The following is a 57515-nucleotide window of genomic DNA, read 5'->3' on the forward strand; positions in this document are numbered from 1 at the left end:
CATCCCGGCATCACGCTGTCGTGGATCGCGGGGTTGCGGACGAGGGCATCGAAACCCGCGGGCATCCCCGCGTCGGCGACGTTGCGCAGACCGGGCAGCCGCGACATCGCGAACGACGTGGCTCCCCACGGAACGCCGAACGGGTTGATGTGCGGGAAGGTCCTCGCGATCCGGGCACGCTCGGCCGGCGGCACCTCGTACCAGAACTCCTTCACCCCGAGCGGTTCGGCGACCTCGGTGCGCACCAGTTCGGTGAAGGGTTTCCCGGCCGCGCGGGACGTCAGTTCGGCGACGAGCGAACCGAACGTCACCGCGTGATATCCGGGGACCTTCAGCCGCCGCTGATCCGGGGTCGCCGCGGCCAGTGCGGCACTGACCAGCGAATGGTCCATCAGACTCAGCGGTCCGGGCACGAGCCCACGAACCCGGTGCAGTCCGGCGCGGTGCGACAGCAGTTCGCGCACCGTGATCTCGTCCTTGCCCTCGGCGGCGAACTCGGGCCAGTACTGCGCCACCGGCGTGTCGTAGTCGATGATCCCGCGTCCCGCGAGCCGGTGCAGCACCGTGGACGCGACGCCCTTGCCCGTGGAGAACGTGAGGGTGACGGTGTCGTCCTGCCAGAACGTATCGCGGCTGGCCCATCCCGCCCACACGTCGACGACCGGTTCACCGTGGAGATAGACGGCCAGCGCGCCGCCGCCCTGGCTGCTGTCGTGGAAGAGTCGGAAGAACTGGTCGACGAGCATCCCGAAGCGACGGTCCGCGAGCATTCCGGCGGGCGGCCGTGCCCTGTGGCCCGTCAACGGCCACGGCGTCGTGGTCGTCATAACGACTTCCCTCGATCGTCTTTCACGTCAGCGACATGTGTATTTAACTTACTCTTTACACACGGAAGAACACTATCGGCACCGCTTCAGGGCCTGCGTGATCGCTTCGTGGCCATACCGCAACGGGAAAGAGTGTCCGGGTGCCGGGTAGGTGACCCGGCGCTGATCATTTCGGCTCCAGCGAGTGGAAGTAATCCGACCTGACCTCGACGTCCTCGACGAGACGCGTGGTGGTCTGGACACCCAGTGAATGCTCCTTCAACAGGTCGCACAGCCGGTCGCCGTCGATCAGGTCGATCGGCGGCGCCCCGTCCCTCTTGGACTCCGTGCGGGCGTCACCGGTGAACGTTCCGGTGGTGATGAGCAGGCCCTTCTCGCCGCGGCCCGCCATCGCGCCGCGGAAATCGCGCACCGCGCCGGCCCCGACGCTGCCGCTGTAGCGCTTGCACTGGAAGAACACGGGGAAACTGAGCAACGACAACTGGTACACCCCGAGCCCCTCGATGTCCCCGTCACCGCCGCGACCGGTGACGGACGCGCTCGAGAATCCGGCCTCCCGCAGCAACCGCTGGGTCAGCCGCTCGAACGCGGGCGGCGACATCTTCAGGACCGTGTCGAGCAGGAGGTCCTTCCAGTCCGCGTCGTTCTCGGCCTCGGCGATGTTGGCATCCGGTTCGTCGTTGCGGCGGGACGCGGCCTTCGCCGATTTGCGGGCGGCATTCTTCTTGCGGTTCTCGGCGGAGAACTCGGCGTGCAGGGGGCGGATCTCACTCTCGGCGACCTCGCGGCCCTTCTCCGTCACACTCCACACCCCGCGCCGGCTGTTCGTGAGCAGACCCATCCCCTTGAGGTAGGTGCGGGCCCACGCCAACCGGTACTCGATCTCGGTGCTGGGACCGTCACCGTGCAGCACACCCTGCACGTCGGACGAAAGCCCTTCTCGCTCAACGACTGCACTGTCGAGCTCCTCGTTGGACGCCGACCCACCGAGAGCAATGGCAGCCTGAAGCGCTGGCCAGAGGAGGTCGACGTACTGAGGAACGTGAACAGTCATGGCCACAAGCATGCCGGAATCCACCCGGCACTCCGCACACGGACCCCGATCCGATCATCCCGGGGCGAGCCGAGCTTCCGCACGGTTCTCGAGCTGCGCCCGGTAGATCGTCTTCCCCGATCGGCGCACGATGAGATAGGCGAGCCCGACGGCGATCATTCCCGGCACCAGCACACCGACGCTGCCCGTCATCTCCGCGACCATCAGCATGACCGCGAGAGGAGCGCGGGCGATGCTCCCGAAGCAGGCCATCATGCCGACGATGACGAAGGGCGCCGGATTGTCGGGGACGCCCGGGGCAAACGGTTCCAGCAGTCGCCACACCGCTGCGCCGGTGAACGCCCCGATCACCATTCCCGGGCCGAAGATGCCGCCGGATCCCCCCGAGCCGATGGACAGCGACGTCGCGAGGATCTTCGCGAACGGCAACAGCAGCACCACCCACAGCGGGATCGCCGTGAGGTCGGCGCGGGCCATCGACTGCTGGATCCAGCCGTAACCGCTGCCCAGCACCTCCGGCAACACGAGCGCCATCAGTCCGACGAGCAGCCCGCCGACCGCCGGTTTGACGATCCGGCTGCCGGGCAGACGGTGGGTGAGATCGACGGCCGTGTAGAACGTCCCGCTGTACAGCAATCCGATCAGGCCGCCGAGCACACCGATGAGCGCGAACCACACCAGCTGGACCGGGGTGTCGAAGACGTAGTCCTGAGCGGCGTACCCGAACAGCGGCCCGAATCCGAGGAAGCTGCCGAACACCGTGTAGCTGACGATCGACGTGACCAGCGCCGGCACAAGCACCTCGAAATCGAAGTCTTCCTTGTAGGGAATCGTGCAGCACAACACCGCGCCGCCGAGCGGGGCGCCGAAGATCGCGCCGATACCGGAGCCGATCCCGATCGCCACGGCGATTCGGCCGTCCCGTGGGGACAGGTCCAGCCTGCGGGCGAGCAGCGATCCGAAACCCGCCGAGATCTGCGCGGTGGGTCCCTCGCGACCGCCGGATCCGCCGGACCCGATCGTGATGGCGGACGCGACCAGCTTCACGAGGACGACGCGGACGCGGATCATGCGGGGGTCCCGGTGAACGGCGTCGATCGCCGCGTCGGTGCCGTGCCCCTCGGCCTCCGGTGCCAGCGTGAACACGATGATGCCCGACACCAGACCACCCAGGCACACCACGAGCGGGATTGCCCACGGTCTCGTGAACTCCCGGCTGCCGACCGCCCCACCGTCACCCGCCGCGGTCGGCGGGTGGTAACCCCCGATGCCGACGATCAGCAGTTGCGTCGCCTCCGACAGCGCGACGTAGAACACGACCGCTCCGAGCCCGGCGACGATCCCGATCACGACGCCGAGAACCAGCCATTTGCGGGTGTAACCCGAAGTCCGGATCCAGTTTCCGGCTGACGTCCCGATCGACCGCAGAGCCCTCGACCCGGGCGCCACCCGGATCACTCCAGCTTTCCGAAGACCGTCCGACCCTCCAGGATCGTGGCGAGCACCTCGAGACCCGCGATGTCGTCGGGATCCACCAGAAGCGGGTTGGCCGACAACACGACGAGATCGGCGTGCATACCGGGGACGATCGCCCCGATGGCGTCCTCGCTCCGGAGGTGCCACGCCGAGTTGATCGTCTCCGCCCGCAGGGCATCCGGGACGGAGATCCGTTCCTCGGGAGCGAGCACACGTCCCGATCGGGTGCGGCGGGTGACGGCGTCGGCGATGTTGCGCAGCGGGTTGGTCGGGGTGACCGGGCCGTCGTTGTGGAACGAGATCCGCTGGCCCGCTTTGATCGCGGAACCGGCAGCCGCCCAGCGTGCTCCGCGCTCGGGACCGAACAGGTCGTCGACGAGCACGTCGCCCCAGTAGTAGAGGTGGTCGACGAAAAGGCTGCACGTGACGCCGAGTTCGGTCGCTCGGCGGAACTGGTCCGGGGTCATCGCCCCGACGTGCTCGAGCCGGAGTCGGTGGTCTTCGCGTGGCGAGTCGGCGAGCATCCGCTCCCACGCGTCGAGGACCAGGGTGACCGCGGCGTCACCGTTGGCATGGCAGGAGATCTGCCAGCCGTTCTCGAAATACGGCTTGCTGATCTCGAGAATCTCGTCCTCGGTGTAATTGGCCTCGCCACGCGTTCCGGCGAGGCCGAGCGATCGAGTGACGTCGGTGTCGAGGTACGGAAAGCTGGTGGCCGCATTGCCCACCCACGGCGACCCGTCCGACCAGATCTTGATGCCCACCTGGCGCAGCAGGTCGTTGCCGACTCCGGGTGAGACTTCGGAGGTGCGCTCCGGGTTGGACATCTCGTACAACCGCAGTCGGGTGGTGAGAGCGCCGGACCGGGCGAACGCCGTCAGGGCGCTCCGGAACCGTGGGTCGAATGCCATCTCACTGGCGGTGGTGATGCCCGCCGCGTTCATCCGCGCGCATTCCGCGGCGAGGAGCTCCGGGAGCCGGGTGGTCGCGCCCGCGAGGATCGAGGCTGCCACCGCCATCACCGCGGGCGCCTCGAACGCCGAACCGTCCAGTTCACCCGACTTGTCACGACCGAAACTGCCGCCCTCCGGGTCCGGCGTGTCCTTGGTCAATCCGGATTCCCGCGCGGCGACGTCGTTGAAGTAGGCCACGTGGCCGGTGTTGTGCAGGATCACCAGGGACGTATCGGGAGCGACGGAATTGAGCCAGTCACGGGTCGGCTCGGGCAGCCCTTTCTGCAGCAGTGGGTCCCAGCCGTTGAGCACGGCGCCGTCGGGGTGTTCGTCGACGGCGCGGCGGACGGCGTCGACCACCTCCCCCGCGTCGGCGATGGTCACCGGCCTGATGTCCACGACCGGTTCACCGAGCAACACCGCGGAGTTCAGCGGGTGGCCGTGCGCCTCGATGAATCCCGGGAGTATGCATGCGCGGTGCACGTCGACCGTGATCGTTGCCGGTCCGATCAGCGGAAACACCGCGGCGTCGCTGCCGACAGCGGCGATCCGCCCGTCGCGCACCGCGACCGCCCGAGCGCGTGGCGCGGCGTCGTTCATGGTGACCACGTCACCGAAAAGCACCAGATCGGCAGCTTGTGCGTCGTTCGTGCCCATCAGTGCACCCTCCCGTCAGACCGGGCACGGGCGAGGGCCCACGCGCCGGCAGCGAGTGTCGACTGTGACTTCAGATTACAACTACACAGCAGGCCATATGCAGGAATAGTGCGTAACCAAGATCAGTTGCAGACAGGCATGACCGAAACACCGCTGCCCGTCGACGGCCTCTTCGAGCCGTTCGCCGTCAAATCCCTCCAGCTGCGGAACCGCTTCGCAATGGCGCCCATGACCAGGGCTTTCTCCCCCGGCGGCATTCCCGGGGACGATGTCGCGGCCTACTACCGGCGGCGTGCGGCGGGCGGCGTCGGACTCGTCATCACCGAGGGGACGTACATCCCCGACCCGGCCGCCGGATCTCACACCCGGGTGCCGCGGCTCTACGGACCGGACAGCCTCGCCGGCTGGAAGTCGGTCGTGGACGCCGTCCACGACGAGGGCGGGCAGATCATCCCGCAGCTCTGGCACCTGGGCGTCGAACGCGGCCCGCAGCCCCGCCTGAATCCTGACGTGACCACCGCCAGCCCGTCCGGAATCGCTCTGGACGGGACCCGCCTGGGACGCGAATTCACCGAATCCGATCTCGACGCGCTGCGCGAGTCGTGGGTCGCGGCCGCCGTCAACGCACGCGACGTGGGCTTCGACGGCATCGAACTCCACGGGGCCCACGGCTACCTGCTCGACCAGTTCCTGTGGGACCGCACGAATGTCCGCACCGACGGCTACGGCGGATCCGCCCTGGCCCGCACCCGGTTCCCCGCCGAAGTGGTCGCAGCGATCCGCGAGGCCGTCGGCGAGGACTTCGCGATCGTCTACCGCTTCAGCCAGTGGAAGTCGAACCACTACGACTCCCGGATAGCACAATCCCCCGACGAACTCGCGGCCGTGCTCGCACCCCTCGTCGCCGCCGGTGTCGACGTGCTGCACCCCTCCACCCGCAGGCACTGGGAACCGGCGTTCGCCGAGCTGGCCGGTGAGGACGGGGAACTGGGCCTGGCCGGCTGGACCAAACGGCTGACCGGACTACCCACCATCACGGTCGGTTCGGTGGGCCTCGACGACGTGTTCACGACGGCCTTCACCTCGGACGGCGCGTCGAACACCGCCGGTATCGACCGCCTGCTCCGGCAGTACGAGAACGGCGAGTTCGACCTCGTGGCCGTCGGTCGCGCGCTGCTGTCCGATCCCGAGTGGGTGCTCAAACTCCGCGACGGCAGGACCGCCGAGCACATCCCGTACAGCAACGAGCACCGGACGGTCCTGCACTGACCGTGCCGGTCAGCTGTCCTCGACGGTGATCTCCACCTGATCGGCGTTCACGCCTTCGGGCGGGTTCGCCGTTCCTTCGACGGAGATACGGCTCTTGTCGACGCCCTTGGCCTCGAGTGCGTTTGCGACGGCCTGGGCGCGCTGATCGGCCAGCAGTTCGGCGGCGGACTCGTCCGAGTTGGTGGCGTACGCCTCGATCCGGATGTTGTTGTCGCTGGCGTTCAGCGCTGCGGCCACTGCGCTGACGGTGACGTCGGAGATCGCGTTGAGCTCGGCGGTTCCCGACTCGAATCCGATCGGGACCGCCGCGATGGCCGAGTTGATCGCGTTCTGCGTGGCCTCTCGCGCGGTGTTCACGGCGGACGACGCCGTGGCTTGGACACTGCTGATCGCGCCTTCCACCCGGTCGGACGCCGAGGAGGTCGTCGTGGTCGCGATCGGAGCCTCGTTCGAACTGTCGTCGGAACAGCCGGCCGCGCCGAGCAGAGCGATGGCCGCGACCGCGATACCGGTGACGATGGTCTTGCGCATGATGGATTCCCCTATACGTCGGTATGTCCGGAAGGCGCTACACGTCGTGGGACGAGGATAGCCCCGCCGGCGCCCGGCGACGGCGGTATTCAGGCAGCGCCGCGGCTCCCACATCGTGGGATCAGGCCCGACGGATGTGAATCCGGACACGGGCTTCTCACCTGGTCGGAACCCGGTAATTCGTCCCGCGTTTCATTTCGGTTAAACCTTCGGATTGCGATCTCATTTCAATAACGGTAGGAATGAATCCGGCGCCCGCTCAGCGCCGACATAAATGCCCACAACCGAGCAAGGAGTTAAAAGCATGGATCTCGCCTTCCTGTCCGAATTCTTCTCCGCCTTCTCCGACCTCGCCGGTGCCCTGGACTTCTTCTCGGGTTCCGCCGACGCATTGGGCGGTGGCGCAGACGCCGCAACCGCGGCCGCGGCCACGATTGGCTAGCATTTCCGCTGGCACAAGACTTGAACACCCGTGACGGGGTTCGCACGCTCAGGCGCGCGAGCCCCGTCACGGCGTTGTCGGCACACTTCGTTCGACTCAATCACGTACCTATCACGGCGATTAATGCGTGACGTGAACATGTTCATTATCCACGTCACCAGCGAGTTACCCGGAATTGGTCGGTCGACCAATTGGGTCGACCTTCCGAAGATCAACTTTTCCGCTTCACCGTTGATTTATTCTCGAAATAATCGACTACGGCGCATATGTTCGGTACTTCCGTAACACGCGCGCATCTCAGTGCACATGCGTACACTCAAATCTCGTGACCGACCCGCAGATCAGACGCCGCTCCGAGGTGCGGGCCCTCGCCCGGCTGGCCCTCGAGGAAATCGGGGCCGCCGCCACCGGCATCGGCAGCATCCACCGCGCCATCTCGGATCGTGTCTTCGCCGGCATCCGGCTCGGTGTCGGCTCCCACGCCGTCCCCGCCAAACTGCTCCACGACGAGATCTCGGGCGCCGCGTACACACTCGTCGCCGACACCGCACGTCTCGGTGGTTCCCTCGCAGGACGGTACCTCGATCTCCCGTCGTCGGAGAACGTCGCCCCGTCCCAGACACGCCGCGGAGCCCAGGCCATCGCCGCGATCCAGGGTCTGATCGGCGACGTACTGGAATCGGAGGGGTCGCCGCTCGCCGCACCCCTGTCGATACGGGTGAACGGTGTCGCGCTCGCACCGGACGCGGGCACGCTCGCCGACGCCTTCCCGCGCGCCGGTGGCCGCATCGTCGTCTTCCTGCACGGACTCGTCGAGACCGAGGACGCGTGGGCACTGGGTCGCCGTCCCACCTACGGTGAACGGCTCGGGACGGACCTGGGGTACACGGCGTTGCAGATCCGGTACAACTCCGGCAGGCACATCTCGGACAACGGCAGGAGCCTGTCCGAACTCCTGGACGCGGTCACCGAGCACTGGCCGGTCCAGGTCGAGTCGATCGCCCTCGTCGGGCATTCCATGGGTGGCCTCGTGGCCCGCAGCGCCTGCCGGATCGCCTTCCTCGACGACCGCCCGTGGGTGAGGCGGGTTCAACATGTCGTGAGTCTCGGCTCACCCCACCTCGGAGCCCCGTTGGAGCAGGCCGTCCACTACGCGAGCGCCGGCCTGGCCGCACTGCCCGAGACGCGGGCGATCTCCGGGCTCCTGCGCAGAAGGAGCGCCGGCATCCGCGATCTGAACCAGGGTTCGCTCGTCGACGAGGACTGGCGCGATCGCGATCCCGACGCGCTCCGCGCCGCGGCGTGCAGTGAGGTCCCGCTCCTCGACGGCGTGACGTACTGCTTCGTCTCCGCGACCATCACGCGCAGCCCGAGACACCCGCTGGGACGCCTGCTCGGCGACGGCATGGTGCTCGTGCCGAGTGCGTCCGGCCGTAACCGGACGCGGATGATCGGCTTCCGCGACGAGGACGGCATGCACCTCGCGCCCGCGAACCATTTCACGATGCTCAACCACGAGTCGGTGTACGAGAAGCTGCTCGAATGGCTCGGAACGCCGGAAGCCGGCTGACTTGCGGACTCAGGCCATGGTCGTGTGCCACACGATGGCGGCGGCGAGCGCACCCGCGCCGTTCAGCGACCAGTGCAGCGCGATGGGCGCGATCAGACTGCCGCTGCGGCGACGGAGCCACGTGAACACGACGCCCGCGGCCGCGGTCGCGACCACCGCCGCGAAGATGCCGAGCACCTGACCGAGGACGCCGCCACCGAGGAAGCTGGACAGTCCCTTGTTGCCCGACGTCAGTCCCAGCGAAGACGCGATGTGCCAGAGGCCGAACATCAGCGATCCCGCCGCGAAGACACCACGTGCGCCGTACACCCGGTCGAGGGTGCCGTGCAGCACGCCGCGGAACGCGAGCTCCTCGGGGATGACGGTCTGCAACGGGATGACGATCATCGACGCGATGAGCGCACCGGACAGGGTGGCGTACCGGTCGGCCATGAAGAAGGGGCGGGTGATCGGCAGGGCTGCGCCGATCGCCACGACGCCGATCACGAGTCCCATCGCCGCCAGCGCGTACAACGAACCTTTTCGCCAGTGCCGGGGCGAGAGACCCAGTTCTGCCCAGCCGAGCCCGCGGCGGCGGATGAGCACGAGCAGCACGACAGCGGCGATGGGAACGGTGGCGATGCTCGCCCACGCGGTGGTGAAGTGCGCGATCAGATTCGTGGCCGCGAGGACGACCACCACGATCGCGATGTCGAGGTAGGCGTGCAGCACGGGCCGCTCGGCGCGTGCACCGGACTTCTCGCCGTCGACAGCTCCGGCGCACTGGACTTCAAGGGTCATTCGGCCGGCCGATCTGCTCCGTGTACACGCATCAAGTCAAGTGTACGGATTCGTCTGTGAAACCTCTGTGAGCCACGCCACTGCGCAGGTCGAAGCATGCCCCCGCGTCACAGGGCTGCCGGAGCCCGCGTCTAGCCTGGATACGAACTTCACACAACCCGCTGTCCAGGAGATAGAATGGCCGACTTCCTCTACGAGGACTTGCTGCCGATCGGTGAGGACCCCACCGAGTATCGGCTGCTGACCACCGAGGGGGTGTCGACTGTCGAAGGACCCGACGGCCGCACCTTCCTGTCCGTCGAGCCCGAGGCGCTGCGCCTGCTCACCGAGACCGCGCTCCACGACATCTCGCATTACCTGCGCAGCGACCATCTGAAGCAGCTCGCGAGCATCCTCGACGATCCCGAGGCATCGGGCAACGACAAGTTCGTGGCACTCGATCTGCTCAAGAACGCCAACATCTCCGCCGCCGGCGTGCTGCCGATGTGTCAGGACACCGGCACCGCGATCGTCATGGGCAAGCGCGGCCAGCACGTCCTCACCCCCGGCGACGACGAGAAGGCCATCGCCCGGGGGGTCTACGACGCCTACACCCGGCTCAACCTGCGGTACTCGCAGAACGCGCCGATCACGATGTGGGACGAGAAGAACACCGGGAGCAACCTCCCCGCCCAGATCGAGCTCTACGCCGACACGGCGACCGGCCACGAGAACGCCTACAAGTTCCTGTACATGGCCAAGGGCGGCGGCAGCGCCAACAAGTCCTACCTGTTCCAGGAGACCAAGGCGATCCTGAACCCGGACGGCATGATGCGGTTCCTCGAGGAGAAGATCCGCGCCCTCGGCACTGCAGCCTGCCCGCCGTACCACCTCGCGATCGTCGTGGGCGGCACGTCCGCGGAGTTCGCGCTCAAGACGGCCAAGTACGCGTCGGCGCACTACCTGGACGAACTCCCCAACGAGGGTGCGATCACCGGCCGCGGATTCCGCGACCTGGAACTCGAGGAGAAGGTGCTCGAGCTGACGCGTCAGATCGGCATCGGCGCACAGTTCGGCGGCAAGTACTTCTGCCACGACGTCCGCGTCATCCGCCTCCCCCGTCACGGCGCGTCGCTGCCCGTCGCTCTCGCCGTGTCCTGCTCGGCGGACCGCCAGGCCAAGGCGAAGATCACCCCCGAGGGCGTCTTCCTCGAGCAGCTCGAATTCAACCCGGGGAAGTTCCTCCCCGAGGTCACCGACGCCCAGCTCGACGCCGAGACCGACGGCGTCTCCGGCACCGGCAAGGGCGCCGCCGTGAAGATCGACCTCACCAAGCCGATGCCCGAAATCCTCGCCGAGCTGTCCAAGCACCCGGTGAAGACGCGGCTGTCGCTCACCGGCCCGCTCGTCGTCGCGCGCGACATCGCCCACGCCAAGATCAAAGAACGGCTCGACGCCGGCGAGGACATGCCGCAGTACCTCAAGGACCACCCGGTGTACTACGCCGGCCCGGCCAAGACCCCCGACGGCATGGCGTCCGGTTCCTTCGGCCCCACCACCGCCGGTCGCATGGACTCCTACGTGGAGCAGTTCCAGGCCGCGGGCGGTTCGATGGTGATGCTCGCGAAGGGCAACCGCTCCAAGCAGGTCACCGACGCATGCAAGTCGTACGGCGGCTTCTACCTCGGGTCCATCGGCGGTCCCGCGGCGCGTCTCGCCCTCGACTGCATCAAGAAGGTCGAGATCGTCGAGTACGAAGAGCTCGGCATGGAAGCGGTCTGGAAGATCGAGGTCGAGGACTTCCCCGCGTTCATCGTGGTCGACGACAAGGGCGAGGACTTCTTCGCCGGTGTCTCCACCCCCACCCTCACCATCGGCAAGCGCCCCGGCCTGTAGGCGGCTCCGCCGCCCGTGCGCCTTTTTGGTAGCTGGAGCAACCAGAAAGGCGCACGGGCGCTACGCGCCTACGGCGATCTCGACGACGGGGTTCTTCGCCGGGTCGAGCCGGCCGAGGAGTGAGGTCAGCGTGTCGCGGTCGATGGCGACGCACCCTTCGGTGGTGGTGCCGTCCGTGACGTGCAGGAACATCGCCGAACCGAGGCCGGGAACGCGGGCGGCGTTGTAGCCGATCGCGGCCGCGTAGTCGTACAGCGGTCCGGCCGCGTAGAGGTTCTCGCTGTTACCACCGGGGCTCGCGTCCTGCCGGACGTGCGTGTTGTACGTGGGCGAGAGCGGATTCGAATCCCACCAGTCCCGCCGGTCCGACTGGAAATACGGCATCGCCGTCTCCGGTGCGGGCTGCCGGCCGAACGCCTGTGACAGCGGAAAGACCCCGGCCGGCGTGCGGGTGGAGAATTCGTTCGCCGCACCGATTCCTTCTGCGCCGACGTCGGCGGGGACGGGGCCCGCGAACACCTGCCACGTGCCGTCCGCAGTCCGTTCCCAGGCGGTCAGTTCGGCGACCACTGCCCCCACGGACGGCGCGTAGACCGTGATCACCTGGTCCGAGGCGCCGGAGAAGACTGCTCTGTCCGGGGCTGCGGAGGCGCCGGGTGCGAGCACCAGCCCGATCAGAGCCACCATCAGTCCCGCCAACCACAGTCGACCCACCCGTAACGTCGTCATGGGGCGAGTGTTCCATCCTCGGGCACTCGTTGCGAGATTTCCCTCCGCGCTGCTACACCCGGCAGAGGATCTCGCTGTGCAGCAGCGCGAACCAGCCGTCGTCCTCCCGCACCCACGAACGCCAGCCCGCCGCGATGCGTTCCAGGTCCGCCCCGGTGGCGAGCCCCAGTTCGAGCGCCCGGTCCGCGTAGTGCGACTGCAGCGAGCGATCGGCCCAGGACCCTCCCCACCACTCGCGATCCTCGTCGGAGGAGAAGCACCACGCGCTCGCGGTGTTCACGACGTCGGCGAGACCCGCCTCGTGCGCCCACGCCCGCAGGCGACGTCCGGTGTCCGGTTCACCACCGTTCGCCCGCGCGATGGAGTTGTACAGCGTCAGCCATTCGTCGAGTTCCGGTGTCGGCGGGAACCATGTGAAGGTGCCGTAGTCGGCGTCGCGGGCGGCGACGATTCCACCGGGCCTGCACACCCGCTTCATCTCGCGCAGCGCCTGCACCGGATCGCCGACGTGTTGCAGGACCTGATGCGCGTGCACGACGTCGAAGCTGTCGTCGGGAAAGTCGAGGGCGTGGACGTCCGACACCACGGTCAGGACGTTCGGGACTCCCCGCTTCGCGAACTCCTTCCTGGCGAGGGACAGCGCCTCGTCGTTCATCTCGACGGCGGTGACGACTCCGGGTGCGACGAGTCCCGCGAGGTCGGCGGTGATCGTGCCCGGCCCGCACCCGACGTCGAGCAACGCCATGCCTGCGCGCAGGTGCGGGAGCAGATAACCGGCGGAGTTCTCGGCGGTGCGCCATCGGTGGTTTCGCAGCACCGATTCGTCGTGACCGTGGGTGTAGACCGTCTCGTCGCCGTTCATGTCTCCGACGCTAGCAACTTCGACCAGATAATGGGATTCCCATCTCACCATATAGGATTACGCGAACCTCGCCCGCAACAGGCCGTGAGTGTTACGTTGTTGCACACCAACGCGGCAACCGAGGGACTGCCATGACTTTCAGCCTCGCTCTCACTCCGGCGCAGAAAGACCTCGTCGAGCGGACGCACGCCTTCGCGGAGAACGTGATCCGGCCGGTGGCGGCCGAGCACGACCGCGCGCAGGAGTTCCCCTGGGACGTTCTCGAGAAGGCCGCGCAGGAGGGCTTCTACAGTCCGCTGTTCTACCGCGACCTCATCGGCGACCCGACCGGCCTGTCCCTCCCCCTGTTCATGGAGGAGTTGTTCTGGGGTTGCGCCGGAATCGGGCTGGCCGTCGTGATGCCCGCGCTGGCGCTGTCGTCGATCGGGCAGGCCGCGACGCCGGAGCAGATGCTGCGCTGGGCGCCCGAGTGCTTCGGCGAGCCCGGCAACCTGAAACTCGCCGCACTGTGCATCTCCGAACCCGAGGGCGGCAGCGACGTCCGCAATCTGCGGACCACCGCGACGCGCGACGGCGACGAGTGGGTGATCGAGGGACACAAGATGTGGATCGGCAACGGGGGAATCGCCGACGTGCACGTCGTGAACGCGACCGTCGACCCGGACCTGGGCCATCGCGGTCAGGCGCTCTTCGTTGTGCCCGGCGGAAGTCCGGGTATCGAACTCGTCCGCAAGCTCGACAAGTTGGGCTGCCGCGCGTCGCACACGGCGGAGCTGAAGTTCCATCAGGTGCGGGTTCCCGCCGATCATCTGCTCGGCGGCGACGACAAGTTGCAGAACCGCATGCGGAAGGCCCGTGAGGTGCAGGAAGAGGTGGCCACCGGCGCGCCCCGGCGCAAATCGGCCACCCTCGGCACGTTCGAGCAGACACGCCCCATGGTCGCCGCTCAGGCGCTGGGCATCGCCCGCGCAGCGCTCGAATACGCCACCGAGTACGCGAACCGCCGCGAGGCGTTCGGCGGCCCGATCATCGACAACCAGGGCATCGCATTTCCGCTGGCCGACCTCGCGACCCAGATCGACGCCGCGCGGCTGCTCACCTGGCGGGCGTCGTGGATGGCGGCGGCGGGAGTGGAGTTCCGCCACGGCGAGGGCTCGATGGCGAAACTCGCGGCGTCGGAGGCCGCGGTGAAGACCACCGAACGCGCACTGCAGACGATGGGCGGGTGGGGGTACATCAGCGACCACCCCGTCGAGAAGTGGTACCGGGACGCCAAGCTGTACACCATCTTCGAGGGCACCAGTGAGATTCAGCGGATGGTGATCGGGCGCGCTCTCGGCGCCGCGGACGGCGCCCCGCCCCTCCACTTCGATCAGCCGACCGAGGGATCCGCCTTCAACCGGCGGTTCGGCAGGGGCACGTCCGTGCGCACGAAGGCAGGCGAGTTCGCGATGTCGATGAAGGACCGGATGCCCGAGTCCGCGCAGCGACTGGCGATGAAAATCCTTGCTCCACCGAAGAAGTGAAACCGGCGCGGGATCAGGTCCAGAGGGCGGCCACGAGCACGGTGACGATGCCGAGCCCACCGGTCACGTGGACCAGGTTCGGGTTATCGTGCCCCTTCTTCTGCTTGCCCCGGACGATCTCGGCGAGCGCGACCACCACCAGTGAGAGTAGAAGCTTCACGCCGATCTTGACGTGGTTGTAATCCTTGTCCAGTGCGGCCTCGCCGAGCCCGACCAGGATCAGTCCTGTCACGAACTGGAGCCGCGCACCCCACACCATGACCTCGGAGATCCGCGGCGCCCCGAGCACCGCGAAATAGCCGCCGACGAGGGCGGCCATGCCGAGCAGGTGGCAGACGAAGAAGAGGTTGTAGACGACGGTCATCTCCGCAGCCTAGCGACCTGCCCGGTCAGCCGGATACGATTCCCGCCTCGATCGCCGCCTCCCGGTACGACGCGGCCAGCGTGGCGACGGTTTCGTGGGCGTTGAGCCCGCTGGGGTTCGGGACCAGCCACAACTCCGCACCCTCGAGGTCGCGCGGCTGCTTGCCCTTCTTCGCGGCACGCTCCCCGAAAGCCGTGCGGTAGGCGGTGATTCCGGCGACGGCGACCACCCGGGGAGCGGTATCGCGGACGATGGTGCGCAAGCGCTCGGCGCCGACGGCCAGTTCCTCACCGGTCAACTCGTCCGCCTTCGCGGTGGCACGCGGGGCAAGGTTGGTGATGCCGACGCCCCGCTCGATCAGGTGATCGCGATCCGCGTCCGACATCCCTGCCGTCGGATCGATCGGACGCTCGATGATCCCCGCGGCCAGCAGGGCCGGATAGAATCGGTTGCCCGGGCGCGCGAAATGCGCCCCGGTCGCGGCCGTCCACAGTCCCGGGTTGATACCGACGAACAGCAGTCGGCAGCCCGGTCCGATGAGGTCCGCAACCTCGGCGTCCCGGAACGACTCCAACTCCGCACGAGTGAAGCTCACAGCCTGTCCGCCTGCGCACTCACAGTCGGCCCGCCTCCGTCAGCCCCGCAACGGTGTCGGCCAGGGTCTCCGCCGAATCCCGGTACTTCACACCCAGTTCGCTCTCGCTCGGGCGGTCGTCCGTGTCCGGCATCCGCGTGTAGTACTCCATCGCCGCCTCCGAAATCGGGGTGTCGATGGGGACGAACCGGTCGACGGCGTCGACCAGTCTGCCCACCAGGCGCAACGCGGCGTCCGGAACCGGGAACACCCCCATCCACTTGCCGGTGATCACGCCCAGCATCTCCGCGATCCCCGCGATCGAAATCCGGGGACCACCGAGCATGTACCGGCGGGCGCCGCGTCCCGACTCGAGGAGCGCGGCGTGCGCGCTCGCCACCTCCCGGACGTCGACCATCGTCCACGCCGCGCTCCGCCCGGGCAGACCCCGCAGGTGAACGGCGGCCTCGACTGCCTGAGCCGCCTCGCCGAACTGGTTCCCCGCGGGCGGGCCGATGATCATGCCCGGATAGGTGATCGCGATCGGTGCGCCGTCGGTCTGAAGGTCGCGAGCGTACTGCTCCACACGTGCCTTGCTCCGGCCGTAGGCGTCGGGAGGCCCGCACACCGGCAGTTCGGGAGTGAGCAGCCGGGCCCCCGGCTGGAACAGCGCGGCGATACTCGAGACGTAGACGATCGGGTCGAGGCCCAGCTCGACTGCGGTTCCCAGCACGTTCTGCGCGCCGGCCAGGTTGGTCTGCAACATCTCCTCCGCGCGCCGCGGGTCGACCGCGACCACGGCCGCGGCGTGGATGACGGCGTCGCAGCCGTCCAGAGCGCGGCGCACGGACTCGGCGTCCGTGATGTCACCGACCACGTAATCGGACGTGTCGAGTCCGAGTGCCGCGGCACTGGTCACGAGGCGAGCAGGATCTCGCACGAGGAAGCGCACCCGGTGACCGGCGTCCACCGCCGCCTTCGCACTCCACGCCCCGACGAAACCTGTTCCCCCCGTGACCAATACGAGCAAGGTGAACTACACCGTCCTGGCGAGACGGTTGGCGAGCATGGTGGTGAACCGGGCGGGATCCTCTAGCTCGCCGCCCTCGGCCAGCAACGCCATCCCGTAGAGCAGCTCCGCGGTCTCCCCCAGCGCCGGATCCTCGTTGCGTTCGCCGTGCGCCTCCCGCAGCCCGGTGACGAGCGGGTGGGTCGGGTTCAGCTCGAGGATGCGCTTCGTGGTGGGGACGGGCTGTCCGGACGCCCGGTACATCCGCTCGAGTGCCGGCGACATGCTGAACGCGTCGCCGACGATGCAGGCCGGCGACGTGGTCAGCCGCGTCGACAGCCGCACCTCCTTGACCTGCTCGCTCAGCGCGTCGGCCATCCAGGAGAGCAGGCCGGCGAAGTCCTTCTCCTGCTCCTCCCGCTCCGACTCGTGCGCCTTCTTGTCTTCCTCGGTGTCGAGATCGACCTCGCCCTTGGCGATCGACTGGAACGACTTGCCGTCGAATTCCGGCACGGCACCGACCCACATCTCGTCCACCGGATCGGTGAGCAGCAGCACCTCGAAGCCCTTCGCGCGGAAGGCCTCCATGTGCGGTGAGCTCTCGAGCAGCTGCCGGGATTCGCCGGTTGCGTAGAAGATCTGCTCCTGACCGTCCTTCATCCGCGCCACGTAGTCTTCGAGCGAGGTCAGCTCCTCCTCGCTGTGGGTGGACGCGAACGACGAGATACCCAGCAGCACATCCCGATTGTCGGTGTCCGACATCAGGCCTTCCTTGACCGCGCGGCCGAACTCCGCCCAGAACGTGCGGTAGTCGTCGGGCCGCTCGGCCTTCAGGTCCTTGATCGTGGTGAGGACCTTCTTGGTGAGCCTGCGCCGGATGGCACGAATCTGCCGGTCCTGCTGAAGGATCTCACGGGACACGTTGAGGGACAGGTCCTGAGCGTCGACCACACCCTTGACGAAGCGGAGGTACTCCGGCATCAGCTGGTCGCAGTCGTCCATGATGAAGACGCGCTTGACGTACAGCTGCACACCCGTCTTCCCGTCCCGCATGAACAGGTCGAACGGCGCGTGGGACGGGATGAACAGCAGCGCCTGGAACTCGAACGTGCCCTCCGCCTTCATCGGGATGACCTCGAGCGGATCGTCCCAGGCGTGGGCGATGTGCTTGTAGAACTCCTTGTACTCGTCCTCGGAGACGTCGTCCTTCGAGCGCGCCCACAGCGCCTTCATCGAGTTGATCGTCTCGGACGTCGTGGTGACCTCGTCCTCGCCGTCGCCCTCCGCGGGGACCGTGCGCTCCACGTTCATCCGGATCGGCCACGCGATGAAGTCGGAGTAGCGCTTGACGAGCTCCCTGATCTTCCGTTCCGACGTGTAGTCGTGCAGGTGATCCTCGGCGTCCTCGGGCTTGAGGTGCAGGGTGACGGAGCTGCCTTGCGGGGCGTCGTCGACCGCTTCGATCGTGTACGTGGCCTCGCCGCTCGACTCCCAGCGCGTGGCCTCGCTCTCGCCTGCCTTCCGCGTCAGGAGGGTGACCTTGTCGGCGACCATGAACGTCGAGTAGAAGCCGATGCCGAACTGCCCGATCAGTTCCTCGGAGGCGGCGGCGTCCTTCGCTTCCTTCAACTTGCGGCGTAGGTCTGCGGTGCCGGACTTGGCCAGCGTGCCGATGAGGTCGACGACCTCCTCGTGGGACATGCCGATGCCGTTGTCGCGGACGGTGAGCGTGCGCTGCTCCGCGTCCACCTCGATCTCGATGTGCAGATCCGACGTGTCGACGTGGAGCTCCTTGTTGCGGAAGGCTTCGAGCCGCAACTTGTCCAGCGCATCCGACGCGTTGGAGATGAGCTCCCGCAGGAACGAGTCCTTGTTGGAGTACACCGAGTGGATCATGAGGTCCAGGAGCTGGCGGGTCTCCGCCTGGAACTCCAGTTGTTCGATTTTCGTGCTCACTTCGATTCCCTTCGACAGCAGAACCCTCGACACCAGATTCGTCGTCGGAATGATATCCCGCGGCCGAATACCGGATTCATCGTGGCGAGAGGTCCGGATCCGGCCGCGCCGGGGAGGCGAGGACCTCCGGCGCCGATCTGCCCGGGACCCTCAGCCGGCGGCGTCCTCCTTCAGGGTGTACGCGACCAACGCATTGGCATGACCGTGACCGAGGCCGTGCTCGGACTTCAGCCAGCTCACCAACTCCATGTGCTTGGTCAGCTCGGACGACCGGATGAGCGTCTGCCATTCACTGATCGGCCGACCGTACTTCTCCTCGATCGACGGGAAATAGGACGCGGGCCCCTTCACTGGTTCAGCCATGCGCGACAGGCTACCGGCACCCGCCGACACATACTGTCCGACAGGCATCTTCGGATGTAGCGCCCTCGCCGACGCCGACGTCCGTAAGCTGACTGCATGGAACGAACATCGGCAAGGTGACGTCGTGGCGGAGCTGATTCTGGGACCACTGCTGAGACATGTCGGCACGTGCGATGCGACGGTGTGGGTCGAGACGTCGGAGGCGTGCACCGTCCGGGTCCTCGGCCACGAGGAACGCACGTGGAACGTGTCGGGTCACCACTATGCGCTCGTCGTCGTGGAGGGTCTGGAGCCCGGGTCGACCACCCCGTACGAGGTGGCCCTCGACGGCCGCCCGGTGTGGCCGTTGCCGAGTGCCGTCCCCTCGATGATCCGCACGCTCCGGGAGGACGACGACACGCTCGTCCTCACGTTCGGGTCGTGCCGGTTCGCCACGATGTCCACCACGGAGGACAACCGGCACCTCGGCGCCGACGCCCTGGACGCGTATGCGGTGCGGATGGCCGAACAGTCGCCGGACCAGTGGCCCGACGCCCTGCTGCTGCTCGGGGATCAGGTGTACGCCGACGAACTCTCCCCCGAGACCGAGGCCCGGGTCGCCGAGATCCACGACGTGAACGAGCCACCGGGGCCGCAGGTGCGCAATTTCGAGGAGTACACCTGGCTCTACGCCGAGTCGTGGTCGGACCCTCAGGTGCGCTGGCTGATGTCGACGGTGCCGACGTCGATGATCTTCGACGACCACGACGTCCGGGACGACTGGAACACCTCGGAGTCCTGGCGCGCCGAAATCGAGGCCACGTCGTGGTGGGAGGAGCGCATCGTCGGCGCGCTGTCCTCGTACTGGGTCTACCAGCACCTCGGGAACCTGGCGCCGAGTCACCTCGCCGAAAATGAACTGTACCAACGCGTTCGGAAGCACGGCGGCGACGTCGAGCCGATGCTCCGCGAATTCGCGTCTGCCGCCGACGAGGAAGCGGACGGGGCCAAAGGCATGCAATGGTCGTATCGCCGGGACCTCGGGGTTGCGAGGCTGCTCGTCATCGACTCAAGGTGCGGTCGCATCCTCTCCGGCGGTCGCCGCGAGATGGTGTCCGACCCGGAATTCTCCTGGATCGAACGTCAGACCGAGGGCACCTACGACCACCTGCTCGTCGGCACGTCGCTGCCGTGGTTGCTGCCCCGCGCCCTTCACGACCTCGAGTCCTGGGACGAACGCCTCGCCGCCGGGTCCCGTGGCCCACGGGTCGCGGCCTTGGCGGAGAAGATCCGGCGGGGAGCGGACCTGGAGCACTGGGCGGCGTTTCGCGACTCGTTCGACCGGCTCGCCCGCCTCTTCGCCGAGGTCGGCGCAGGCCGTCGGGCCGGGCCGGGGGGCCGGGCGCCGTCCACCATCTCGGTGCTGTCCGGGGACGTCCACCACGCCTACGTCGCGCAGGCGCACTACACCGAGCGGTTGCAGTCACTGGTGTATCAGCTGACGTGCTCGCCCCTGCACAACTACGTTCCGGCCGCCATGAAGGTGACGTTCCGGATCTCGTGGCGGCGCGCCACCGAGCGGACCGTGCGTTTCATCCTCGGCCGGGTGTCGCGGGTGCCACCCGTCCCCATCGACTGGTCGAAGGTCGCCGGACCGTTCTTCGGCGATCAGGTCGCGACTCTCCACCTGAACGGGCGGGCCGCCCGCCTCGTGATGGAACAGGCACGCAACGGCAGCGACGGCACGCCCCGATTCAGGACCATGACCGACCTCGAGTTGACGACGGGAACGGACGCCTAACGCTGCTCGGCCGCCGCCTTCAGCTGTGCGAGCCCCTTCTCGAAGTCCTTGCCCACCATCTTGTCCATCGGGAAGAGGACTCCCACGATCGTGAAGAAGCGGTTGGTCTTGCCGGTCATCTGCCAGCGGACGGTGGTCCCGGCGCTGTTCGGCTCGAGGAGGAACGTCGTGACGTTGTCGGCCTTGAACGGTTTGAGGAATTTCAGCTCGAGCACGACCTTCGAGCCGGGCACCGACTCGGTGATCACCATCGACCCCGCACCCGCCTTGCGATTGCCCTCCCAGGCGTAGGCGGCGCCGACGCCCGACTCCGGGCCGGAGTACGTGCGCTTCAGGTTGGGATCGACGTTCTCCCACGGCGACCACGACTGCCACAGCCGGAAGTTGTCGAGAAGCGGCTGAACGACGTCGGGGCTCGCATCGATGACGGTGGAACGTTCGACGAGGAACTCGTCCAAAGCCATGCCGGTCTCCATTCGGTGTCGGGTGTGGTGGACCGACGTCGCGCCCACCTGTCGAGGTGGAAGATAACGCCTCACCGGCGGTGGCGCGCGCGGTATCGTCGGGAGCGACCCAACGACAGTGCTGTGGTGGGGGTAGCAGTGACGACCGAGACGGATCTGATCCGCAATATCGCTCTGGTGGGACATCAGGGTAACGGGAAGACGACGCTCGCGGAGGCGATGCTCTTCCGCGCCGGTGTCGTCACCCGGCCCGGACGCGTCGAGAGCGGTAACACCGTGCTCGACACCCAGCCCGAGGAGCACGACCGCACGCAGTCGCTGACGCTCGGCCTGGCCTCCTTCTCGTGGGGCGACTACCGGATCAACCTCCTCGACCCGCCGGGCTACGCCGACTTCGTCGGCGACGCGACGACCGCGCTCCGGGTCGCGGACGTCGCCGTGTTCGTGATCGACGGAGTCAGCGGTCTGCAGGTGAACGACGAGTTGCTGTGGCAGGTGGCCGGCGAGCGATCCATCCCCCGCATCCTGTTCGTGAACAAGATGGACAAGGAGCGGGCGTCGTTCGATGTCGTCCTGGCCGGGATCCGCGACCATTTCGGGTCGGGAGTCGAACCGGTCGACCTGCCCGTCGGCGAAGCGTCGGCGTTCACCGGGGTCGCCGATCTCCTCACCGAGCACGTCATCCTCTACGACAGCGGGTCCGCGAACACGAGCGACGAACTGCCCGCCGACATCGCCGACCGCGAGCACGAACAGCACGAGCATCTCGTGGAGGACGTGGTCGAGATCGAGGACGACCTGCTGTCGAAGTACCTCGACGGGGAGGACATCTCCGTGGCCGAACTCGAGCACGCGCTCCGCGCGGGTTTCGCGGCGGGCTCGCTGTGGCCGGTGCTGTGCGGGTCGGCCGTCGATGCTATCGCCGTCGACCGGTTGCTCGACTTCGTGTGCCGGATCGCGCCCGCACCGTCGGAGGTCCCGGGCATCGAGGTGCACGGTGACGGGGTCGCCAAGGTGCACGGTGACGGGGTCGCCAAGGTGCACGGTGACGGGGTCGCCAAGGTGCACGGTGACGGGATCGCCAAAATGCGCGGTGACGGGGTCGCCGAGGTGCGGTGCGATCCGTCGGGGGACCCGCTCGCGTACGTCTTCAAGACGCAGACCGACGAATACGTCGGGCAGGTGGCGTTGGTGAAGATCCTGTCCGGCACCGTGCACGCCGATGACGTCCTCGTCAATCAGCGCACCGGCGCGAAGGAACGCCTGCACAACCTCCTTCGCGTCCTCGGCAGTAAACACACCGCGATCGACACCGCGGAGGCGGGCGACATCGTCGGCGCCATCAAGCTCACGGACGTGTCGACGGGCGACACCCTCGCACCGATCGGCTCCTCCCTCACCGTGCCTCCGATCGTGCACCGGCGTCCCGTGTACGGGATCGCCGTGGCTGCCGAGAGCGCGGGCGACGAGGACAAACTGGCGACCGCCCTGGCGGAGCTCGTCAGCGACGACCCGACGCTGGAGGTGACCCGCGACAGCGAAACCCACCAGACGGTGGTCCGGGGCGCGGGCGACGTGCACGTGCAGGTGGCGCTGACCCGGTTGAAGCGGCGGTACGGCATCACCCTCCAGACCGAACCGGTCAAGATCGCCTACCGCGAGACGCTGCTCGGCACCGTGGAGACGGAGGGCCGCCACAAGAAGCAGAGCGGCGGCCACGGCCAGTTCGGGGTGGCGACGGTCCGCTTCGAGCCGCTCCCCCGCGACGAGGGCTACGAGTTCGTCGACGAGACCCGCGGTGGAGTGATACCCAAGTCCCTCATTCCCGCGGTCGGCAAGGGGATCGCCGAATCGATGGGACGCGGAGGCCGGCACGGGTTTCCGCTCGTCGACCTGCGAGCCACCGTTCTCGACGGTAAGCATCACTCGGTCGACTCCGACGACTTCAGCTTCCGGATGGCGGGGGCACTCGCCCTTCGGGCGGCCATCGACAAGGTGGGCACCCTCGTCCTCGAACCCGTCGACCACGTCGAGGTCACGGTGCCGTCGGCGCTTCAGGGTGACGTGATGGCGGATCTCGGACGGCGTCGCGGCCAGATCGAGGGCACCGAACCGGCGGGGGACGGCGAGATCACCGTGATCGCGTCGGTGCCGACGAGCGAGGTCACCGATTATCCGGTCGCCCTGCGCTCGATGACACACGGACGTGGCCGTCTCGCACTGAGTTTCAAGTGCTACCAGGAGCGGCCCGAACCGCGCTGACAGTGCCCTTCCAGCGTGCACGCAGCGTTCTCCCAGCCTCCCGCGGTGTAGTGGTGTCTCACTCACACAGAAGGGAACGGCATCGATCATGCGTTCACAATTGGTTCGCGGCATCGGTGGAGCGGCGATGGCTGTCGGTCTCGCATGTTCCGTCGTCGCGTGTAGTTCGGGCGAGGCGTCGTCCGGCACTTCGTCGACCGGCACCAGCAGCGCCGCCGTGGAGGGCGGCGCCACGCCCGCGGCGATGAGCGACGAACTGCAGGCCTGCCTCGAGGAGAACGGCGTACCCGCACCGCCCGACCAGGCCGGCGGCGGCGCACCGGGCGGAATGGCGCCGCCCAGCGGCGAGATGACACCGCCGGAGGGCGGCGACGGTTCGACCCCGCCTGAGGGCGGAACTCCGGACGCGTCGAGCGCTCCTCCCGGGGTGGACAGTTCGACGTGGGCGGCCGCGCAGGAGGCGTGTTCCGGCGGGGCCGGTTCGTGAGCCGCAGCTAGTGCTCGCGACCGGTCCGCAGCCGCGCGGCGAGTTCCGCGCGGCTGCGGACCCCAGCCTTCGCGTACACCGATTTCAGGTGATCCTGGACGGTGTTCACCGTGATGCCGCGGCGGTTGGCGATCTCGGACGTCGCATAGCCGGCGATCACGTCGGCGCACACATCACGTTCGCGTGCGGTCACCGCATAGGCCGCGAGCAGCAGTCCCGTGAGCTCGCCGCCGACCGCGGGTTCGAGGGTGACCACCGTCTGCGGTTCGTCGCCGCCGATCAAGGCCGTGGCGCGCACCAGAATCCAGCCACCCTCCGCATCGCGGACACGCGCCTTGAAGATCCCCGAACCGCTGGACCGCGCCCCGAACGTCGCCGCCCGCAACACCACGGTCAGCCTGCCCGGGGCCACCTCGTCGAAGCGATCCCGCCAACCGCGGGCAGCGGCCGTGAGCGCGACCGGTTCACCGGCGGCATCGGTCAGCACCACCGCCGGCCCCTGGTCGCCGCCACCGGAGATCGCCGGGGCGTGCACGGACGCGGCCCGTGTCGCGACCGCCAGGCCGGGGGCCACGAGTGTGAGGAACTCGAGCTCACGGTCGGTGAAATCCGGTCCGGACCGCACGAATCCGGCTGCGCCCCAGCACGCGCCGTCGACGCGGAACACGAGGCGGACCTCGCTGCCGAGCCCCAGCGGCGCCCACACCGCGCCGTGACGGAGGCTGTGCGCGACCTCGTCCGCGGGGAGGTCCGAGGCCCGCGCGACGATTCGACCACTGCGGGCGAGTTCGGCGAACGTGCCCGGATCGTCGCCGTTGTACTCGGATTCGGCGAGCAGCGGCTCGTACTGCTGCGGGATCCGGCTACGCCCGCTGGTCATCGAACTGATCGCGAGCGTCTCCGGGTCGAGCATCGCCCAGCACGTCAGGTCGCTGCGCACCGTCTCACCGACCAGTTCGAGGGCGCGCTCGTGCAGCTGTGTGACACCGGCGCCCGATCCCGCGACCGCGAGCACCTCGCGGCGCAGCTTTTCCGCCCGGACCTCCAGCATGAACACAGTATGCGCTGGTCACAGGCACACCACCATCCCAGATTCCTGGGATGGGCAGCGGGGTACGCCGGTCCTACCGTCGCAGTATGTCCACCCACGTTCACGTAATCAGAGCAGGCGACGGCCGCCGCCTCACCGCACCGGACGCCGACATCACGGTCCTGGTCGGCGGCGATCACGCCGGTGGAGCGTACGAAGTCTTCCTCGTCGAAGCGTCCCGGAATGCGCCGGACGGCCCACTGCACGTCGAACCGTGGCCGAAGTCCTACCACGTGCTGCGCGGCCGGATTCTCGTCCAGGCCGGAGACACCGGGTACGAGCTCGCGGCGGGGGAAACCATCGCCGTCGAGGCGGGAACGATGAATACGTTCACGGTCGTCTCCGAGTCCGCCGACTTCCTCCTAGTCACCGCCGGGGCATCCAACAGCCGCTTCTTCGGTGATCTCGACGCGGTCGGCCGCGGCGGGCACTCGCCGGAGGAAATGGACCGGCTGCTGCACGAGGTCACCGATCGGTACGGCGTCGAACTCGCGACCGGGGCGGGTGCGCCGTGATCATCGTCGCGCAGATCGCCACACTGATCGCCGCAGGCGTCCACCTGCTGGCATGCGTGTGGGAATCGTTCCTGTTCCGCAGGCCGTCGGTGCACGAGAGCATCTTCCGCATCCCGAGCGGCGACGTGCCCGCCGCCCATCTGTGGGCGTTCAACGTCGGCTTCTACAACCTGTTCCTCGGTTCCGGCGCCATCGCCGGCGTCATCCTGTGGTGGGCGGGTCACGACACTCCGGGTCGGACGCTCGTCGTCTATACCTGCCTCTTCATGTTCCTGGCGGGCATCGCCCTGGCCGTCTCGGACCGCATGGCCCTCAGCCGACAGCGCGGCGACGGCGTCGTCGGCGCACTGTCGCAGAGCGTGCCCCCACTGGTGGCCCTGATCGCGCTGGCGATCGGGTGACAACCCACGGCGTCCGATTGCCAGGAACTTCTCAGGGTCGACCGAACGGATCCTTACCCGCGGTCGGCATGATGGGAGGCATGTCCCAGGTGACCGTTCTCGCTGTCGGTGGCACCGGAGAGTCCCACCCCGATGACCACCGACGCCACGTCACCGGACTGTTGCGTGACGTCACCGACGCCCTCGACGACCGATTCGCGTCGCGGTGGGTCGGCTATCCGGCGTCGTACGGGCCGGTCGCCGCGGGCGGACTGAGTTACCGGGAGAGCACCGAAGTCGGAGTCCGCCGGTTGATCGACGCCATGGCGGAGGCTCCCGGACCGGTCATGCTGATCGGGTACTCGCAGGGATGCACCGTGATCCGCGAGGTGCTCGGGCAGATAGCCTCCGGCGTTCTGCGCGCCGACAACCTCTCCGCGGTGGGTCTCGTCTCCGACCCCGAGCAACCCGCGGGGGTGGTACCGGGCTGCCGCGGACGCGGTGTCGCGGGCGACGGCGCCCCGATCCCCGACTCCGTACCGGTCCAGTGGATCGCGCACCCGGAGGACATGATCTGCAATGCCAGCGAAGACAGCTACGTCCGCGACATCGCGGACCTCACCCGGTGGATGTCGTTTCGCGCAGTGTGGACGTGGCTTGCGCAGACATGGGAACTGATCCACCACAACAGCTTCCAGAACGCAACCAAGACACGCATCAGCCCTCGGCAGTGGCGCACCGACCTCCGCAGGCTGCGGACCGCGGCGATCGAGGTGCTCGGCTACCTTCCGCCGCGCCTCGCCTGGCGCGGTGTGCGCGTCGTCAACGCGCGGGGCGGGCGGCACGTCGCGTACGCCAGCGAACCACTCGATGCGAGCGGGCTCACCGGATGCCAGATCCTCGCCCAGTGGCTGCAGGTGCGGGCGACGTTCGAACCGCCCCTGCGCGTCGCGGCGTAAGGGTCGCGCCGATCAGGCGTCGCTGCGCGGACGCAGCGGAGTGAGCATCCGGCGGGGTGCACGCAGGGCCACGGCGACGGCGTCGCTGCGGGGACGGACGGCCTCCCCCGGTCCGGGCGCGACCACCAGGTCCTCGGGCCCCGGGATCGTGCCGCAGTCGGGGCACCGCCCGAAACGATCGAGTTGCGTTCCGCACTCCGCGTGCGAGAACACGCGGCCCGGGTAGCTGCCGGGCGACACGTACTGCTCACCCCATTGCGAGAGCGCATAGATGCTCGGCCACAGAGCTTTTCCGGCCTCGGTGAGTTCGTACTCGGGATGACCGCCGTCGGCGACCCGTTCGAGCACTCCGGCCTCGACGAGAGCGGTCAGCCGATCCGTCAGGACGGCGCGCGAGATGTCGAGGTGGGCGAGCAGGTCACTGAATCGGCGGACGCCGTAGAAACAGTCGCGCAGCACGAGCATCGTCCACCGCTCACCCACCACTTCGAGGGCGCGAGCGAGGTTGCAGTTCTGCTGCGAGTACCCGATTCCCAGTGCCACTCCCACATGCTAGCGCAACTCAGTCTTGTCACCAGACCAAATTGGTTCTATGTTCAGTCTTGTGAACAGACCACCAGCGGTTGCCCCACCGATCCGCGCACGCTCACCCCGGCCGGCGACCACGCTGTCCGTCGCGTCGCTCGGGACGTTCGTCGCCCTGGTCGCTTTCTGCGCCCCGCTCGGCAACATGCCCACCGTTGCCGCGGCGCTGTCCGCGGGCCCCGCGGCGCAGACGTGGATTCTCAGTTCGATGAGCGTCGGTCTCGCTGCGGTCCTGCTGACCGCGGGCGCACTTGCCGACGACTACGGCCGGCGCCGGGTGTTCCACTGGGGTGCCTGGCTTCTCGCGCTGGGTGCCGCGGTCGGCGCGGTCAGTCAGGAACCCGTGCTGTTCATCGTCGGACGACTGATCCAGGGAGTGGCGGGCTCGGCATTGATCGCGGCCAGCCTCGGCGCCGTCGCACATGCCTTCACCACGCCGGCGGCGCGGGCAACCGCGAGCGGAATCTGGGGCGCGAGCGTCGGCGCCGGCATCGCCGTCGGTCCCGTCCTCGCGGGCCTCCTCGACCTCGCCGGGTGGTGGCGTGGCCTGTACTGGGCACTCGCCGCCGCGTCACTCGTGATCGGACAGGTCGCGACACGCGCGCTCGCAGAATCACGCTCCGCCGTCCCGAAGCGGATCGACGTCCCGGGCGCGGTCACGCTGTGCGCCGCGATGGTCCTGGTGCTCGTCGCACTCGTCGAAGGCAGACAGGGCAACATCGCCGCCACCGTGCTCTGCGGCGCCGGCGCGGCCGCGTTCACCCTCGCCTTCGTCGCGGTCGAGCGGCGGCGACCGTTCCCGATGCTCGACCTCGCGTTGTTCCGTCGACGCGACTTCCTCGCTGCCACCCTCGCGGCCCTCGCGACCGGGGCGGGCATCATCGGCCTGATGTCGTTCGCGTGCACGTTCCTGGTCAAGACGATGCACGTCAGCACGCTGGCCGCAGCCGGGGTGATCGCCCTGTGGTCGGGCACGAGCGTCGTGGCGTCACTGCTCGCGCGCACACTCCCGGCGCGACTCGCCGGGTCGCCGCAACTCGTCATCGGACTCGCCGGCGTCGGCCTCGCCATGCTCACGATGACGGGCCTCTCCCCCGACTCGTCCCTGCTGCGCCTCGTCCCGGGACTGCTGCTCGCCGGCGTCGCCAGCGGGCTCCTCAACGCCGGCCTCGGCCGCCAAGCAGTCGCCAGCGTGCCCGCCGACCAGGGCGGCCTCGGCAGCGGCGCCAACAACACCGCCCGATACCTCGGCTCGTCCATCGGCGTCACCGTCGTCAGCATCATCGCCCTCGACCCGGCAGGCACCGTCGACGGCATGGTGTCGGGCTGGAACTACGCCGCCGTCACCACGGGGCTGATCTCACTCGTCGGCGCAGGCGTCGTCGGAATCCTCGTGCGAGGAACCGCTGTCAGACGTTGAAGCGGAACTCCACCACGTCGCCGTCGGCCATGATGTAGTCCTTGCCCTCCATGCGGACCTTGCCCGCAGCCTTGGCCGCGGCCATGGATCCGGCGGCGACGAGGTCGTCGAAGGAGACGATCTCGGCCTTGATGAAGCCGCGCTCGAAGTCGGTGTGGATGACGCCGGCGGCCTGCGGAGCGGTGTCGCCCTTGTGGATGGTCCAGGCGCGGGACTCCTTGGGACCTGCGGTGAGGTAGGTCTGCAGGCCGAGGGTGTGGAAGCCGGTGCGGGCGAGTGCGTGCAGGCCGGGCTCGGACTGTCCGATGGAGTCGAGCATCTCCTGCCGGTCCTCTTCGTCCAGCTCCAGCAGCTCCTGCTCGACCTTGGCGTCGAGGAACACGGAGTCCGCGGGGGCGACGGAGGCGCGTAGTTCGGCGACCTTCGCTTCGTCGGTGAGCACGGCCTCGTCGGCGTTGAACACGTACAGGAACGGCTTGGTGGTGAGCAGGCTCAGCTCGCGCAGCAGCGAGAAGTCCAGCTTGTCCTTCGCGCTGAACAGGGTCTTGCCCTCGTCGAGGACTTCCTGCGCCTTCAGCGCCTCCTCGTGGATGGGCTTGAGTTCCTTGTTCTTCTTCGCTTCCTTCTCCAGACGCGGCAGGGCCTTCTCCAGCGTCTGCATGTCGGCGATGACGAGCTCGGTCTCGATCACCTCGATGTCGGACGCGGGGTCGACGCGGCCGTCGACGTGCACGACGTCATCGTCGTTGAAGACGCGAACCACCTGGCAGATCGCGTCGGCCTCGCGGATGTTGGCGAGGAACTTGTTGCCGAGGCCGGCGCCCTCGGAGGCGCCCTTGACGATGCCGGCGATGTCGACGAACGACACCGTGGCGGGCAGGATGCGCTCGGAACCGAAGATCCGGGCGAGCTCGGACAGCCGCGGATCGGGCAGTTCGACCAGGCCGACGTTGGGTTCGATGGTCGCGAACGGGTAGTTCGCGGCCAGCACGTCGTTGTTGGTCAGCGCGTTGAACAAGGTGGACTTGCCGACGTTGGGCAGTCCGACGATTCCGAGGGTAAGGCTCACGGTCGTTGGATTCTACGGCGTCGGGGCCGTATCAACGACCATCGGCCTCACCAGCTCGAAGTATTGCTGTTCGCGACGAGGGCGATGATCAGGATGGCGTACCCGATGACGAAGACGACGATCAGCGCCACCCAGATCCACAGGGCGATCTTGCCGAGCGCCTTGGCGCGGTCGGACGCGTACTGGGCGCCCTGGTAGTCGCCCATCGCCCACTTCGGGTACACGTCGTGGACGTGGTTGAACGCGGCGAACGCGAGCGGCCAGAAGAAGAGGACGGCAGCCACCGCCCAGCCGGCGTTCGAGGGCGGCAGCGGCGGCGGGCCGTACTGCCCCGGGTACGGCTGCGACTGCGGCGGCTGCTGTTGCTGCGTCGGGTACTGGTAGCCGTACGCACCCGTGTCGCCGGGCTTCGGCGGCACCGGATTGCTCGACACCTCCGGATTGCTCGATGACTCCGTCATGACGTCCCCCTGTCGTGGCAGCTGACCTCGTGCGTCCACTATCCCACCTGTCTCCCCCGTGAGTGGGAAAGTGCGCCGGAGTACGCGTCGGCACTCACGTGAGGTTCTAGTCTCAGCGTGTGACCCGCTGGTTGATCGTCCTCGCGATATGGATCCTCGGACTGGGCGCCCTTGCCCTGACCCTCGGTGTGGCCACCGGGTGGTGGTTCGCCGCGGTCGTCCTTCTCGCGCTCGCAGCCCTGGGGACGTGGGATCTGCTGCAACGGCGGCACAGCATTCTGCGGAACTACCCGGTGCTGGGGCACGCGCGGTTCCTGCTCGAGAAGATCCGCCCCGAGATCCAGCAGTACTTCGTCGAATCGTCCACGGATGGAACGCCCTTCGACCGCGAGACCCGCGACCTCGTCTACGAGCGGGCCAAGGGGACCCTCGCCGAGGAGCCGTTCGGCACCGAGCGGGACGTGCACGCCGTCGGCTACGAGTTCATGGCCCATTCGCTGCGCGCCCGGATGGCGCCGCCCGAGCCGCCGACCGTGCGCATCGGCGGCCCCGACTGCGAACGGCCCTACGACATCGCGCTTCTCAACGTGTCGGCGATGAGCTTCGGCTCGCTCTCCGCCAACGCCATCGAAGCCCTCAACGCCGGGGCCGCGCGCGGCGGGTTCGCGCACGACACCGGCGAGGGCGCGATCAGCCCGTACCACCGCAAGCACGGCGGCGATCTGATCTGGGAGATCGCGTCCGGTTACTTCGGCTGCCGGACGGACGACGGTCACTTCGACCCCGGCAAGTTCGCCGAACACGCGGCACTCGAGCAGGTGAAGGCGATTTCGATCAAGCTGTCGCAGGGCGCGAAACCCGGGCTCGGCGGTGTGCTGCCCGGGGCGAAGGTGTCGCGGGAGATCGCCGAGACGCGCAGCGTGCCGGTCGGACAGACGGTGATCTCCCCGCCCGCGCACACCGCGTTCTCCACCCCGAACGAGCTGATCGACTTCATCGTCACCCTGCGCAGGCTGTCCGGCGGCAAACCCGTCGGGTTCAAATTGTGCGTCGGATCGCGCACCGAGTTCCTCGGCATCTGCAAGGCGATGCTCGAACGGGACGTCACCCCGGACTTCGTCGTCGTCGACGGCTCCGAGGGCGGAACCGGTGCGGGTCCAGTGGAATTCGAGGACAACATGGGCATGCCCCTCACCGAGGGTCTGATGCTCGTGCACAACGCGCTCACCGGCGCCGGACTGCGGAACCGCATCAAGATCGGCGCATCCGGGAAGGTCGCCAGCGCATCCGACATCGTCAAACGGATCATCCAGGGCGCCGACTTCACCCTGGCCGCCCGCGCGATGATGTTCGCCGTCGGGTGCATCCAGGCGCAGATGTGCCACACCAACCGCTGCCCCGTCGGGGTGACGACCCAGGACCCGGCGCGGACCCGCGCACTCGACGTCCCCGACAAGGCGGCCAGGGTGTTCCAGTTCCAGAAGTCGACGGTGGCGGGCGCCCAGCAGATGGTGGCATCGATGGGTCTCGACGGCTTCGACCAACTGACACCGGCGATGCTCAACCGGCGGATCGACGGAGTCACCACCCGCACCTACGCGGAACTGTACGAGTGGCTGATGCCTGGCGAACTGCTCGAGGATCCGCCGTCGGATTGGCTCACCGACTGGATCGACGCCGATTCGTCTCGCTTCTGACGTCGTTTTTTCGTCGAACCGAACGTCGGCGCAATAGGGTGACGGGGGCCACAAGAGATGTGGCATCTGTCGACGGCGTCACCCCTGGCACACAATGACAACGGGGCGCTGGGAAGGAGTTCGCGATGGCCCTGAGAGCCGCACCCGAATCCGAGATCGAGTACCTGAAAACGGATCCGGATCTACCAGCGGTCGGCGTCGTGGACCGCACCCCCATCTCACCGGCGGCGCGGATCACGTTCGCCGTCCTCGGCCTTCTCGGCGGCATCGCCTGGGTGATGATCGCGTTCATCCGCGGTGAGAACATCAACGCCGTCTGGTTCGTGGTGGCCGCCGTCTGCACCTATCTCATCGCCTACCGCTTCTACGCGCGGCTGATCGAGCGCAAACTCGTCCAACCCCGTGACGACCGGGCCACGCCCGCCGAGATCCTGGAGAACGGCAAGGACTACATGCCGACGGACCGGCGGGTGCTGTTCGGGCACCACTTCGCCGCCATCGCCGGCGCAGGCCCCCTCGTCGGTCCCGTCCTCGCCGCGCAGATGGGCTACCTGCCCGGCACGCTGTGGATCATCATCGGCGTCGTCTTCGCCGGGGCCGTCCAGGACTTCCTCGTCCTGTGGATCTCGACGAAACGGCGCGGACGCAGCCTCGGTCAGATGGCCCGCGACGAACTCGGCCTCGTCGGCGGTGTCGCCGCCATGATCGGCGTCTTCGTCATCATGATCATCCTCATCGCGGTGCTCGCCCTCGTCGTCGTCAACGCGCTCGCGGAAAGCCCGTGGGGCGTCTTCTCCATCGCCATGACCATCCCGATCGCCCTGTTCATGGGCGTCTACCTGCGGTACCTGCGCCCGGGCAAGGTCGCGGAGGTGTCGCTGATCGGCGTCGTGCTGCTGCTCCTCGCCATCGTGTCCGGCGGCTGGGTCGCCGACACCGGCTGGGGCGCCGACTGGTTCACGCTCTCCAAGGTGACCATCGCCTGGCTGATGATCGCCTACGGTTTCGCCGCATCCGTCCTGCCCGTCTGGCTGCTGCTGGCCCCGCGCGACTACCTGTCGACGTTCATGAAGATCGGCACGATCATCCTGCTGGCCATCGGCATCCTGGTCGCGCAGCCCACCATCAAGATGCCCGACGTCACGACGTTCGCCATCCAGGGCAACGGTCCCGCGTTCGCGGGCTCGCTGTTCCCGTTCCTGTTCATCACGATCGCGTGCGGCGCGCTGTCCGGCTTCCACGCCCTCATCTCCTCCGGCACCACACCCAAGCTGCTGGCGAAGGAAAAGCAGATGCGGCTGATCGGATACGGGGGCATGCTGACCGAGTCGTTCGTCGCGATCATGGCGCTCGTCACCGCGTGCATCATCGACCAGCACCTGTACTTCGCGCTCAACGCGCCGGCCACCCTCACCGGCGGGACCCCCGAGACGGCCGCCGCGTATGTGAACGGCCTCGGACTGTCCAGCCCGAACATCAGCCCCGACACGCTCGCGCAGGCCGCGGAGAACGTGGGCGAGGAGTCGATCATCTCCCGCACCGGCGGTGCCCCGACGCTCGCGTTCGGCATGTCGGAAGTGCTCAGCCAGTTCCTCGGCGGCGCCGCCCTCAAGTCGTTCTGGTATCACTTCGCGATCATGTTCGAGGCGCTGTTCATCCTCACCACCGTCGACGCAGGCACCCGTGTCGCCCGGTTCATGCTGTCGGACTCGCTCGGCAACTTCGGCGGACCCGCCCGCAAGTTCAAGGATCCGTCGTGGCGCGTCGGAGCCTGGGTGTGCTCGCTGGCCGTCGTCGGCCTGTGGGGCGCCATCCTGCTCATGGGCGTCACCGACCCGCTCGGCGGCATCAACACCCTGTTCCCGCTCTTCGGCATCGCGAACCAGCTGCTCGCCGCGATCGCCCTGACGGTGGTCCTCGCCATCGTCATGAAGAGGGGTCTCTTCAAATGGGCATGGATTCCCGGCGTTCCCCTCGTCTGGGACCTGATCGTCACCATGACGGCGTCCTGGCAGAAGATCTTCTCCGGCAACACCGCCGTCGGCTACTGGTCCCAGCACGCCGCGTTCAAGGAGGCGAAGGAAGCCGGCAAGACCAGCTTCGGTTCCGCCAAGACCCCCGAGGCCATCGACGCCGTCATCCGCAACACGTTCATCCAGGGGACCCTGTCGATCGTGTTCGCCGGCCTCGTCCTCGTCGTCGTGGTGGCCGGAGCGCTCGTCTGCATCAAGGCATTCCGGGCAGGTGGACTGCCGACCACCGAGTCACCCGAGCAGCCGTCGAAGATCTTCGCTCCCGCCGGGTTCGTCCCCACCGCCGCCGAGAAGGAACTCGACAAGGAATGGAACGAACTCATCGCGTCGGGAGCGGTGCGCGCACCCGGTGCTGCGCACACCCACACGGACAGGGCACATCACCATGATGAATAGGGTCGTGCGGGCCGTCCGGACCGCCTGGTGGTGGACGGGGTCACTGATGGGCGACCACGACTACAGCAGGTACGTCGAACACCTCCGCCGGAACCATCCGGACGCCGAGGTGCCGACCGAGCGCGAGTACTGGAGGGCGCGCTATGCGGACGCCGACGCGAACCCAGGTGCCCGCTGCTGCTGACCTCACCGGGCCGTCCCGGCGTCCCCCAGTACTGTCAGTACTGATCAACTGAGCAGACACGGCAGGGAGGACCATCTGTGACGGAGAAGGAAGCCCCGGCGCCGTCCGGGAGCGCAATCACGAAACCGGACCGCGGGCATCTCATCGGGGTGGGTGCTATGTGGGTGGCCAAGTGGTCGCTGGTCCTCGTGGCCATCTCGCTGGGCGCGTTGTTGTTCGGGTGGATCATCGAAAAGCTATGGGTGATCGTCCTCCCCGTGCTGCTGGCCGTCGTGGTGTGTACGGTGCTGTGGCCGCCGACGCGGGCGATGACGAGACGGCGTATCCCGCCGGCGGCGGCAGCCGCGACGTCGCTCGTCGTGTTCATCGCCGTCGTTGCCGGAATCATCGCGGGCATCGTGCCGTCCGTCGTCAACCAGGCACCCGAGCTGGCCAACAAGGCCACCCAGGGCATCAACCAAGTGCAGGACTGGTTGAAGGGTCCGCCGATCAACCTGCAGGACGATCAGATCGACCAGGGCATCCACACGATCGTCGTGAAGGTGCAGGAAAGTGGGACGGTCATCGCGTCCGGTGTGTTCACCGGCGTCAGCACCGCCAGCTCCCTGCTGCTCACGCTCGGCCTCGTGCTGGTGCTGTCGTTCTTCTTCATCAAGGACGGCCCGCGGTTCATCCCGTGGCTGCACTCCGTCGGCGGCGGCCGCGCGGGCCGTCACCTCGAAGTGGTGCTGGGCCGCATGTGGGACACGCTCGGCGGGTTCATCCGGACGCAGGCACTGGTCAGCCTCATCGACGCCGTCTTCATCGGCGCCGGACTGCTCATTCTCGGTGTGCCGCTCGCACCGGTCCTCGCGATCCTGACGTTCATCGGTGGCTTCGTCCCGATCATCGGTGCGTTCGTCGCCGGCGCTCTCGCCGTGCTCGTCGCGTTGGTGGCCAACGGTCTCACCACCGCCGTGATCGTGCTGATCATCATCATCGTGGTGCAGCAGATCGAGGGCAACGTGCTGCAGCCCGTTCTGCAGAGCAAGAGCATGAATCTGCACGCCGTCGTGGTTCTGCTCGCCGTGACCGCCGGTGGCTCCGTGTTCGGGATCGTCGGCGCCTTCCTCGCGGTGCCCGCCGCCGCTGTCGCCGCCGTGGTGGTGCGCTACATCGGTGAGCAGATCGACGAGCACAGCGCCGAAAGCAACATCGCCGACGCCGTCGCCGCGAACGACGACCTCGACGACGCCGAACGGGAAGGTGTCACCGTCGACGAGGCCGCCGTCGCGCCCAAGGCGGACTGACCGGCACTCAGCCGGCGACGACCTCCACCGTGGAGCCGGTGCGTCCGCGGATCACGTGCAGCCGGCTCGGGATTCGCTGACGCATCTCGTCGACGTGACTGACGATCCCGACCACCCGCCCACCGTCACGAAGCTCGTCGAGGACGCCCATCACCGAGTCGAGGGTGTCCGCGTCGAGGGTGCCGAATCCCTCGTCGATGAACATCGTGTCGAGGACGACGCCTCCCGACTCCGCCGCGACGACATCGGCGAGACCGAGCGCCAGCGACAGCGACGCCAGGAACGACTCACCGCCGGACAGGGTCTTGGCCGAACGCACCACTCCGGTGTAGTCGTCGCGGATGTCCAGCCCCAGGCCACCGCGGCGGCCTCGCGGACCGGCCTCGTCGCTGTGAACGAACTCGTACCGTCCCGCCGACATCCGGCCGAGCCGCGCGGATGCCGAGACGGCCACCTCTTCCAGCCGGGCCGCCAGCACATACGACCGCAGCGACATCTTCCTGGCGTTCTGGCCACGGCCCGCGATCACCTCGGCGAGGGCGGCCAGCTCCTCGTGCGCGGCCTGCATCGGCGCGATCGCCTCGGCGGCCTTGTCGAGCTGACCGACGAACCGTTCCAGATCGAGCAGTCGGCGCTCGGCGTCGGACGCCGCTGCGACGGCGACGTTCACGACCTCCGCGGCCGCGTCGTGCGCGTGCTGGACGGACGCCAATTCCACGGGCTCCGCCTCGGCGACGGCAACGACCTCCGGGTCGTCGAGCACGCTGCGCGCCCCGACCTCGGCGTCCCGCGCCGCCGTGAGCACGGCCTCGATCTCACTCTGGCGGGCGGGCGTCCGGACCGCGGCCAGAGCGTCGGCAGTGCCGTCGAAACCGGCGTCCCCGGCGAGTGTTTCGGCCTTCGCCGCCAGTTCACGGGCCGCCGACTCGGCTCCGGCACCGGCGTCCCGCGCGTCGAGCAGCTCGGATGCGGACTCGGCGAGGGCGTCGAGTCGTGCGCGACGAGCCGCCACGCTCGGGTCGTCACCTGCCGCCTCGCTCACCCGGGCCCGGATCTCCCCGAGCTGTGTCGTACTCGCAGTGATCCTCTCGGCCACGGTGGCGGCGTCGACGCCCACGTCCCGTGACCGTTCCTGCAGGTGACTCTCGCGGTCCCGCAGTTCGGTGAGCGATGCGGACCGGCGCTCGACCTCGTCGCCGAGCGCGGTCGCCTCCCCCACCGCCGTGTCCGCGACCGTGAGTGCCTGCGCGAGTTCGTCCGCGTCACCGTCGCCGCCGCGCTGGACGAGCACGTCGATCGCGCGCTCCACCGCGCCCAATTTCTCGGTCGCGGTCGTCAGCGCCGCCGCGGCTTTCTGCTCCGCTGCGAGGGCCTTGTCCTCGTCGGCCTTCGTGACCGACAGCTCGGACGGTTCGGCAGGCTGCGGGTGCTCGAGTGAACCGCACACCTGGCACGGGACACCGTCTTCGAGCGTGCCCGCCAGTTCGGCTGCCATGCCCGCGATCCGACGTTGCAGCAGGTCGAGCCAGTGTTCCCGCGCGTCCTGATGCTTCCGTCGGGCATCGAGCACGCCGCGCTCGAGCCGATCGCGCTCGGTGCGGCGGGCACGGAGATCCGCTGCCGCCGAGGCAGCGTCGGCTGCCCGGTCCCGGGCATCGACGAGAGCCGGCAGTGCGGCGCGGGCCTTCTGCGCCGAGTCGAGCGCCTTCTCCGCTTCCCGCAGAGCGAGCGGCAATTGTTCCCGCTCCCGGGTCAGCGCGTCACCGGCCTCGGCGAGTTCGACCTGCCGGGCGTGCAATCGCTCCACTTCGACAGCGAGCCGGTCGGCGGCGACGGATTCGGCGAGTGCTCCGTCGAGGCGCACGATCTCGTCACGCCAGGCCCGGATACTCGACCGGATGTGCTCCCGTTCGTCAGCGGTCGGAGGCCAGGACAACTCCGCCACGAGATCGGCGCCGCCCGCCGTCGAGCGCAATCCGTCCGTGATCGCCTCGACGTTCCGCGCGGCAGCCGCAGCCTTGGCCCGGGCGGCGTCGGCCTCGCGCGCGACGGTCGCGACCGGTTCGGCCCGGCGCGCATCCGCCAATTCGGCGACCAGGACCGCCCGCCGGGCCGCCCCCGCTGCGTGGGCCTCGAGTTCCGCCTCGGCTCGCCGCCTGCGGTTCTGGAGTTCGAGGACGCGGCGCGCCTCCGTGAGCGCGTCGCGGGCCATCTTCGCCCGGCTCTTGGCGTTCTGCAGGTCGTCCGCAGCCAGGTCACGGGTCCCGCGGGCCTCGTCCTCGAGCTTGTGGGCCCAGGTCACCGGATCGGCATCTGCGCCTCCCTCGATGCCCGCGGCCGTCGCGACCCGTGCCAGCAGCACGTCGATGGCCCGTTGATGCTCGTCCAGGTCGTGGGCGCCGGTGCGCCTGCGGTCGAGGAACCACTCCTCCACCGTCCCGAATCGGGTGGTGTCGAACAGCCTCTCCAGGAGCTGACCGCGTTCCTCGTTGTCGGCGCGCAGGAACTTCGCGAACTCCCCCTGCGGCAGCAGGACCACCTGGAAGAACTGGTCGGCGCTCATACCCATCAGCCGACCGACCTCGTCGGCGATGTCGGGGATTCGTGACAGGTTCTCCCCGCGGCCGTCGAGCCAGGTGAGCGTGGCCTTCGCGTTCTCCTTGATGGTCCCCGACCCACGGCGCTTGGGACGCTCGAACTCCGGGCTGCGGACGAGACGCAGATGCCGGCCCGCGATCGTCGCCTCGAGCGTCACCGTGGGAACGGAACCGGCGGGCGCGTGGTCGGACAGGAGGCGCTTGCCGTCCTTCCGTGCCCCGGGCACGGTGCCGTACAGCGCGAACGCCACCGCGTCGAGGACCGTCGTCTTACCGGCTCCGGTATGACCGTGCAGCAGGAAGAGCCCGTCCGCGCCGAGCCGGTCGAAGTCGACTTCCACGGATCCTGCGAACGGCCCGAAGGCTTCGACCTCGAGTCGATGCAGCCTCATGCCGACTGTTCCAGCGCGACGACCTCGGCGGTGTCTTCGCCGGACCGGCCGGCGAAGCCGAGTGCGGCCTCCACCAGCCGGATCTCGCCGGTCGACGGTTCGCTGCGCACGTCGGTGAGGAAGCTGCGCGTGATCTGCAGATCGCTGCGCCCGTGGACCTTGTCGCGGTAGCGCAGATCGTCGCCACCCTCGGGGCGTTGCCACTCGAGGTGCACGGCGAACGGGAATCGCGTCTGGAGTGAACGCATGGCGTCGACCGGGCGTTCCGGGTCGGTGAGCACCGCCGAGACGTAGCAGTCCTCGGCGTCGCGGAACGTGTCGTCCTCGAGCAACTCCTGCACCGTCCCGGTCAGTTGCCGGAGACCACGGACCACCGGCAGGTCGACACGCTCGACGGCCCGCAGTCCGTCGGCGTCGAGATCCACGAGGTAGACCGCCTTGCTGTGGGTGCGCTCGCCGAAGGAGTACGGCAGCGGCGAGCCCGAGTACCGGATGTTCGCCGCGAGGGTCTGCGGCGAGTGGAGGTGACCGAGCGCGACGTAGTCGACCCCGCCGAAGGCCGAAGCCGACACCGTCTCGACGCCGCCGACGGAGATGGACCTCTCCGACCCGGTGGCCTCCGCTCCCACCACGAACGCGTGGGCCAGCACGACGGACCTGGTGCGCGGTGTGGTGTCGTTCCGCCCGTCGAGGTCGGTGCGGACACGGTCCATCGCGGCGTCGAGGATCTCGGCGTGCGACCGCGCGGTCGGCACGTCGAGTTGCGCGCGGGTGATCTCGGGCTCGAGATAGGGAATGCCGTAGAACGCGACGGGACCGTGCGCGTCCTCGAGCACGACGGGCGAGCCGATCCCGGCGACCGTCGTCATGAGGTGGAGCCCGCCCGCACGGGAGAACGCGGCACCCGCCCCGAGCCGCGCGGCGGAGTCGTGGTTGCCGGACGTGGCGACGATGACCGCGCCGGCGTCCCGGATCGCTTCGAATCCGCGGTTGCACACGGTGACGGCGTCCGCGCTGGGGATCGACCGGTCGTACACGTCGCCGGGTACGACGACGACGTCCACGCCGTGCTCGGCGACGAGGGCGGCGATCGCGTCGAGCACACGGGTCTGGTCGGTGAGCAGGTCCACCCCGTGGAACGTGCGTCCGATGTGCCAGTCCGAAGTGTGCAGGATCCTCATGTCCCGAGACCGTAGAGCACCGTGCCGACAACCTCGAACACCTCGGCCGCGTGGCGTCCGAGCGATTCGACGTGTCGCTGGGGCGGGGCCCCACATGTCGCTGGGGCGCTGCCCCACATGTCGCTGGGGCGGTGCCCCACATGTCGCTGGGGGCGCCGGACATGTCGGTGGGCCGGTGCACCATGAGCCACATGAATGCACTCGCTGCACTCGGAATGCTCCTGGCGCTGGCCGCGGGCACCGCCCTCGGGTGGCTGCTGCACGCGGCGCGGAGCGGTGATCGGGCGGCGCGAGCGGAGGCACAGCTCGCCGCGCTGCGCGAGAACGAGGCCCTGCTGCGGCAGTCGCTCGGCGCGGTCAGCGAGGATTCCGCCCGCCGCCACTCGGGTGCGATCGGTGAGCAGATCTCACGGCTGGTCGGGCCGCTGCACGAGGCCGTCGGCGCCCTGGCGGAACAGGTGGACCACGTCGAACGCAACCGGGTTCACGCGTACGCCGGACTCAGTGAGCAGGTCGAGGGCATGCACCGCACCTCACAGATGCTGTCCACGCAGACGAACAGACTCGTCACGGCGCTTCGGGCGCCGCAGATCCGGGGCCGGTGGGGCGAGATCCAGCTGGAGCGGGTGGTCGAACTGGCCGGGATGGTCCGGCATTGCGACTTCGACACCCAGGTGTCGAAGGACGGTGTCCGTCCCGACCTGCTGGTGTACCTCGCGGGCGGCAAGCAGATCGTGGTCGACGCGAAGGTCCCGTTCGCGGCGTACCTGGACGCCGCGCAGACGGAAGACCCGGCCGCCCGGGAACAGCACCTCTCCCGGCACGCCCGGCAACTGCGCACGCACGTCGACCAGTTGGCCGACAAGACGTACTGGGAGTCGTTCGACCCGACGCCGGAGTTCGTGGTGCTGTTCGTGCCCGGTGATCCTTTCCTGGACGCGGCGCTGACCGCCGACTCCGGGCTGCTCGAGCACGCGTTCTCACGGAACGTGATCCTCGCCACCCCCACCACCCTCATCGCGCTGCTGCGGACCATCGCGCACACCTGGCGCCAGGAGGCACTGTCTCAGGACGCCGCGAAGATCCACCAGCTCGGCCGGGAGCTGTATTCGCGGCTGGGGACGGTCGGCGCGCACCTCGACCGTCTCGGCTCCCAACTCGGCAAGGCCGTCGACTCGTTCAATCTCACCGTCGCGTCGATGGAGTCCCGGGTCGCAGTCACCGCCCGCAAGCTTCACGACCTCGACGTGTTCGACGGCGACGTCACCGAGGTCAGCGCCGTCGATTCGTGGCCGCGACGCACAAATCTCGAGGATCTCTCAGGCTCTACCGGTCACGCCAACGAGGCTAGTTAACAAGTTGCCGCTACTGTCGTTGTGTGTCTGCAACCCAACGTGCTCGCTCTGGGGTGCCGCTCGACAGGCGGTCGATTGTCCCTACGGTCCCCGGTCTCCCCTGGTGGGGTGTCATTCTCCTGGCCGTCGGAGTCACCTTTGTCGGATTCGCTGTCGATGCGGCTCGTGGCACCGAACTCACGGCTGCGTTCTCCACGTTCTATTTCCTCGGTTGTGTCCTCGCCGTGGCGGCTGCCGGCAACCGAGCGCTGTTCACCGCGATCGTCCAGCCGCCGCTGATCCTGTTCGTCGCGGTGCCGCTCGGGCAGAGTCTCATCGCGGACGAGAACAGCACCGCACTGAAAGACCTGGCGATCAACGTCGCGTATCCACTGGTCAACCGCTTTCCGGTGATGCTCGCCGCCACGGTGGTGACCCTGCTGATCGGTGGACTCCGCCTCTTCCTGCTGCAGCAACGCAAGACCGGTCCCGCTCGCACGTCCGAGCGACGACGCGCGCAGCGGACGCCACGCGCCGCCCGCCCTCGGCGCGCCGCCGAGGAGTCGGAGCAGTCTCCGCCGCCGCGTCGGACGCGTGCCAAGGACGCGGCACGGGAGCACCCCCGCTCGGCGCGACGGGCGGCCACCCCACCGCCTCGCCGCTCGTCCTCGTCGGGCGGACGCACCGCGCCCCCACCGCCGATGGTCGACCGGGCAGCGCAGGCACCCCGCTCGACACCTCCGCGCACCACTCAGGCGCCGCGTTCGGTGCCGCCGCGGACGACGCCGCGACCCCGGCCGAACCCCGACGTGCCTGCCCACCCCATTCCGCAGGTGCGCTACCGCGACAGGTACGAGCCGCCGTTCGAGACGGAGCAGCCCCGCTAGAGCAGGGACGGGCGGGTAGCGAGCCGATCAGGTCCGCGCGGCCCGCAGCTCGCGCGGCAGTGCGAAGACCAGCGTCTCGTTGGCCGTCGTGACCGGCTGGACGTCGTGGAAGCCGTGCTCGTCGAGCAGATCGATCACACCGCGCACCAGGATCTCCGGCACGGACGCACCCGAGGTGATCCCGACCGTCCGGACACCGTCTAGCCAGGCCGGATCCACTTCGCGTGCGTAGTCGACCAGGTACGACGCCTTCGCGCCCGCACCCAGTGCCACCTCGACGAGGCGAACCGAGTTCGAGGAGTTGCGGGATCCGACGACGATGACGAGATCGCATTCGGGTGCCATCGCCTTGACGGCGACCTGACGGTTCTGGGTGGCGTAGCAGATGTCGTCGCTCGGCGGGTCCTGCAGATTCGGGAAACGCTCCCGCAGCCGGGCGACCGTCTGCATCGTCTCGTCGACGCTCAACGTGGTCTGCGACAACCAGATGACCTTCGATTCGTCGCGGACCGTCACGGCGTCGACGGAGTCGGGTCCGTCGACCAGCTGCACGTGATCGGGTGCCTCGCCGGCGGTGCCCTCCACTTCCTCGTGGCCCTCGTGGCCGATCAGGAGGATGTCGAAGTCGTCCCGGGCGAAGCGCTTGGCTTCCTGGTGGACCTTCGTGACCAGCGGGCACGTGGCGTCGATGGTGCGCAGGTTGCGCGCCGCGGCCGATTCGTGGACCGCCGGGGACACGCCGTGGGCGGAGAACACCAGCAGCGCACCCTCCGGAACCTCGTCGGTCTCGTCGACGAAGACGACACCCTGATCGGTGAGCGTCTCGACGACGTGCCGGTTGTGGACGATCTCCTTGCGCACGTAGATCGGGGCGCCATGCTTCTCGAGCGCCTTCTCCACCGTCTCGACGGCGCGGTCCACGCCGGCGCAGTAGCCGCGGGGTTCCGCGAGCAGTACGCGCTTCTCGCCGTCGGCGCGCGACGCTCCCGAATCTGCAGAACGTGTGATACCCACATTGAGTGGAACAGCCGAAGACATGGCTCCAGACTACGGGTCACCCCGTACGGACGACACTTTCGCGGGGCCTCGGCCGGGTAGTGTGCGCATCGTCGCACCGAAGTCGTCGACGCTGTGGGCACGTCGGCTACCCAAACGTGCCGTTGTCAGGCAGGCTGTGGGAATGATTCGTCCCCCGTTCGTGGCGCGTGTCGCCGCTGGAATCGCCGTGACGGCCGTCGAAGAGGCCAGGAAACTGCCGACCACCGCGGCGACCCTGCCCATGACCGCAGTCAGTCAGGTGCTGCAGACCACGATGCGTGTTCAGCAGTCCATGACGGCGCTGGCCATCAAGGGCGACCAGGCTTTCGCACTGATCAACTGGACCCACGACGAGGAGCAGCCGGTCTGGGCCGTCTTCGACGAGGACACCGATCCGGTACCCGCCGTCGACAGCGGGACCGACGAGCGGTCGGCCGGGCCTGGGCGGTTCGCCCTGTACTCGCTGAGTCCGCAGGACGAGAGCACTCCTGAGAAGGTCTCGACCCCGAAGGCTGCTCCCGCCGCCACCAACGGCGCCGCCTCCGTGAAGTCGGTGAGCAAGAAGGCCGCGACCTCCGCCCCGACGGTGGCCGAACCCGAGATCGCCGTCGTACTCGACTACGGCACGCTGACGCTCGCCCAGCTGCGGGCGCGCCTGCGCAGCCTGTCCGTCGAGGACCTCACGACGCTGCTGGACTACGAGAACGCGACCCTGGCACGCGCACCGTTCCAGACCATGCTGACCAACCGCATCACCTCCGCCAAGGCCAAGTGACCTCCGCACAGCCCCGCGCAGCCAGTACCGGACCGAGTACCGCCGAGCAGCCGTGGCCGGTCCGCACCGTGTCGGCCAAGGTCGCACAGTGGATCGACCGGCTCGGGAGTGTCTGGGTCGAGGGACAGATCACCCAGATCAACGCGCGTCCGGGAACCCGGACCGCGTTTCTGGTGCTGCGGGATCCGTCCGTCGACATGTCGTTGTCGGTGACCTGCTCCCCGCAGCTGTTGCAGAACTCCCCTGTCCCGCTCACCGAGGGCAGCCGGGTGGTGATGTTCGGCAAGTTGTCGTTCTACACCGGCCGCGGGTCGGTCTCGCTGCGGGTGACGGAGATCCGCGCGATCGGGATCGGTGAACTCCTCGCCCGGATCGAGCGGCTGCGCGCGCTGCTGGCAGCGGAGGGTCTGTTCGACCCTCGACTGAAGCGTCCGCTGCCGTTCCTGCCGGGCACCATCGGGCTGATCACCGGTCGCGCCAGCGCCGCCGAGCACGACGTTCTCAGCGTGGCGCAGCGCCGCTGGCCCGCCGTGCGCTTCGAGGTGCGCAACACCCCGGTGCAGGGCGCGACCGCCGTTCCGCAGATCCTCGACGCGTTGAAGGAACTGGACGCCGACCCGCACGTCGACGTCATCATCCTCGCGCGCGGCGGCGGCAGCGTGGAGGATCTGCTGCCGTTCTCCGACGAGACGCTGTGCCGCGCGATCGTCGCCTGCCGAACTCCGGTGGTCAGCGCCATCGGCCACGAGCCGGACAGTCCGCTCAGCGATCACGTCGCCGACCTGCGGGCCGCGACACCGACGGACGCTGCCAAGCGGGTCGTACCGGATGCCGTCGCCGAGCAGGCGCTGGTCGGCGAACTGCGGTTGCGGAGCGCGGCTGCTCTCCGCAACTGGGTGCAGCGCGAGTCCCACCTGATCTCCCAGCTGCGGAGCCGGCCGGTGCTCGCCGATCCGCTGCGCGCACTCGACCACCGGTCGGACGAGGTCGAGCGACTGCGGGAGGCCGGGCGACGCGACATCAGCCGGGCGATCGCCGCGGAGAGCACCACGATCGAGCACCTGCGGGCACGGCTGACGACCCTCGGCCCCGCTGCGACCCTGGCCCGCGGCTACTCCGTGGTCCAGCGGATCGTGCCCGACGGCGATCCCGAGGTCCTGCGTTCGGTCGACGACGCCCCGCCGGGCACCCAGATTCGCGTTCGAGTCGCCGACGGCGCAATCCGTGCCGCGGTGATGGGAAAGGACAAGTAGGACATGAGCAAGCCCACCGGAAACGACACCGACATCGCGGAGCTCGGCTACGAGGCGGCGCGCGACGAACTCGTCGACGTGGTCAAGGTGCTCGAACAGGGCGGCCTCGACCTCGACGCGTCACTCGCGCTGTGGGAGCGGGGCGAGGCCCTGGCCAAACGCTGCGAGGAGCACCTCGCAGGGGCACGCAAGCGCGTCGAGACGGCGCTCGCCCACGCCGACGACGAGGGCTGACACGCCCCCGGTCGTCAGGCGGCGAGGACGGGGGCGTCGGCCGCGGCGGTGGTGAGTTGCTCGAACGCCTCGGGTGACGCACTGCCCGTCACGAGGAGCCGGACGTCGCCGAAGTCGGAGACCCAGATCGGCTCGACGCCCTCCCCGCCGTACACGATCCAGCTGTGACCTGCGACGTCCTCGGTTCCCGTCGCCGTACGCGGACCACCCGCGACGAACGGCACGAGCACCGTCTCGACGGCATTGCTCTGCGTCAGCTGGATGTAGCGGCCTGCCTCGGTGATGAAGCCGACGGTGCTCGAATCGCCGCCGCCGTCGCCGCTGACGATGCTGCGGCTGCCCGAGTTGGGCGTCCAGCCCTCCGGTGTCTCCGGCTTGCGCACCGGGAACGGAAGGTCCTGCGCGTCGTACTTCAGCGCCGCATCGACGTCGAAGCTGGGAATCGGACCACTGGTGGGTCCGCCCGGGCTGAACGTGCACTGGCTGGCGATACCCGCGATCAGTACGCAAAACAGGACAAGGGGTACGAGCGACCACACCATGTCGCGGTTGTTGTGCAGGATGCGGGGTTTATCAGATGCCACGCCCACCAGTATCCAGGGTCGGTCCCGGAACAACGATTCTCGGTCCCATGATTCGCGCCCCAGCAGCGCACGTCACACTTCTTTCTGGGAGAATCAGCAGCGAGATCCACTCGACACTCGGCGGCCGACGGCCACCGACACAGCGTCGACGTACAACGTCGACCGTGACTGCACCAGGAGGCACTGCCCATGACGGCTAGCACCACTTCGAGTCGCCGCGAGGCCCCGGACCGAAATCTTGCTCTGGAATTGGTCCGAGTCACCGAGGCTGGTGCGATGGCTGCCGGTCGCTGGGTCGGCCGTGGCGACAAGGAGGGCGGCGACGGAGCCGCCGTCGACGCCATGCGCCAGCTCGTCAGCTCGGTCTCGATGCGCGGCGTCGTCGTCATCGGCGAGGGCGAGAAGGACGAAGCTCCGATGCTGTTCAACGGCGAAGAGGTCGGCAACGGCGACGGACCCGACTGCGACTTCGCCGTCGACCCGGTCGACGGAACCACCCTGATGGCGAAGGGCATGCCCAACGCGATCGCCGTGCTCGCGGTCGCCGAGCGCGGCGCGATGTTCGACCCGTCTGCCGTGTTCTACATGGAGAAGATCGCCGTCGGCCCCGACGCCGCCGATGTCATCGACATCACAGCGCCCGTCGCCGAGAACATCAAGCGCGTCGCGAAAGTCCGCAAGGCGTCCCCCTCCGACGTGACGGTCTGCATCCTCGACCGTCCGCGGCACGCCAGGCTGATCCAGGAGGTCCGGGACACCGGCGCCCGGATCCGTCTCATCTCCGACGGCGACGTCGCGGGTGCGATCGCCGCCGCACGTCCGGAGTCGGGCACCGACATCCTGATCGGCACCGGTGGAACGCCCGAGGGCATCATCGCCGCCGCCGCCATGCGCTGTATGGGTGGTTCGCTGCAGGGCCGGCTGGCCCCGACCGACGACGCTGAGCGCCAGAAGGCCATCGACGCAGGCCACGACCTGGACCGTGTGCTCACCACCGAAGATCTCGTGTCCGGTGAGAACGTCTTCTTCTGCGCCACCGGTGTCACGGACGGCGACCTGCTCCGCGGTGTCCGCTACTACGGTGGCGGCGCCTCGACCCAGTCGATCGTGATGCGGTCGAAGTCGGGCACCGTCCGCATGATCGACGCGTACCACCGTCTCGAGAAGTTGCGCGAGTACTCGTCCGTGGACTTCACGGGCGAGGACGGCGCCATTCCGCCGACGTTCTAGGCAGCTCCGCTGCCCGTGCGCCTTTCCGGTAGCCAGAGCTACCGGAAAGGCGCACGGGGAGCGCCCCCACGACGCGCTCAGAAGTGGCATGTTTGACGCATGACCGAGAGCAACGAGCAGCAGTACCGGATCGAACACGACACCATGGGCGAGGTGCGGGTGCCCGTGGATGCCCTGTGGCGCGCGCAAACTCAGCGCGCCGTCGAGAACTTCCCGATCAGCGGTCGAGGTCTCGAGCGCACCCAGATACGTGCAATGGGTCTGCTGAAAGCAGCCTGCGCGCAGGTCAACAAGGACCTCGGCCTCCTCGACGCCGAGAAGGCGGACGCCATTATCGCCGCGGCGGGCGAGATCGCCGAGGGCAAGCACGACGATCAATTCCCCATCGACGTCTTCCAGACGGGCTCGGGCACCAGTTCCAACATGAACGCCAACGAGGTGATCGCGTCGATCGCCGCGGCGAACGGTGTGGTCGTCCACCCCAACGACGATGTCAACATGTCGCAGTCGTCCAACGACACGTTTCCCACCGCGACGCATGTCGCGGCCACCGAGTCCGCGGTGAAGGACCTCCTCCCCGCCCTCGACCACCTGCGCCTGGCCCTGCTCGACAAGTCCACCGAGTGGAAGCACGTCGTGAAGTCGGGCCGCACCCACCTCATGGACGCCGTCCCGGTGACCCTCGGCCAGGAGTTCGGCGGTTACGCCCGCCAGATGGAGGCGGGGATGGAGCGGGTCGTCGCCTGCCTTCCCCGGCTCGGTGAGCTGCCCATCGGCGGCACCGCGGTCGGAACGGGACTCAATGCCCCCGACGGATTCGGCCCGAAGGTCGTCGCCGAACTGGTGAAGGCGACGGGCGTCGACGCCCTCACACCGGCGAAGAACAGTTTCGAGGCGCAGGCGGCGCGTGACGGCCTGGTGGAGGCGTCCGGCGCGCTGCGCACCATCGCGGTGTCCCTGACCAAGATCGCCAACGACATCCGCTGGATGGGATCGGGACCGCTCACCGGTCTCGGCGAGATCCGTCTCCCCGACCTGCAGCCCGGCAGTTCGATCATGCCCGGCAAGGTCAATCCGGTGCTCCCGGAGGCTGCCACCCAGGTCGCCGCTCAGGTGGTCGGCAACGATGCCGCGGTCGCCTGGGGCGGTGCCGCCGGCGCGTTCGAGCTCAACGTCTACATCCCGATGATGGCGCGGAACCTGCTCGAGTCGTTGACGTTGCTGGCCAACGTCACGCGACTGTTCGCCGACCGGTGTGTCGTGGGGCTCGTCGCGAACACCGAGCACCTCAAGACGCTCGCGGAGTCGTCGCCGTCCATCGTGACGCCACTGAACTCCGCGATCGGGTACGAGGAGGCCGCTGCTGTCGCCAAGCAGGCGCTGAAGGAGAAGAAGACCATCCGCGAGACCGTCGTCGACCGTGGTCTGATCGGCGACAAGCTGAGCGAGGAAGAACTCGACAAGCGTCTCGACGTGCTGGCGATGGCGAAGGTGAAGGACTGAGCCTGCCGACGGAGAGGGCCCGCACTCGATCGAGTGCGGGCCCTCTCGCGCAGAAGTCCTACAGCAGCGCGGACAGCTCGTCGCGGGCCTTCTCGCCCTCCGAGCCGAGATCGGTACGGTCGGCGATGTTCCACGAGCGGAGCAGCGGAGCGAACACCTTCTCCCCCTGCTGTGCGGGGTCGTAGATACCGGCCTCGGCGAGCACGGCGGTGCTGTCGGTTCCGCCGGGCAGTGCCACGCTCGGCACGTCGAATGCGGCGATCCGCGACGCGATCGCGCGCATCGTCTGATCGGGTACCAGCTCGAACGCGGCCTCGACGATGTTCCGGTAGAACAGCGACTGCAGTTCGTCGTCCGCGGCCAGCCGCTCGGCGATCACGGCCACCAGCGGGTCCTCGCCGAGTGCCGCCGTGTTGTGATGACGCACCGCCGCGGCCTTCTCCTCGAACGCGGAGTTCGCGAGCATCTCGACCAAATGCATCGGCGGCATCGCGTAACCGCGGACCATCTCGTCCATCCGGGCGCGCTCGAGGGCGACGGGGTCGACGGCGCGCGTCACCATCAGGTAGTTCCGGAGGACGATGGAGTGCCGGTTCTCCTCCGCGGTCCAGCGGCCCACCCAGCGCCACCACGGGCCCACCTGGGCGAGGTGCTTGGCGATCTCCCGGTGGTACGCGGGCACATTGTCCGCCACCAGCACACCCACGGTCAGTGCGAGCGCCTCGACGTCGCTCAGCGTCGACTGATCTGCCGACCAATCCGTTCCACCCATGAACGCAAAGTTCTTGCCCTGGTCCCAGGGAACCAGATCGTGCGGCTGCCAGCCGTCCGCCTCGGCGATGTGACGTGTGAGGTTTTCGTCCACCACCGGGGCCAGCTCACTGAGCAGCTGCGAGTCATTCTTTTCAATCGGCATCCGCACACCGTAGCGTCCGCGCCGGGGCACCGGGTCGACCACCGGTGAATTCGACGGGAACAACGGCGGCGTTGTGACGAAAACATCCTGGTCATGGGCTTGAAGTCGTTAGGCTGGCAGTCCACGGTTACCCCGGGCCCGAGCAGAGGATCACCCATGCGCAGACATCGGAACCTGACGATACTTCTGTCGGCTCTCGCGCTCGGCGGGTCACTCGTGACGGGTTGCGGCTCCGACGCAGACGACTCCGGTTCCGAGACGTCCGGCGCGAACCCCACCTCGGAGTCCTCGCAGCCGCCGAACCCGGGGACGGTCGCGGGCGTCGACATCCCGGACGGTCAGATCGACGACGCCGTGGGCCGTCTCGACGAACTGGCGACCGAGTTGATGGACAGTTCCGGTCTTCCGGGTATGGCGGTCGCCGTCGTCCACGGTGGGCAGACCGTGTACGCGAAGGGATTCGGGGTGCGCGAGGCGGGCACCGATCAGAAGGTGGACGCCGACACCGTGTTTCAGCTGGCGTCGATGTCGAAACCGGTGGGGTCGACGGTGGTGGCCCACCAGGTCGATGCCGGCGTCGTCGGCTGGGACACTCCCGTGGTGTCCAAGTTGCCCGGTTTCGCCCTCGCCGACCCGTGGGTCACGGAGCACGTCACGGTGGGCGATCTGTACTCGCACCGGTCGGGGTTGCCCGACCATGCCGGCGATCTGCTCGAGGACCTGGGTTTCAACCAGCAGCAGGTGCTCGACAAGCTCCGGCTCGAGCCGCTGAATCCGTTCCGGATCACCTACGAGTACACCAACTTCGGCCTCACCGCGGCGGCGGAGGCCGTCGCGGCGGCGTCGGGGACGGATTGGGCGACGCTCTCCGAGCAGACGATCTACCAGCCGCTGGGGATGTCCTCCACGAGTTCGCGATTCGCCGACTATGAGGCCCACGACGACCGCGCCGTCGCGCACCAACTCGTCGACGGCAAGTACGTCGCCGATGCGGTACGCAATCCCGACGCCCAGTCCCCCGCGGGCGGGGTGAGCTCGTCCGTCAACGACATGGGCAAATGGCTGGCGATGCTGTTGGCCGACGGCACGTTCGAGGGCAAGGAGATCGTGTCCCCCGAATCACTGCTCCCCGCGGTCAGTCCTCAGATGGTGTCCAGCCCACCACAGTCGATGGACAGCCGTCCGGGGTCCTACGGTTATGGGTTCAACGTCTCGACCACCCCGGCAGGGCGGGTCTCCCTCAGCCACTCCGGTGGATTCCAGCTCGGGGTGGCGACGAACTTCGTCGCGATACCGTCCGCCGACGTCGCCATCGTCGCGCTGACCAACGGGTCGCCCATCGGCATTCCCGAGTCCCTCACCGCCGAGTTCGCCGACCTCGTCCAGTTCGGGGAGATCCGCGAGGACTGGAGGTCGTTGTACCGGCAGGCCATCGCGCCGATGGACGAGCCCGAGGGCAGTCTCGTCGGCCAGACGGCCCCCGCGAACCCGGCACCACCGCAGCCGCTCCCCACCTACGCGGGCACCTACGGCAACCCGTATTGGGGTCCCGCCGTCGTCACGGAGAGCAACGGCGCGCTGTCGCTCCAACTCGGGCCCGCCGGGCAGACCTTCCCACTCACCCACTGGGACGGCGAGACCTTCACCTTCATACCCAGCGGTGAGAACGCCCCACCCGGAACCATCTCGAAGACCACGTTCGCCGGCAACAACGTCACACTCGAGTACTACGACACGGAAGGCCGGGGGACATTCGTCCGCTGAGCCGACACTTCGACGGGAAGAAGACCATGAGCACGAACTCGCACGAACCGACGGGAACCACTCGAACGGACACGGCAGATGTCCAGGTGGTCCGGGCCTTCCTGGACGCGCTCGTCGCCGGCGACCCGGACGCCGCGCAACAGTATCTGCACCAGGACATCGTGTGGCACAACGTGTCCCTGCCCAAGATCCGCGGCCTCGGCTCCGTCATGCGGATACTGCGCGGAATGAGCCGCCCCGGTGTCGGATTCGATGTGCGCCTGCACCACATCGTCGGCGACGGGACGGCCGTGCTGACCGAACGCACCGACGTCCTGATCTACAAGCGGCTGCGCAGCGAGTTCTGGGTGTGCGGCACGTTCGAGATGAAGGACGGCAAGATCGCCGTCTGGCGCGACTACTTCAGCAGCCGGGACTTTCTGTGGGGCACGCTCAAAGGTATTTTGCGCGCCTTCTGACGTTTCCGCCCGATGCCACCTCGGTCCGGTCGGACCGTGGTGCCATCGGGCGGATCACGCTGCGCGGCAGGCGCCTACGGCGTCGGCCCGAACTCCTCCAGCATCTCCGTCACGAGCGCCGCGATCGGCGAACGCTCACTGCGCGTCAACGTGATGTGGGCGAACAGCGGATGCCCCTTGAGCTTCTCGATCACCGCGGCCACCCCGTCGTGACGTCCGACCCTCAGGTTGTCGCGCTGAGCGACGTCGTGAGTCAGGATCACCCGGGAGCCGGTGCCGAGCCGGGAAAGCACCGTGAGCAGCACATTGCGTTCCAGCGACTGCGCCTCGTCCACGATCACGAACGAATCGTGCAGTGACCGTCCGCGAATATGCGTGAGTGGCAACACTTCCAGCATGCCGCGGCTGATCACCTCGTCCATCACCTCGGTGCTGGCGAGGCCGTCGAGTGTGTCGAAGACCGCCTGGGCCCACGGGCCCATCTTCTCGCTCTCACTACCCGGCAGGTAGCCGAGCTCCTGCCCGCCCACCGCGTAGAGCGGCCGGAAGACAACGACTTTCCGCTGGGTGCGGCGCTCGAGCACCGCCTCCAGCCCCGCCGTCAACGCCAGCGCCGACTTGCCGGTGCCCGCCTTGCCGCCCAGCGACACGATGCCCACACTGTCGTCCAGCAGGATGTCCAGGGCGATCCGCTGCTCGGCCGAACGTCCGTGCAGACCGAATGCCTCACGCTCCCCCCGCACCAGCTGCACCCGCTTGTCGGCGTTCACGCGGCCCAGTGCGCTCGACGAACCGCCCAGCAGCCGAATACCCGTGTGGCACGGAAGCTCCCGGGCCTCCTCCAGATCGACGACACCCTCGGAGAACAGTTCGTCGATCGACGAGGACGCCACGTCCAGTTCGGTCATCCCCGTCCAACCCGACGGAACGACGTCGTGGGCGTGGTACTCGTCGGCGGGAAGACCCACCGCACCGGCCTTCACTCGCAGCGGGATGTCCTTGCTGACCAGGACGACGTCACCGCCCTCGGCCTCGAGGTTCAGTGCGCAGGCCAGGATCCTCGAATCGTTGCTGTCCGTGCGGAATCCGACCGGTAGAACCGACGGGTCGGTGTGGTTCAACTCGACCTGCAAGGTGCCACCCTCGGTGCCGATCGGCACCGGCTGGTCGAGACGACCGTATTCCAGACGGAGGTCGTCGAGCATGCGCAGCGATTCTCTTGCGAACCATCCCAACTCGTGGTGGTGCCGCTTCCCTTCGAGCTCGCTGATCACGACGAGGGGAAGCACCACACGGTGCTCGGCGAACCTGGTGACGGCCCAGGGGTCGGACAGCAGTACGGAGGTATCGAGTACGAATGTACGAACTGCAGAATCCGACGATTTCCTGGGGGCGGCGGACGAACGTCCGACGCGGGCTGAGACGGAGCGTGAAGCAGTCACGTTGGCTCCTAGGTCTGCGTGGCACCCACGCAAACTCGGTTCGCTGGACCGGTCCGTCCCTGGTGTGTCACCACACGAGGGCCGGGCGCCGGCCCCCTCGCACTGAGTGTGTCAGCCACGATCAGGACCTCCCGTACAAGCAACTTCCCCGCTGCCTGTTACCCCCGACGGTACTGCCAAACACGCCGGACGGCCGTGCGAGCGGCGGGCGTGTCGGTGAACATCGCGTTACGTGGAGGCGCCCGCGGCGCCCGTGCGTGGTTAACGAGTCCCTGCACTCGCAGGCCACGCACGGGCGGCGGAGCCGCCTAGATCAGGCGCCAGTCCTCGAGACCCTCGTACAGCGGGAAGTCGGCGGCAAGCTTCGACACGCGGGACTTCAGCGTCTCGACGTCGGACGATCCGGCGAGTGCGGTGCCGATGATGTCGGCGACCTCGGTGAACTGCTCGTCCCCGAATCCACGCGACGCGAGCGCCGCCGTGCCGATCCGGAGGCCGGACGTGACCATCGGCGGGCGGGGGTCGAACGGCACCGCGTTGCGGTTGACGGTGATGCCGACCTCGTGGAGAAGGTCCTCACCCTGCTGGCCGTCGAGCTGCGAGTTGCGCAGGTCGACGAGCACGAGGTGCACGTCGGTGCCGCCGGTGAGGACGCTGACACCCTTGTCGACGACATCGGCGCCGGTCAGACGCTCGGCGAGGATCTTCGCGCCGGTCAGGGTGCGCTGCTGACGGTCCTTGAACTCCTCGGTGCCCGCGATCTTCAGGGAGACGGCCTTGGCGGCGATGGCGTGCATCAGCGGCCCGCCCTGCTGGCCGGGGAAGACGGCGGAGTTGAGCTTCTTCGCCCACTCCTGCTTGGCGAGGATCAGGCCGGAGCGCGGCCCGCCGAGCGTCTTGTGGACCGTGCTGGACACGACGTCGGCGTACGGCACGGGCGACGGGTGCAGCCCGGCAGCGACCAGGCCCGCGAAGTGCGCCATGTCGACCCACAGGTACGCGCCGACCTCGTCGGCGATCGACCGGAACGCGGCGAAGTCCTCGTGACGGGGGTACGCGGACCAACCGGCGACGATGACCTTCGGCTGCGCGGCGACCGCGATCTTGCGGACCTCGTCCATGTCGATGCGGTGGTCCTCCTTGCTGACCCCGTACGACTCGACGTCGTACAGCTTGCCGGAGAAGTTCAGCTTCATGCCGTGCGTGAGGTGGCCGCCGTGCGCCAGGTCGAGGCCGAGGAGCTTCTCACCCGGGTTCATCAGGGCCATCAGGACCGCCGCGTTGGCCTGTGCGCCGGAGTGCGGCTGAACGTTCGCGAAGTCGGCGCCGAACAGTTCCTTGGCGCGGGTGCGGGCGAGATCCTCGATGACGTCGACGTGCTCGCAGCCGCCGTAGTAGCGGCGTCCCGGGTATCCCTCGGCGTACTTGTTGGTGAGGACGCTGCCCTGGGCCTGGAGGACCGCGCGCGGAACGAAGTTCTCCGAGGCGATCATTTCCAGCGTGTCGCGCTGACGGGCCAGCTCACCTGCCATGGCCTGGGCGACTTCGGGGTCGAGTTCGGCGAGGGGGGCCGTGTTGACGTCGGTACCGGGCACAGCGGTCATCGAGGGATCTCCAAGCTGGATGCGGAAACGAATGCTCCCAGTCTACGAAGTACCCGTGAGGACTTCCTAACCGCCCGCGGTGAGGTACCCCTCACCGGCGCGCAGGACGCTGGGCACGAGCGGCTCGTCGAGCAGCCGGCGGAACCGCTCCGACCGCTCCGCGCCGACCGGCACCTCGCCCAGCCAGCCACCGAGCAGTCGGTATCCCTCCACGTAGGTGCTGGTGTACGCCCGCCACAACGGCGACGACAGGAACCGCAGCGACTGCCGGGCCCGCTCGGGAGTCGACAGGCTCCACCGCTGCAGGAACGCCGCGACGTCGTCGTGGCTGCGGCCCTCGTCGTGCAGCATCATCGCCGCATCCTGCCGCACACCGAGCAGCTGCCCGGACGCCCCGGACAGACGTTGCGCCTGCTCACCGTCGAATCGCAGGCCCAGGTCGGCGTAGATTTCCTGCGCCCACAGCCCCCAGTCCGACCCGACGATCGATTCGAGCGCGAGGTCCGCGAGCCCCTCGGCCATCAGGCACTGCGGGGTGTTGACGACGAACAACGTCTGCTCGAGCTGTCCAGCGCCGACCAGTCCGGCTTCCTTGCGGCAGTGCTCGGTGTGGTGGCCGGGGTACGACTCGTGCGCGATCAGCCGCGGCAGGTTCGACATGTGCTGCTTGAGGTCGGAGTTGATCGCGACCCGGGAACGGTAGTCGCCGAGGTAGTAGTTGAACCCCGACCACGGCTTGTCGCCCACCACCTCGTACTCGACGACTTCCGAGTCGGGCAGTGCGTAATGCCCGCGCACGAGATCGCGCAGAGCGCTCGAGAAGGCGTCGACACATTCCTGCAACCGGTCCGCGGGGATCTCGTCCTTCGCGCGGTGGGCCTGGATGCGTTCGGCGAGCGGCCCCGTTCCGGGCAGCACGGCGTCCATCTTCCGGTGCGCCTCCCGGTACTGCTCCTCGTCGCCGCGTTCGATCCGGACGTCGAAGTACGCCTCGACCTCGTCGACGAAGCCGACGTCGTCGCCCGCGAACTTGCGCCCCGAGCATTCGAGGGCGCGGAGATGGACGTCGAGGAACCGGGTCCGCTCCTCGGACAGTCCCGCCGACGGCAATTCCGCGCGGAGGTTCGCCGCCGTGCGCGCGAGAACGCGCGGATCGGGCTTCGGCGCGTTCTCCACCTGCCTGCGCAGCGCGGGATCGCCTGTATACGCGTCGACGAATCCTTCCTCCAGCCGGTCGAAACCCAGCCCGAGCAGCAAGTATTCGCGTACGAACGAAACGGATTCCATGCCGTCCGACCTTAGTCGCACACGCGTCTGCCCGACCCGCCGACAGCGCAGCCTGTGGCACCAAGCACAATCCGACTATGCAACCGCTACTCGCCAGCGCAACGACGACGGCAGAGATTCTGGGCATGGACCGCTCACTCCCCCGTGTACCCGAGTGTGAGCGGAACTGATGGCGCGGACGAGCGAGTCCAGTCCGTACGTCGAATTCGACCGGAAGCAGTGGCGCACACTGCGTAAGTCGACGCCACTCGTCCTGACCGAGGAAGAGCTGTACGGACTGCGGGGCCTCGGCGAGCAGATCGACCTCGAAGAGGTCGCGGAGGTGTACCTGCCGCTGTCGCGTCTCATCCACCTGCAGGTCGCGGCACGGCAGCGACTGTTCGCCGCGACCGCGACGTTCCTCGGCGAGAAGCACCCCGACCAGCAGGTGCCGTTCGTGATCGGCGTCGCCGGCAGTGTGGCGGTTGGCAAGTCCACTACCGCCCGTGTCCTCCAGGCCCTCCTCGCGCGGTGGGAGCACCACCCGCGCGTCGACCTGGTGACGACGGACGGCTTCCTGTATCAGACGGCCGAGCTGAACCGCCGCGGGATCATGCACCGCAAGGGCTTTCCCGAAAGTTACGACCGCCGCAAGCTGCTGCGGTTCGTCACCGAGGTGAAGTCGGGGGCCGAAGAAGTGGCCGCGCCGGTGTATTCACACATCTCGTACGACATCATCCCGGGCCAGTACCACCTGATCCGGCAGCCGGACATCCTCATCATCGAGGGTCTCAACGTGCTGCAGACCGGTCCCCGGCTGATGGTGTCGGACCTATTCGACTTCTCGATCTACGTCGACGCCCGCATCGAGGACATCGAGAACTGGTACATCCAGCGTTTTCTCGCGCTGCGGAAGACGTCGTTCTCCGACCCCGACGCACACTTCCACCACTACGCCGGACTGTCCGACCGGGACGCGACGGCTGCCGCCCAGGAGATCTGGCACAACATCAACCGGCCGAACCTCGTGGAGAACATCCTGCCGACGCGTCCGCGTGCCACGCTCGTGCTGCGCAAGGACGCCAATCATTCGATCAACCGGCTGCGGCTGCGGAAGCTGTAGGTGAGTGGCGAAGTGTATTCCGGCACGCTTCGCCACTCACGTCAGA

The 57515-nt window shown here is 68.2% G+C and carries 53 protein-coding genes (2 of these 53 cut by a window edge); 26 read left to right on the top strand and 27 right to left on the bottom strand.

The genetic code is table 11. The features are described from left to right. From GO592_RS20240 to GO592_RS20255, 4 genes are all read right to left on the bottom strand, one after another. Positions 1-827, bottom strand: the 5' portion of a protein-coding gene (locus GO592_RS20240; RefSeq protein ID WP_007300240.1) for a serine hydrolase domain-containing protein. Its footprint begins 382 nt before the window's first position; 827 of the gene's 1209 nt are visible here — the first part of the coding sequence; it begins with the start codon at positions 825-827; the stop codon falls past the left edge of the window. A 166-nt stretch (positions 828-993) separates the two neighbouring features. Continuing rightward, positions 994-1893 carry a restriction endonuclease gene (locus tag GO592_RS20245; protein ID WP_005253670.1) on the bottom strand — a complete coding sequence of 300 codons (900 nt, stop codon included), beginning with the start codon at positions 1891-1893 and terminating at the stop codon, positions 994-996. 42 nt (positions 1894-1935) lie between these two features. Continuing rightward, entirely contained in the window at positions 1936-3339 is a 1404-nt protein-coding gene (locus tag GO592_RS20250) for a chloride channel protein (protein ID WP_005574808.1), read from the bottom strand. Continuing rightward, complete coding sequence (locus GO592_RS20255) at positions 3336-4967, bottom strand: amidohydrolase (protein ID WP_007300239.1); 1632 nt, start codon at positions 4965-4967, stop codon at positions 3336-3338. Before GO592_RS20255 ends, GO592_RS20250 begins: the two co-directional genes overlap by 4 nt. A 138-nt stretch (positions 4968-5105) precedes the next feature. On the opposite strand from GO592_RS20255, the gene GO592_RS20260 reads away from it, so the two are divergent. Then, a complete protein-coding gene (locus tag GO592_RS20260) occupies positions 5106-6236 on the top strand; it encodes an NADH:flavin oxidoreductase (protein WP_007300238.1) in 1131 nt (376 codons plus the stop codon). Positions 6237-6245: 9 nt separating this feature from the next. Here the strand turns inward: GO592_RS20260 and GO592_RS20265 are convergent, their stop codons facing one another. After that, the gene (locus tag GO592_RS20265; RefSeq protein WP_007300237.1) at positions 6246-6767 is read right to left on the bottom strand and encodes an OmpA family protein; all 522 of its coding nucleotides are present in this window, start codon (positions 6765-6767) and stop codon (positions 6246-6248) included. 304 nt (positions 6768-7071) lie between these two features. Between GO592_RS20265 and GO592_RS20270 the strand changes: the two genes are divergently transcribed. Both GO592_RS20270 and GO592_RS20275 read left to right on the top strand, forming a co-directional pair. Continuing rightward, on the top strand, positions 7072-7209 hold the full coding sequence (locus GO592_RS20270) for a hypothetical protein (protein WP_009479155.1): 138 nt from the start codon (positions 7072-7074) through the stop codon (positions 7207-7209). Between the two features lie 325 nt (positions 7210-7534). Continuing rightward, positions 7535-8779, top strand: coding sequence for an esterase/lipase family protein (locus GO592_RS20275; protein ID WP_007300236.1), 1245 nt, complete (start codon positions 7535-7537; stop codon positions 8777-8779). Positions 8780-8788: 9 nt separating this feature from the next. Here the strand turns inward: GO592_RS20275 and GO592_RS20280 are convergent, their stop codons facing one another. Beyond that, positions 8789-9559, bottom strand: coding sequence for a type II CAAX endopeptidase family protein (locus tag GO592_RS20280; RefSeq protein WP_007300235.1), 771 nt, complete (start codon positions 9557-9559; stop codon positions 8789-8791). Positions 9560-9736: 177 nt separating this feature from the next. On the opposite strand from GO592_RS20280, the gene GO592_RS20285 reads away from it, so the two are divergent. Next, complete coding sequence (locus tag GO592_RS20285) at positions 9737-11434, top strand: fumarate hydratase (protein WP_007300234.1); 1698 nt, start codon at positions 9737-9739, stop codon at positions 11432-11434. 60 nt (positions 11435-11494) lie between these two features. Here the strand turns inward: GO592_RS20285 and GO592_RS20290 are convergent, their stop codons facing one another. Then, entirely contained in the window at positions 11495-12163 is a 669-nt protein-coding gene (locus GO592_RS20290) for a L,D-transpeptidase family protein (protein ID WP_007300233.1), read from the bottom strand. Positions 12164-12215: 52 nt separating this feature from the next. Then, on the bottom strand, positions 12216-13025 hold the full coding sequence (locus GO592_RS20295) for a class I SAM-dependent methyltransferase (protein ID WP_007300232.1): 810 nt from the start codon (positions 13023-13025) through the stop codon (positions 12216-12218). A 131-nt stretch (positions 13026-13156) separates the two neighbouring features. On the opposite strand from GO592_RS20295, the gene GO592_RS20300 reads away from it, so the two are divergent. Then, on the top strand, positions 13157-14551 hold the full coding sequence (locus tag GO592_RS20300) for an acyl-CoA dehydrogenase family protein (protein ID WP_005253679.1): 1395 nt from the start codon (positions 13157-13159) through the stop codon (positions 14549-14551). A 13-nt stretch (positions 14552-14564) separates the two neighbouring features. Here GO592_RS20300 and GO592_RS20305 read toward each other — a convergent pair whose 3' ends face one another. The 5 genes from GO592_RS20305 to GO592_RS20325 all read right to left on the bottom strand — a co-directional run bounded on the left by GO592_RS20305 (position 14565) and on the right by GO592_RS20325 (position 18817). Beyond that, positions 14565-14915, bottom strand: a complete 351-nt coding sequence (locus GO592_RS20305) for a hypothetical protein (protein ID WP_007300231.1) — start codon at positions 14913-14915, stop codon at positions 14565-14567. A gap of 25 nt (positions 14916-14940) precedes the next feature. Beyond that, entirely contained in the window at positions 14941-15510 is a 570-nt protein-coding gene (locus GO592_RS20310; protein ID WP_007300230.1) for a mismatch-specific DNA-glycosylase, read from the bottom strand. Between the two features lie 19 nt (positions 15511-15529). Beyond that, the gene (locus GO592_RS20315; protein WP_039952724.1) at positions 15530-16519 is read right to left on the bottom strand and encodes an SDR family NAD(P)-dependent oxidoreductase; all 990 of its coding nucleotides are present in this window, start codon (positions 16517-16519) and stop codon (positions 15530-15532) included. Positions 16520-16525: 6 nt separating this feature from the next. Then, on the bottom strand, positions 16526-18454 hold the full coding sequence (htpG, locus tag GO592_RS20320; RefSeq protein ID WP_007300228.1) for a molecular chaperone HtpG: 1929 nt from the start codon (positions 18452-18454) through the stop codon (positions 16526-16528). Between the two features lie 150 nt (positions 18455-18604). Further along, positions 18605-18817, bottom strand: coding sequence for a DUF4287 domain-containing protein (locus GO592_RS20325; protein ID WP_005253684.1), 213 nt, complete (start codon positions 18815-18817; stop codon positions 18605-18607). Between the two features lie 124 nt (positions 18818-18941). On the opposite strand from GO592_RS20325, the gene GO592_RS20330 reads away from it, so the two are divergent. Beyond that, the gene (locus GO592_RS20330) at positions 18942-20597 is read left to right on the top strand and encodes an alkaline phosphatase D family protein (RefSeq protein ID WP_007300227.1); all 1656 of its coding nucleotides are present in this window, start codon (positions 18942-18944) and stop codon (positions 20595-20597) included. Here the strand turns inward: GO592_RS20330 and GO592_RS20335 are convergent. Further along, positions 20594-21061: an SRPBCC family protein gene (locus GO592_RS20335; RefSeq protein WP_007300226.1), complete on the bottom strand. Its 468-nt coding sequence runs from the start codon at positions 21059-21061 to the stop codon at positions 20594-20596. The two genes, GO592_RS20330 and GO592_RS20335, sit on opposite strands and share 4 nt — an antisense overlap. Positions 21062-21199: 138 nt before the next feature. Between GO592_RS20335 and GO592_RS20340 the strand changes: the two genes are divergently transcribed. Beyond that, the gene (locus tag GO592_RS20340) at positions 21200-23323 is read left to right on the top strand and encodes an elongation factor G (RefSeq protein WP_007300225.1); all 2124 of its coding nucleotides are present in this window, start codon (positions 21200-21202) and stop codon (positions 23321-23323) included. A 127-nt stretch (positions 23324-23450) separates the two neighbouring features. Next, positions 23451-23810 carry a hypothetical protein gene (locus tag GO592_RS20345; protein ID WP_007300224.1) on the top strand — a complete coding sequence of 120 codons (360 nt, stop codon included), beginning with the start codon at positions 23451-23453 and terminating at the stop codon, positions 23808-23810. 7 nt (positions 23811-23817) lie between these two features. Here GO592_RS20345 and GO592_RS20350 read toward each other — a convergent pair whose 3' ends face one another. After that, a complete protein-coding gene (locus GO592_RS20350; RefSeq protein WP_039952759.1) occupies positions 23818-24861 on the bottom strand; it encodes a helix-turn-helix transcriptional regulator in 1044 nt (347 codons plus the stop codon). Between the two features lie 86 nt (positions 24862-24947). Between GO592_RS20350 and GO592_RS20355 the strand changes: the two genes are divergently transcribed. The 3 genes from GO592_RS20355 (at position 24948) to GO592_RS20365 (ending at position 26754) form a co-directional block, all read left to right on the top strand. After that, the gene (locus tag GO592_RS20355; protein WP_007300222.1) at positions 24948-25415 is read left to right on the top strand and encodes a hypothetical protein; all 468 of its coding nucleotides are present in this window, start codon (positions 24948-24950) and stop codon (positions 25413-25415) included. Further along, positions 25412-25816 (top strand): DUF1304 domain-containing protein, encoded by a 405-nt coding sequence (locus GO592_RS20360; protein ID WP_007300221.1) that lies wholly within the window; start codon positions 25412-25414, stop codon positions 25814-25816. Before GO592_RS20355 ends, GO592_RS20360 begins: the two co-directional genes overlap by 4 nt. A 68-nt stretch (positions 25817-25884) precedes the next feature. Next, entirely contained in the window at positions 25885-26754 is an 870-nt protein-coding gene (locus tag GO592_RS20365) for a cutinase family protein (protein ID WP_007300220.1), read from the top strand. 12 nt (positions 26755-26766) lie between these two features. On the opposite strand, the gene GO592_RS20370 is transcribed toward GO592_RS20365, so the two are convergent. After that, the gene (locus GO592_RS20370; protein ID WP_007300219.1) at positions 26767-27303 is read right to left on the bottom strand and encodes a winged helix-turn-helix transcriptional regulator; all 537 of its coding nucleotides are present in this window, start codon (positions 27301-27303) and stop codon (positions 26767-26769) included. A gap of 55 nt (positions 27304-27358) precedes the next feature. Between GO592_RS20370 and GO592_RS20375 the strand changes: the two genes are divergently transcribed. Next, positions 27359-28759, top strand: a complete 1401-nt coding sequence (locus GO592_RS20375; RefSeq protein ID WP_039952755.1) for an MFS transporter — start codon at positions 27359-27361, stop codon at positions 28757-28759. Here GO592_RS20375 and ychF read toward each other — a convergent pair. Both ychF and GO592_RS20385 read right to left on the bottom strand, forming a co-directional pair. Continuing rightward, a complete protein-coding gene (gene ychF / locus GO592_RS20380) occupies positions 28749-29828 on the bottom strand; it encodes a redox-regulated ATPase YchF (protein WP_005239054.1) in 1080 nt (359 codons plus the stop codon). The two genes, GO592_RS20375 and ychF, sit on opposite strands and share 11 nt — an antisense overlap. Before the next feature lie 47 nt (positions 29829-29875). Next, entirely contained in the window at positions 29876-30289 is a 414-nt protein-coding gene (locus tag GO592_RS20385) for a CD225/dispanin family protein (protein WP_005560516.1), read from the bottom strand. A 119-nt stretch (positions 30290-30408) separates the two neighbouring features. On the opposite strand from GO592_RS20385, the gene GO592_RS20390 reads away from it, so the two are divergent. From GO592_RS20390 to GO592_RS20405, 4 genes are all read left to right on the top strand, one after another. Next, entirely contained in the window at positions 30409-31986 is a 1578-nt protein-coding gene (locus GO592_RS20390; protein WP_007300217.1) for an FMN-binding glutamate synthase family protein, read from the top strand. A gap of 125 nt (positions 31987-32111) precedes the next feature. Next, positions 32112-34415, top strand: coding sequence for a carbon starvation CstA family protein (locus tag GO592_RS20395; protein WP_007300216.1), 2304 nt, complete (start codon positions 32112-32114; stop codon positions 34413-34415). Beyond that, a complete protein-coding gene (locus GO592_RS20400; RefSeq protein ID WP_157234334.1) occupies positions 34408-34599 on the top strand; it encodes a YbdD/YjiX family protein in 192 nt (63 codons plus the stop codon). Before GO592_RS20395 ends, GO592_RS20400 begins: the two co-directional genes overlap by 8 nt. Before the next feature lie 77 nt (positions 34600-34676). Then, complete coding sequence (locus GO592_RS20405) at positions 34677-35888, top strand: AI-2E family transporter (RefSeq protein ID WP_007300214.1); 1212 nt, start codon at positions 34677-34679, stop codon at positions 35886-35888. Positions 35889-35895: 7 nt separating this feature from the next. Here the strand turns inward: GO592_RS20405 and GO592_RS20410 are convergent, their stop codons facing one another. Next, on the bottom strand, positions 35896-38877 hold the full coding sequence (locus tag GO592_RS20410; RefSeq protein WP_007300213.1) for an AAA family ATPase: 2982 nt from the start codon (positions 38875-38877) through the stop codon (positions 35896-35898). Beyond that, positions 38874-40058, bottom strand: a complete 1185-nt coding sequence (locus tag GO592_RS20415; protein ID WP_007300212.1) for an exonuclease SbcCD subunit D — start codon at positions 40056-40058, stop codon at positions 38874-38876. The genes GO592_RS20410 and GO592_RS20415 overlap by 4 nt, the downstream gene beginning before the upstream one ends. A gap of 191 nt (positions 40059-40249) precedes the next feature. Here GO592_RS20415 and GO592_RS20420 point away from each other — a divergent pair, with 191 nt between their 5' ends. Together GO592_RS20420 and GO592_RS20425 are read left to right on the top strand one after the other, a co-directional pair. Then, positions 40250-41413: a DNA recombination protein RmuC gene (locus GO592_RS20420; RefSeq protein ID WP_039952753.1), complete on the top strand. Its 1164-nt coding sequence runs from the start codon at positions 40250-40252 to the stop codon at positions 41411-41413. A gap of 23 nt (positions 41414-41436) precedes the next feature. Then, positions 41437-42279 (top strand): DUF6542 domain-containing protein, encoded by an 843-nt coding sequence (locus GO592_RS20425; protein ID WP_039952721.1) that lies wholly within the window; start codon positions 41437-41439, stop codon positions 42277-42279. A 27-nt stretch (positions 42280-42306) separates the two neighbouring features. Here GO592_RS20425 and GO592_RS20430 read toward each other — a convergent pair whose 3' ends face one another. Next, entirely contained in the window at positions 42307-43317 is a 1011-nt protein-coding gene (locus GO592_RS20430; protein WP_005239003.1) for a 4-hydroxy-3-methylbut-2-enyl diphosphate reductase, read from the bottom strand. Positions 43318-43459: 142 nt separating this feature from the next. Here GO592_RS20430 and GO592_RS20435 point away from each other — a divergent pair, with 142 nt between their 5' ends. From GO592_RS20435 to GO592_RS20445, 3 genes are read left to right on the top strand one after another with little or no spacing between them, the layout of a single operon-like run. Then, positions 43460-44092, top strand: coding sequence for a lipid droplet-associated protein (locus GO592_RS20435; protein WP_039952750.1), 633 nt, complete (start codon positions 43460-43462; stop codon positions 44090-44092). Then, positions 44089-45345: an exodeoxyribonuclease VII large subunit gene (gene xseA / locus GO592_RS20440; RefSeq protein ID WP_007300208.1), complete on the top strand. Its 1257-nt coding sequence runs from the start codon at positions 44089-44091 to the stop codon at positions 45343-45345. The genes GO592_RS20435 and xseA overlap by 4 nt, the downstream gene beginning before the upstream one ends. Before the next feature lie 3 nt (positions 45346-45348). After that, complete coding sequence (locus GO592_RS20445) at positions 45349-45579, top strand: exodeoxyribonuclease VII small subunit (RefSeq protein ID WP_005239000.1); 231 nt, start codon at positions 45349-45351, stop codon at positions 45577-45579. 14 nt (positions 45580-45593) lie between these two features. Here GO592_RS20445 and GO592_RS20450 read toward each other — a convergent pair whose 3' ends face one another. Next, positions 45594-46163: a DUF4245 domain-containing protein gene (locus tag GO592_RS20450; protein WP_039952749.1), complete on the bottom strand. Its 570-nt coding sequence runs from the start codon at positions 46161-46163 to the stop codon at positions 45594-45596. Between the two features lie 189 nt (positions 46164-46352). Here GO592_RS20450 and glpX point away from each other — a divergent pair, with 189 nt between their 5' ends. Further along, positions 46353-47393, top strand: a complete 1041-nt coding sequence (gene glpX, locus GO592_RS20455; RefSeq protein ID WP_039952719.1) for a class II fructose-bisphosphatase — start codon at positions 46353-46355, stop codon at positions 47391-47393. 99 nt (positions 47394-47492) lie between these two features. Then, entirely contained in the window at positions 47493-48896 is a 1404-nt protein-coding gene (locus GO592_RS20460) for a class II fumarate hydratase (protein WP_005238997.1), read from the top strand. Between the two features lie 58 nt (positions 48897-48954). Here the strand turns inward: GO592_RS20460 and GO592_RS20465 are convergent, their stop codons facing one another. Beyond that, on the bottom strand, positions 48955-49812 hold the full coding sequence (locus GO592_RS20465) for an acyl-ACP desaturase (protein WP_039952748.1): 858 nt from the start codon (positions 49810-49812) through the stop codon (positions 48955-48957). 156 nt (positions 49813-49968) lie between these two features. Here GO592_RS20465 and GO592_RS20470 point away from each other — a divergent pair, with 156 nt between their 5' ends. Together GO592_RS20470 and GO592_RS20475 are read left to right on the top strand one after the other, a co-directional pair. After that, positions 49969-51576, top strand: coding sequence for a serine hydrolase (locus tag GO592_RS20470; RefSeq protein ID WP_007300204.1), 1608 nt, complete (start codon positions 49969-49971; stop codon positions 51574-51576). A gap of 26 nt (positions 51577-51602) precedes the next feature. After that, positions 51603-52034, top strand: a complete 432-nt coding sequence (locus GO592_RS20475; protein WP_005253712.1) for a limonene-1,2-epoxide hydrolase family protein — start codon at positions 51603-51605, stop codon at positions 52032-52034. A 74-nt stretch (positions 52035-52108) separates the two neighbouring features. Here the strand turns inward: GO592_RS20475 and GO592_RS20480 are convergent, their stop codons facing one another. The 3 genes from GO592_RS20480 to GO592_RS20490 all read right to left on the bottom strand — a co-directional run bounded on the left by GO592_RS20480 (position 52109) and on the right by GO592_RS20490 (position 56367). After that, positions 52109-53476 (bottom strand): PhoH family protein, encoded by a 1368-nt coding sequence (locus GO592_RS20480; RefSeq protein WP_025432159.1) that lies wholly within the window; start codon positions 53474-53476, stop codon positions 52109-52111. A 308-nt stretch (positions 53477-53784) separates the two neighbouring features. Then, positions 53785-55080 (bottom strand): serine hydroxymethyltransferase, encoded by a 1296-nt coding sequence (gene glyA / locus GO592_RS20485; RefSeq protein WP_005253714.1) that lies wholly within the window; start codon positions 55078-55080, stop codon positions 53785-53787. Positions 55081-55146: 66 nt separating this feature from the next. Beyond that, on the bottom strand, positions 55147-56367 hold the full coding sequence (locus tag GO592_RS20490) for a hypothetical protein (RefSeq protein WP_007300203.1): 1221 nt from the start codon (positions 56365-56367) through the stop codon (positions 55147-55149). A gap of 169 nt (positions 56368-56536) precedes the next feature. Between GO592_RS20490 and coaA the strand changes: the two genes are divergently transcribed. Beyond that, positions 56537-57469 carry a type I pantothenate kinase gene (gene coaA / locus GO592_RS20495; RefSeq protein ID WP_005253716.1) on the top strand — a complete coding sequence of 311 codons (933 nt, stop codon included), beginning with the start codon at positions 56537-56539 and terminating at the stop codon, positions 57467-57469. Positions 57470-57510: 41 nt separating this feature from the next. Here the strand turns inward: coaA and GO592_RS20500 are convergent, their stop codons facing one another. Continuing rightward, positions 57511-57515, bottom strand: the 3' end of a protein-coding gene (locus GO592_RS20500) for an isoprenyl transferase (protein WP_005572244.1). It continues 763 nt past the right edge of the window; the window shows 5 of its 768 coding nt (coding positions 764-768); its start codon lies beyond the right edge, outside the window; its stop codon occupies positions 57511-57513.

This window comes from Rhodococcus sp. 21391 (assembly GCF_016772255.1).
GTDB lineage: Bacteria > Actinomycetota > Actinomycetes > Mycobacteriales > Mycobacteriaceae > Rhodococcus_F > Rhodococcus_F opacus.

Coding starts and splice junctions, on each gene's coding strand:
- GO592_RS20290 (WP_007300233.1), bottom strand. CDS start 12,163: ATGACGACGTTACGGGTGGGTCGACTGTGGTTGGCGGGACTGATGGTG.
- GO592_RS20460 (WP_005238997.1), top strand. CDS start 47,493: ATGACCGAGAGCAACGAGCAGCAGTACCGGATCGAACACGACACCATG.
- GO592_RS20490 (WP_007300203.1), bottom strand. CDS start 56,367: ATGGAATCCGTTTCGTTCGTACGCGAATACTTGCTGCTCGGGCTGGGT.
- GO592_RS20300 (WP_005253679.1), top strand. CDS start 13,157: ATGACTTTCAGCCTCGCTCTCACTCCGGCGCAGAAAGACCTCGTCGAG.
- GO592_RS20385 (WP_005560516.1), bottom strand. CDS start 30,289: ATGACGGAGTCATCGAGCAATCCGGAGGTGTCGAGCAATCCGGTGCCG.
- GO592_RS20265 (WP_007300237.1), bottom strand. CDS start 6,767: ATGCGCAAGACCATCGTCACCGGTATCGCGGTCGCGGCCATCGCTCTG.
- GO592_RS20410 (WP_007300213.1), bottom strand. CDS start 38,877: ATGAGGCTGCATCGACTCGAGGTCGAAGCCTTCGGGCCGTTCGCAGGA.
- GO592_RS20435 (WP_039952750.1), top strand. CDS start 43,460: ATGATTCGTCCCCCGTTCGTGGCGCGTGTCGCCGCTGGAATCGCCGTG.
- glyA (WP_005253714.1), bottom strand. CDS start 55,080: ATGACCGCTGTGCCCGGTACCGACGTCAACACGGCCCCCCTCGCCGAA.
- GO592_RS20445 (WP_005239000.1), top strand. CDS start 45,349: ATGAGCAAGCCCACCGGAAACGACACCGACATCGCGGAGCTCGGCTAC.
- GO592_RS20255 (WP_007300239.1), bottom strand. CDS start 4,967: ATGGGCACGAACGACGCACAAGCTGCCGATCTGGTGCTTTTCGGTGAC.
- GO592_RS20305 (WP_007300231.1), bottom strand. CDS start 14,915: ATGACCGTCGTCTACAACCTCTTCTTCGTCTGCCACCTGCTCGGCATG.
- GO592_RS20270 (WP_009479155.1), top strand. CDS start 7,072: ATGGATCTCGCCTTCCTGTCCGAATTCTTCTCCGCCTTCTCCGACCTC.
- GO592_RS20475 (WP_005253712.1), top strand. CDS start 51,603: ATGAGCACGAACTCGCACGAACCGACGGGAACCACTCGAACGGACACG.
- GO592_RS20395 (WP_007300216.1), top strand. CDS start 32,112: ATGGCCCTGAGAGCCGCACCCGAATCCGAGATCGAGTACCTGAAAACG.
- GO592_RS20420 (WP_039952753.1), top strand. CDS start 40,250: ATGAATGCACTCGCTGCACTCGGAATGCTCCTGGCGCTGGCCGCGGGC.
- GO592_RS20465 (WP_039952748.1), bottom strand. CDS start 49,812: ATGCCGATTGAAAAGAATGACTCGCAGCTGCTCAGTGAGCTGGCCCCG.
- GO592_RS20245 (WP_005253670.1), bottom strand. CDS start 1,893: ATGCTTGTGGCCATGACTGTTCACGTTCCTCAGTACGTCGACCTCCTC.
- GO592_RS20295 (WP_007300232.1), bottom strand. CDS start 13,025: ATGAACGGCGACGAGACGGTCTACACCCACGGTCACGACGAATCGGTG.
- GO592_RS20260 (WP_007300238.1), top strand. CDS start 5,106: ATGACCGAAACACCGCTGCCCGTCGACGGCCTCTTCGAGCCGTTCGCC.
- GO592_RS20415 (WP_007300212.1), bottom strand. CDS start 40,058: ATGAGGATCCTGCACACTTCGGACTGGCACATCGGACGCACGTTCCAC.
- GO592_RS20430 (WP_005239003.1), bottom strand. CDS start 43,317: ATGTCTTCGGCTGTTCCACTCAATGTGGGTATCACACGTTCTGCAGAT.
- GO592_RS20345 (WP_007300224.1), top strand. CDS start 23,451: ATGGCTGTCGGTCTCGCATGTTCCGTCGTCGCGTGTAGTTCGGGCGAG.
- GO592_RS20325 (WP_005253684.1), bottom strand. CDS start 18,817: ATGGCTGAACCAGTGAAGGGGCCCGCGTCCTATTTCCCGTCGATCGAG.
- GO592_RS20355 (WP_007300222.1), top strand. CDS start 24,948: ATGTCCACCCACGTTCACGTAATCAGAGCAGGCGACGGCCGCCGCCTC.
- GO592_RS20280 (WP_007300235.1), bottom strand. CDS start 9,559: ATGACCCTTGAAGTCCAGTGCGCCGGAGCTGTCGACGGCGAGAAGTCC.
- GO592_RS20350 (WP_039952759.1), bottom strand. CDS start 24,861: ATGCTGGAGGTCCGGGCGGAAAAGCTGCGCCGCGAGGTGCTCGCGGTC.
- GO592_RS20285 (WP_007300234.1), top strand. CDS start 9,737: ATGGCCGACTTCCTCTACGAGGACTTGCTGCCGATCGGTGAGGACCCC.
- GO592_RS20365 (WP_007300220.1), top strand. CDS start 25,885: ATGATGGGAGGCATGTCCCAGGTGACCGTTCTCGCTGTCGGTGGCACC.
- GO592_RS20470 (WP_007300204.1), top strand. CDS start 49,969: ATGCGCAGACATCGGAACCTGACGATACTTCTGTCGGCTCTCGCGCTC.
- GO592_RS20335 (WP_007300226.1), bottom strand. CDS start 21,061: ATGGCTTTGGACGAGTTCCTCGTCGAACGTTCCACCGTCATCGATGCG.
- coaA (WP_005253716.1), top strand. CDS start 56,537: ATGGCGCGGACGAGCGAGTCCAGTCCGTACGTCGAATTCGACCGGAAG.
- glpX (WP_039952719.1), top strand. CDS start 46,353: ATGACGGCTAGCACCACTTCGAGTCGCCGCGAGGCCCCGGACCGAAAT.
- GO592_RS20400 (WP_157234334.1), top strand. CDS start 34,408: ATGAATAGGGTCGTGCGGGCCGTCCGGACCGCCTGGTGGTGGACGGGG.